Origin of the sequence: Tabrizicola sp. (assembly GCF_022842145.1) — a bacterium.
Classification (GTDB): Bacteria; Pseudomonadota; Alphaproteobacteria; order Rhodobacterales; family Rhodobacteraceae; genus Tabrizicola.
The window spans coordinates 406,042-460,765 of the sequence record NZ_JALHQD010000003.1; the positions used below are offsets into that span (position 1 = coordinate 406,042).

The 54,724-nt window shown below is 66.1% G+C and carries 56 protein-coding genes (1 of these 56 cut by a window edge); 32 read left to right on the plus strand and 24 right to left on the minus strand.

Annotation, left to right across the window (positions count from 1 at the left end):
* Window positions 1-308 precede the first annotated feature (308 nt).
* Window positions 309-524, minus strand: coding sequence for a DUF1127 domain-containing protein (locus tag Q0C42_RS10135; protein WP_295074777.1), 216 nt, complete (start codon window positions 522-524; stop codon window positions 309-311).
* A gap of 249 nt (window positions 525-773) precedes the next feature.
* On the opposite strand from Q0C42_RS10135, the gene Q0C42_RS10140 reads away from it, so the two are divergent.
* The 13 genes from Q0C42_RS10140 to mraY all read left to right on the plus strand — a co-directional run bounded on the left by Q0C42_RS10140 (window position 774) and on the right by mraY (window position 12,919).
* Window positions 774-1,847: an Mrp/NBP35 family ATP-binding protein gene (locus Q0C42_RS10140; RefSeq protein ID WP_295075326.1), complete on the plus strand. Its 1,074-nt coding sequence runs from the start codon at window positions 774-776 to the stop codon at window positions 1,845-1,847.
* Window positions 1,848-2,003: 156 nt separating this feature from the next.
* A complete protein-coding gene (locus Q0C42_RS10145; RefSeq protein ID WP_295074779.1) occupies window positions 2,004-2,480 on the plus strand; it encodes a VOC family protein in 477 nt (158 codons plus the stop codon).
* On the plus strand, window positions 2,477-2,860 hold the full coding sequence (locus Q0C42_RS10150; RefSeq protein WP_295074781.1) for a nuclear transport factor 2 family protein: 384 nt from the start codon (window positions 2,477-2,479) through the stop codon (window positions 2,858-2,860). The genes Q0C42_RS10145 and Q0C42_RS10150 overlap by 4 nt, the downstream gene beginning before the upstream one ends.
* 34 nt (window positions 2,861-2,894) lie before the next feature.
* Complete coding sequence (locus tag Q0C42_RS10155) at window positions 2,895-3,494, plus strand: dihydrofolate reductase family protein (RefSeq protein WP_295074783.1); 600 nt, start codon at window positions 2,895-2,897, stop codon at window positions 3,492-3,494.
* 12 nt (window positions 3,495-3,506) lie between these two features.
* A complete protein-coding gene (locus Q0C42_RS10160) occupies window positions 3,507-3,965 on the plus strand; it encodes a glyoxalase/bleomycin resistance/extradiol dioxygenase family protein (RefSeq protein WP_295074785.1) in 459 nt (152 codons plus the stop codon).
* Window positions 3,966-3,981: 16 nt separating this feature from the next.
* Window positions 3,982-4,593, plus strand: coding sequence for a TetR/AcrR family transcriptional regulator (locus Q0C42_RS10165; RefSeq protein WP_295074787.1), 612 nt, complete (start codon window positions 3,982-3,984; stop codon window positions 4,591-4,593).
* Window positions 4,594-5,229: 636 nt separating this feature from the next.
* Window positions 5,230-5,736 carry a division/cell wall cluster transcriptional repressor MraZ gene (locus Q0C42_RS10170; protein ID WP_295074789.1) on the plus strand — a complete coding sequence of 169 codons (507 nt, stop codon included), beginning with the start codon at window positions 5,230-5,232 and terminating at the stop codon, window positions 5,734-5,736.
* A gap of 30 nt (window positions 5,737-5,766) precedes the next feature.
* On the plus strand, window positions 5,767-6,759 hold the full coding sequence (gene rsmH, locus Q0C42_RS10175) for a 16S rRNA (cytosine(1402)-N(4))-methyltransferase RsmH (RefSeq protein ID WP_295074791.1): 993 nt from the start codon (window positions 5,767-5,769) through the stop codon (window positions 6,757-6,759).
* Window positions 6,760-7,116, plus strand: coding sequence for a cell division protein FtsL (locus Q0C42_RS10180; protein ID WP_295074794.1), 357 nt, complete (start codon window positions 6,760-6,762; stop codon window positions 7,114-7,116).
* Window positions 7,113-8,906 (plus strand): penicillin-binding protein 2, encoded by a 1,794-nt coding sequence (locus Q0C42_RS10185; protein ID WP_295074797.1) that lies wholly within the window; start codon window positions 7,113-7,115, stop codon window positions 8,904-8,906. Before Q0C42_RS10180 ends, Q0C42_RS10185 begins: the two co-directional genes overlap by 4 nt.
* Window positions 8,907-8,918: 12 nt before the next feature.
* Window positions 8,919-10,400, plus strand: a complete 1,482-nt coding sequence (locus tag Q0C42_RS10190) for a UDP-N-acetylmuramoyl-L-alanyl-D-glutamate--2,6-diaminopimelate ligase (protein ID WP_295074800.1) — start codon at window positions 8,919-8,921, stop codon at window positions 10,398-10,400.
* Entirely contained in the window at window positions 10,400-11,836 is a 1,437-nt protein-coding gene (gene murF / locus Q0C42_RS10195) for a UDP-N-acetylmuramoyl-tripeptide--D-alanyl-D-alanine ligase (RefSeq protein ID WP_295074803.1), read from the plus strand. Before Q0C42_RS10190 ends, murF begins: the two co-directional genes overlap by 1 nt.
* A complete protein-coding gene (gene mraY / locus Q0C42_RS10200) occupies window positions 11,837-12,919 on the plus strand; it encodes a phospho-N-acetylmuramoyl-pentapeptide-transferase (protein ID WP_295074806.1) in 1,083 nt (360 codons plus the stop codon).
* 41 nt (window positions 12,920-12,960) lie between these two features.
* Here mraY and Q0C42_RS10205 read toward each other — a convergent pair whose 3' ends face one another.
* On the minus strand, window positions 12,961-13,743 hold the full coding sequence (locus tag Q0C42_RS10205) for an FkbM family methyltransferase (RefSeq protein WP_295074809.1): 783 nt from the start codon (window positions 13,741-13,743) through the stop codon (window positions 12,961-12,963).
* A 127-nt stretch (window positions 13,744-13,870) separates the two neighbouring features.
* Here Q0C42_RS10205 and murD point away from each other — a divergent pair, with 127 nt between their 5' ends.
* Window positions 13,871-15,274, plus strand: coding sequence for a UDP-N-acetylmuramoyl-L-alanine--D-glutamate ligase (gene murD, locus Q0C42_RS10210; RefSeq protein ID WP_295074812.1), 1,404 nt, complete (start codon window positions 13,871-13,873; stop codon window positions 15,272-15,274).
* Window positions 15,275-15,297: 23 nt separating this feature from the next.
* Window positions 15,298-15,918: a hypothetical protein gene (locus tag Q0C42_RS10215; protein ID WP_295074815.1), complete on the plus strand. Its 621-nt coding sequence runs from the start codon at window positions 15,298-15,300 to the stop codon at window positions 15,916-15,918.
* 42 nt (window positions 15,919-15,960) lie between these two features.
* On the opposite strand, the gene Q0C42_RS10220 is transcribed toward Q0C42_RS10215, so the two are convergent.
* From Q0C42_RS10220 to Q0C42_RS10250, 7 genes are all read right to left on the minus strand, one after another.
* A complete protein-coding gene (locus Q0C42_RS10220; protein WP_295074818.1) occupies window positions 15,961-17,016 on the minus strand; it encodes a Gfo/Idh/MocA family oxidoreductase in 1,056 nt (351 codons plus the stop codon).
* The gene (locus Q0C42_RS10225) at window positions 17,016-17,801 is read right to left on the minus strand and encodes a ThuA domain-containing protein (RefSeq protein WP_295074821.1); all 786 of its coding nucleotides are present in this window, start codon (window positions 17,799-17,801) and stop codon (window positions 17,016-17,018) included. The genes Q0C42_RS10220 and Q0C42_RS10225 overlap by 1 nt, the downstream gene beginning before the upstream one ends.
* A gap of 63 nt (window positions 17,802-17,864) precedes the next feature.
* Window positions 17,865-18,866 carry an ABC transporter ATP-binding protein gene (locus tag Q0C42_RS10230; RefSeq protein WP_295074824.1) on the minus strand — a complete coding sequence of 334 codons (1,002 nt, stop codon included), beginning with the start codon at window positions 18,864-18,866 and terminating at the stop codon, window positions 17,865-17,867.
* Window positions 18,867-18,870: 4 nt separating this feature from the next.
* On the minus strand, window positions 18,871-19,704 hold the full coding sequence (locus Q0C42_RS10235) for a carbohydrate ABC transporter permease (protein ID WP_295074827.1): 834 nt from the start codon (window positions 19,702-19,704) through the stop codon (window positions 18,871-18,873).
* On the minus strand, window positions 19,701-20,651 hold the full coding sequence (locus Q0C42_RS10240) for a carbohydrate ABC transporter permease (RefSeq protein ID WP_295074830.1): 951 nt from the start codon (window positions 20,649-20,651) through the stop codon (window positions 19,701-19,703). Before Q0C42_RS10240 ends, Q0C42_RS10235 begins: the two co-directional genes overlap by 4 nt.
* Window positions 20,652-20,763: 112 nt before the next feature.
* Window positions 20,764-22,041: an ABC transporter substrate-binding protein gene (locus tag Q0C42_RS10245; RefSeq protein WP_295074833.1), complete on the minus strand. Its 1,278-nt coding sequence runs from the start codon at window positions 22,039-22,041 to the stop codon at window positions 20,764-20,766.
* 133 nt (window positions 22,042-22,174) lie between these two features.
* Complete coding sequence (locus Q0C42_RS10250) at window positions 22,175-23,197, minus strand: substrate-binding domain-containing protein (RefSeq protein ID WP_295074836.1); 1,023 nt, start codon at window positions 23,195-23,197, stop codon at window positions 22,175-22,177.
* 107 nt (window positions 23,198-23,304) lie between these two features.
* Between Q0C42_RS10250 and Q0C42_RS10255 the strand changes: the two genes are divergently transcribed.
* The 8 genes from Q0C42_RS10255 to Q0C42_RS10290 all read left to right on the plus strand — a co-directional run bounded on the left by Q0C42_RS10255 (window position 23,305) and on the right by Q0C42_RS10290 (window position 30,735).
* Window positions 23,305-23,664, plus strand: a complete 360-nt coding sequence (locus tag Q0C42_RS10255) for a LysR family transcriptional regulator (RefSeq protein ID WP_295074839.1) — start codon at window positions 23,305-23,307, stop codon at window positions 23,662-23,664.
* Window positions 23,665-23,720: 56 nt separating this feature from the next.
* On the plus strand, window positions 23,721-24,467 hold the full coding sequence (gene modA / locus Q0C42_RS10260) for a molybdate ABC transporter substrate-binding protein (RefSeq protein ID WP_295074842.1): 747 nt from the start codon (window positions 23,721-23,723) through the stop codon (window positions 24,465-24,467).
* Window positions 24,468-24,494: 27 nt separating this feature from the next.
* The gene (modB, locus tag Q0C42_RS10265) at window positions 24,495-25,190 is read left to right on the plus strand and encodes a molybdate ABC transporter permease subunit (RefSeq protein ID WP_295074845.1); all 696 of its coding nucleotides are present in this window, start codon (window positions 24,495-24,497) and stop codon (window positions 25,188-25,190) included.
* Window positions 25,190-26,260 (plus strand): molybdenum ABC transporter ATP-binding protein, encoded by a 1,071-nt coding sequence (gene modC, locus Q0C42_RS10270; RefSeq protein WP_295074848.1) that lies wholly within the window; start codon window positions 25,190-25,192, stop codon window positions 26,258-26,260. The genes modB and modC overlap by 1 nt, the downstream gene beginning before the upstream one ends.
* A gap of 275 nt (window positions 26,261-26,535) precedes the next feature.
* Window positions 26,536-27,663, plus strand: a complete 1,128-nt coding sequence (locus Q0C42_RS10275; protein ID WP_295074852.1) for an extracellular solute-binding protein — start codon at window positions 26,536-26,538, stop codon at window positions 27,661-27,663.
* A gap of 186 nt (window positions 27,664-27,849) precedes the next feature.
* Entirely contained in the window at window positions 27,850-28,932 is a 1,083-nt protein-coding gene (locus Q0C42_RS10280) for an ABC transporter ATP-binding protein (protein ID WP_295074855.1), read from the plus strand.
* A gap of 4 nt (window positions 28,933-28,936) precedes the next feature.
* Window positions 28,937-29,872: an ABC transporter permease gene (locus Q0C42_RS10285; protein WP_295074858.1), complete on the plus strand. Its 936-nt coding sequence runs from the start codon at window positions 28,937-28,939 to the stop codon at window positions 29,870-29,872.
* Window positions 29,869-30,735 carry an ABC transporter permease gene (locus tag Q0C42_RS10290; protein WP_295074861.1) on the plus strand — a complete coding sequence of 289 codons (867 nt, stop codon included), beginning with the start codon at window positions 29,869-29,871 and terminating at the stop codon, window positions 30,733-30,735. Before Q0C42_RS10285 ends, Q0C42_RS10290 begins: the two co-directional genes overlap by 4 nt.
* Before the next feature lie 166 nt (window positions 30,736-30,901).
* On the opposite strand, the gene Q0C42_RS10295 is transcribed toward Q0C42_RS10290, so the two are convergent.
* On the minus strand, window positions 30,902-31,705 hold the full coding sequence (locus tag Q0C42_RS10295) for an alpha/beta hydrolase (protein WP_295074864.1): 804 nt from the start codon (window positions 31,703-31,705) through the stop codon (window positions 30,902-30,904).
* A 197-nt stretch (window positions 31,706-31,902) separates the two neighbouring features.
* Between Q0C42_RS10295 and pstB the strand changes: the two genes are divergently transcribed.
* The 4 genes from pstB (at window position 31,903) to Q0C42_RS10315 (ending at window position 34,823) form a co-directional block, all read left to right on the plus strand.
* A complete protein-coding gene (gene pstB, locus Q0C42_RS10300; RefSeq protein WP_295074867.1) occupies window positions 31,903-32,700 on the plus strand; it encodes a phosphate ABC transporter ATP-binding protein PstB in 798 nt (265 codons plus the stop codon).
* Between the two features lie 10 nt (window positions 32,701-32,710).
* Window positions 32,711-33,412: a phosphate signaling complex protein PhoU gene (phoU, locus tag Q0C42_RS10305; RefSeq protein WP_295074870.1), complete on the plus strand. Its 702-nt coding sequence runs from the start codon at window positions 32,711-32,713 to the stop codon at window positions 33,410-33,412.
* A 2-nt stretch (window positions 33,413-33,414) separates the two neighbouring features.
* Window positions 33,415-34,107, plus strand: coding sequence for a phosphate regulon transcriptional regulator PhoB (phoB, locus tag Q0C42_RS10310; protein WP_295074873.1), 693 nt, complete (start codon window positions 33,415-33,417; stop codon window positions 34,105-34,107).
* A 308-nt stretch (window positions 34,108-34,415) separates the two neighbouring features.
* Entirely contained in the window at window positions 34,416-34,823 is a 408-nt protein-coding gene (locus Q0C42_RS10315; protein WP_295074876.1) for a nuclear transport factor 2 family protein, read from the plus strand.
* On the opposite strand, the gene Q0C42_RS10320 is transcribed toward Q0C42_RS10315, so the two are convergent.
* Both Q0C42_RS10320 and Q0C42_RS10325 read right to left on the minus strand, forming a co-directional pair.
* Window positions 34,813-36,126 carry an aminotransferase class III-fold pyridoxal phosphate-dependent enzyme gene (locus Q0C42_RS10320; protein WP_295074879.1) on the minus strand — a complete coding sequence of 438 codons (1,314 nt, stop codon included), beginning with the start codon at window positions 36,124-36,126 and terminating at the stop codon, window positions 34,813-34,815. The two genes, Q0C42_RS10315 and Q0C42_RS10320, sit on opposite strands and share 11 nt — an antisense overlap.
* The gene (locus Q0C42_RS10325; protein ID WP_295074882.1) at window positions 36,123-37,148 is read right to left on the minus strand and encodes a phosphotransferase; all 1,026 of its coding nucleotides are present in this window, start codon (window positions 37,146-37,148) and stop codon (window positions 36,123-36,125) included. The genes Q0C42_RS10320 and Q0C42_RS10325 overlap by 4 nt, the downstream gene beginning before the upstream one ends.
* A 275-nt stretch (window positions 37,149-37,423) precedes the next feature.
* Between Q0C42_RS10325 and hemP the strand changes: the two genes are divergently transcribed.
* Window positions 37,424-37,582 (plus strand): hemin uptake protein HemP, encoded by a 159-nt coding sequence (gene hemP, locus Q0C42_RS10330; protein ID WP_295074885.1) that lies wholly within the window; start codon window positions 37,424-37,426, stop codon window positions 37,580-37,582.
* A 609-nt stretch (window positions 37,583-38,191) separates the two neighbouring features.
* On the opposite strand, the gene moaA is transcribed toward hemP, so the two are convergent.
* Window positions 38,192-39,193: a GTP 3',8-cyclase MoaA gene (gene moaA / locus Q0C42_RS10335; protein ID WP_295074887.1), complete on the minus strand. Its 1,002-nt coding sequence runs from the start codon at window positions 39,191-39,193 to the stop codon at window positions 38,192-38,194.
* 85 nt (window positions 39,194-39,278) lie between these two features.
* Between moaA and Q0C42_RS10340 the strand changes: the two genes are divergently transcribed.
* The gene (locus Q0C42_RS10340; RefSeq protein WP_295074890.1) at window positions 39,279-39,755 is read left to right on the plus strand and encodes a D-galactarate dehydratase; all 477 of its coding nucleotides are present in this window, start codon (window positions 39,279-39,281) and stop codon (window positions 39,753-39,755) included.
* Between the two features lie 156 nt (window positions 39,756-39,911).
* On the opposite strand, the gene nagA is transcribed toward Q0C42_RS10340, so the two are convergent.
* The 10 genes from nagA to Q0C42_RS10390 all read right to left on the minus strand — a co-directional run bounded on the left by nagA (window position 39,912) and on the right by Q0C42_RS10390 (window position 51,019).
* A complete protein-coding gene (gene nagA, locus Q0C42_RS10345; RefSeq protein ID WP_295074893.1) occupies window positions 39,912-41,066 on the minus strand; it encodes an N-acetylglucosamine-6-phosphate deacetylase in 1,155 nt (384 codons plus the stop codon).
* Entirely contained in the window at window positions 41,063-42,328 is a 1,266-nt protein-coding gene (locus tag Q0C42_RS10350; RefSeq protein WP_295074896.1) for a class II D-tagatose-bisphosphate aldolase, non-catalytic subunit, read from the minus strand. Before Q0C42_RS10350 ends, nagA begins: the two co-directional genes overlap by 4 nt.
* The gene (locus tag Q0C42_RS10355) at window positions 42,321-43,226 is read right to left on the minus strand and encodes an ROK family protein (RefSeq protein WP_295074899.1); all 906 of its coding nucleotides are present in this window, start codon (window positions 43,224-43,226) and stop codon (window positions 42,321-42,323) included. The genes Q0C42_RS10350 and Q0C42_RS10355 overlap by 8 nt, the downstream gene beginning before the upstream one ends.
* A complete protein-coding gene (locus Q0C42_RS10360) occupies window positions 43,223-44,281 on the minus strand; it encodes an SIS domain-containing protein (RefSeq protein ID WP_295074901.1) in 1,059 nt (352 codons plus the stop codon). Before Q0C42_RS10360 ends, Q0C42_RS10355 begins: the two co-directional genes overlap by 4 nt.
* A 142-nt stretch (window positions 44,282-44,423) precedes the next feature.
* Window positions 44,424-45,431: an SIS domain-containing protein gene (locus Q0C42_RS10365; protein WP_295074904.1), complete on the minus strand. Its 1,008-nt coding sequence runs from the start codon at window positions 45,429-45,431 to the stop codon at window positions 44,424-44,426.
* 238 nt (window positions 45,432-45,669) lie between these two features.
* Window positions 45,670-46,812 (minus strand): Gfo/Idh/MocA family oxidoreductase, encoded by a 1,143-nt coding sequence (locus Q0C42_RS10370; protein WP_295074907.1) that lies wholly within the window; start codon window positions 46,810-46,812, stop codon window positions 45,670-45,672.
* A 31-nt stretch (window positions 46,813-46,843) separates the two neighbouring features.
* Entirely contained in the window at window positions 46,844-47,941 is a 1,098-nt protein-coding gene (locus Q0C42_RS10375) for an ABC transporter ATP-binding protein (RefSeq protein ID WP_295074910.1), read from the minus strand.
* Window positions 47,942-48,002: 61 nt separating this feature from the next.
* Entirely contained in the window at window positions 48,003-49,211 is a 1,209-nt protein-coding gene (locus tag Q0C42_RS10380) for an ABC transporter substrate-binding protein (protein ID WP_295074913.1), read from the minus strand.
* Between the two features lie 38 nt (window positions 49,212-49,249).
* Window positions 49,250-50,092, minus strand: coding sequence for a carbohydrate ABC transporter permease (locus tag Q0C42_RS10385; protein WP_295074916.1), 843 nt, complete (start codon window positions 50,090-50,092; stop codon window positions 49,250-49,252).
* Window positions 50,093-51,019, minus strand: coding sequence for a carbohydrate ABC transporter permease (locus tag Q0C42_RS10390; RefSeq protein ID WP_295074919.1), 927 nt, complete (start codon window positions 51,017-51,019; stop codon window positions 50,093-50,095).
* A 231-nt stretch (window positions 51,020-51,250) separates the two neighbouring features.
* On the opposite strand from Q0C42_RS10390, the gene Q0C42_RS10395 reads away from it, so the two are divergent.
* The 3 genes from Q0C42_RS10395 to Q0C42_RS10405 all read left to right on the plus strand — a co-directional run bounded on the left by Q0C42_RS10395 (window position 51,251) and on the right by Q0C42_RS10405 (window position 54,285).
* On the plus strand, window positions 51,251-52,012 hold the full coding sequence (locus Q0C42_RS10395) for a GntR family transcriptional regulator (protein ID WP_295074922.1): 762 nt from the start codon (window positions 51,251-51,253) through the stop codon (window positions 52,010-52,012).
* Window positions 52,009-53,844 (plus strand): family 20 glycosylhydrolase, encoded by a 1,836-nt coding sequence (locus Q0C42_RS10400; protein WP_295074927.1) that lies wholly within the window; start codon window positions 52,009-52,011, stop codon window positions 53,842-53,844. The genes Q0C42_RS10395 and Q0C42_RS10400 overlap by 4 nt, the downstream gene beginning before the upstream one ends.
* A 195-nt stretch (window positions 53,845-54,039) precedes the next feature.
* Window positions 54,040-54,285, plus strand: coding sequence for a hypothetical protein (locus tag Q0C42_RS10405; RefSeq protein WP_295074930.1), 246 nt, complete (start codon window positions 54,040-54,042; stop codon window positions 54,283-54,285).
* Window positions 54,286-54,346: 61 nt separating this feature from the next.
* Here Q0C42_RS10405 and Q0C42_RS10410 read toward each other — a convergent pair whose 3' ends face one another.
* Window positions 54,347-54,724, minus strand: partial view of a DNA alkylation repair protein gene (locus Q0C42_RS10410; RefSeq protein ID WP_295074933.1) — the 3' portion only. The gene runs 297 nt beyond the window's last position; 378 of the gene's 675 nt are visible here — the last part of the coding sequence; the start codon falls outside the window, past its right edge — the gene reads right to left on this strand; it ends in the stop codon at window positions 54,347-54,349.

Here is a 54,724-nt window from a genome sequence, read left to right on the forward strand (position 1 = left end):
GGAGGGTGGGCGCCCGATGTCGTTCAGGCCTTTGCGGCCCGGAATGGGGGCGACGATGCCAGGGAGGAGGGTTGGCACCGTCGCTGATCCTGTCGGCCCCGGGAGGAGGGTGGGGCCTTGGGATGGTCTGTGCGGCGGCACCAGGGAGGAGGTTGGCACCGCCGTAGTACCAGACGCCAGGGAGGAGGAGAGGCGTCCGATCAGGTTGGACCTTTCGGTCCGAAGAAGGTGCGGCTTTGCCCAGGGAGGAGGGCGGGCATCGCCGCAGTCGTCACGGGTCCAGGGAGGAGGACGGACCCGGACGAAACTTATTTGCCGTAGGCCGCCTCGCGGGCGATATCGGCGATCCCGAGGCGCGAAATGCCGAGGTCGGTCAGCTCGCGGTCGGTCAGGGCATTCAGTTCGGCCACAGTCTGGGCGTAGACACGGCGCTGGTTGATCGCGTTCAGGACGACGTCCTTCAGATGTGCCAGGCGGTCAGCGAAACCCTTGCGGGCAATGGAGTTGGTGTTCACATAAGCCATGTTACTCAAGCCTCTTCGGTTAGGTCAGCAACGTTCTGTCGCGCTGTTAGGGGTAACATGGACCTCATGCTGCAGATGCACAATAGCGGGTCTCGGCAATGCTGCCATGCAGCAAATGCATGGCTCAGGTCACGGAAATGTCATGATTTACCAAGGTCTTCGCCGAATTTTTGAGCATTTGGTCAACGGACCTTGCCCTTGCGGTGAAACGCTACGACCTTAGTGCAAATCTTCAGCGGAGTTGAAACGATGGCGGTGGATCGGGACCTAGTGATGGGCGTCTTGGCGGGGGTCGGGCACCCCGGCGGGGGCGACCTTGTCGGTCGGGATCTGATTCGGGCCCTGACCGTCGAGGCGGGTGTGGTGCGCTTTGTGATCGAGGCGCCGACGCCCGACGAGGCGCGGGCGCTGGGGCCGGCCCAGGCCGAGGCGGAGACCAAGCTGAAGGCGTTGCCCGGGGTGACCTCGGTGCAGGTGGTGATGACGGCACATGGGCCGGCGGCGAAGGCGGCACCTCCTACGTTGAAGATCGGGCAGCACCCGACTCCGCAGCAGGGGGGGCCGCAGAAGATCTCGGGGATCGACCGGATCATCGCGGTCGGGTCGGGCAAGGGTGGCGTGGGCAAATCGACGGTGGCGTCGAACCTGGCGGTGGCCCTGGCGCGGAGGGGGCGGCGCGTCGGTTTGCTGGATGCCGACATCTACGGGCCGTCGCAGCCGAAGATGATGGGGGTGTCGAAGCGGCCCTCGTCTCCGGACGGCAAGATCATCGAGCCGCTGATCGCGCATGGCGTGACGATGATGTCGATCGGCCTGATGCTGAAGGAGGACGAGGCTGTCGTCTGGCGCGGGCCGATGCTGATGGGGGCACTGCAGCAGCTTCTGGGGCAGGTGGCCTGGGGCAAGCTGGACGTCCTGATCATCGACCTGCCGCCGGGGACGGGGGATGTGCAGCTGACGCTGTGCCAGCGGACCCAGCTGACCGGGGCCATCGTGGTTTCGACGCCGCAGGACGTGGCGCTGCTGGATGCGCGCAAGGCGCTGGACATGTTTTCCAAGCTGAAGACTCCGGTGCTGGGACTGGTCGAGAACATGTCCACTTACGTCTGCCCGAACTGCGGGCATGAGAGCCATATCTTCGGCCACGGCGGTGTGGCGGCCGAGGCGCGCAAGCTGGACCTGCCGTTCCTGGGGGAACTGCCACTGGCGCTGGATGTGCGGGTGGCGGGGGACAGCGGGACGCCGATTGCGGCGACGGATGGTCCGCTGGCCGCGCCCTACCTGGCGCTGGCCGACCGGCTGATCGCGGGCGGGATGAGCTGACCTTTTCCACATAGATGGCTGGCCAGAAACCCGCCCTCGTGGCGGGTTTTTCTTTTGCGGACTAATTTTCGTTGATTACATACCAACTGGTCGGTATTTTTATCCTATCCAAGGTGAGTCGCTTCAAGACGGCTGGTTCCAACGGGAGGAGACGAGATGACCCATGACATTCGCACGGTGCTTTGGTTCAACGGCAGGGGCCACGAGGCGGCGGAGTTCTATTGCAGCCTGATCCCGAACAGCCGGGTGGAGAGCTCGTATTCGAGCAATAACGGCGGACCGGACGGCAATTCCTTCTTCGAGGTGGTGGATTTTCGCCTGAATGGCGTGCCCTACCAGATCCTTGATGCGGGGCCGATGTTCCCGCTGTCGGAATGCGTCTCGGTTTCGGTTCTGACGCCCGATCAGGCAGAAACCGACCGGCTGTGGGAGGCCCTGGCGGCGGGTGGGGGCAGCCACGGACCCTGTGGCTGGCTGAAGGACCGCTGTGGCCTGTCCTGGCAGGTGGTGCCGCAGCTTGTGTACGACCTGATGACCGCCCCGGACAAGGACCGCGCGGGGAAGGCGCTGGCGGCGGTGATGCAGATGGGCAAGATCGACATCGCCACCGTCTATGCCGCAGCCCGCGGATGAGCGCCGAGGCCGAGATCACGCACATGCTGGACGCCTGGGCCGCGTCGGTCCGGGCGCATGATCTGGAGGGCGCGGTCAGCGGGCGCAGTGCGGAGATCGTGATGTTCGACGTGCCCGAACCGCTGCAAGCCAAGGGCATCGACGCTTACCGCGACACCTGGACGCTGTACTTCGGGGATGCAGGCTCGCGCCGGTTCGAACTTCTGGAGACCCACATCGTTGCCGGGCCGGATGTGGCCTGGGTCCGGGCTTTGCTGCGCTGCACCACCGATGACGCCCCGGCGGGCCGCCTGACGATGGGTCTGCGGCGCGTCGATGGGCGGTGGATTGTGGAACACGAGCACCATTCGTTTCCGGTCCCGCTGACGTCGTCCGGATAAGCGGCAGGCGGAACCGTTTGGAAAGGAGACTGACATGCGGAAGATCAGGATCATCGAGCATATCTCGCTGGACGGTGTCATCCAGGGGCCGGGCGGGCCGGAGGAGGACCGCTCGAACGGGTTCACCCACGGCGGCTGGGGCTTTCCGGAGCATGACGACGCGGTGGGCGCCGCCATCGTCGGGTCGCAGGGGCAGGGGTTTGACCTGCTATTGGGCCGCAAGACCTATGACATCTTTGCGGGCTATTGGCCAAAGCAGTCCGGCCCGATGGCTGACAGCCTGAACGGGGCGGCCAAGTTCGTGGCGACCCACCGTCCGGAAAGCCTGGCCTGGGGGCCGGTCGAAAGCCTGGGGCCGGACATCGCGGCGGGCGTCCGCAGGGTCAAGGCGGCGGGCGGACCGGATCTGATCGTCTGGGGCAGTTCGACGCTGACGCCGCTTCTGATCGCCGAGCAGTTGGCGGATGAGGTCGTGCTGCTGGTGTTCCCGGTGCTGATCGGTCGGGGCAAGCGGATCTACTCGGATCTGGTCGAGCCGAGCGGGTTGAAGCTGGTCTCCAGCCGGCCTGCGCCCTCGGGCGTGATCATCTCGACCTACACACCCGCCGGGGCGATGCGCACCGGCAGTTTCTGACAGGAGGAGAAGATGGACGATATTCCAGCCGACCAACGCTACCGCCCCGACGACCGGGTGATGAAGGGCGTGATCCCCTATTTCGCCCTGCCCGGGAAGGCGGGCGAGGCTGCGGATTTCTACGGGAGGGCATTCGGAGCAAAGGATATCGGGCGGATGCCCTATCCCGACCGACCCGGCAAGTTCATGCATCTTCAGGTCGAGATCAATGGCGGCGCGCTGATGCTGACCGACGAGGGCGGCATGTCCGGGGTAGATGGTGCCGGAAACCCGATGCCGCGGGGCCATCTGCAATTGGTGGTGCCCGACGGTCAGGTCTGGTGGGACCGGGCCCTCGGCGCGGGGTGCACGGTGGTCGCCCCCTTCGAGCGGCAGTTCTGGGGCGATACCTGGGGCCTGCTTGCTGATCCGTACGGACTGAAATGGGCGGTGTTGACACCCGATCCCGCTCTTTGGGACAAGGGGTCATGAGTGTGGTGGTGACAGATTGTCGACTTTGACCCGCGTGCCCCGCGGCGAAGCACGGGCGCGGCTGATCGATGCCGCGCGGAGCCTGATCCGTCAGCGGGGCTTTGCGGCCACGTCGGTCGATGACCTTTGCGCGGCTGCGGGGGTGACGAAGGGCGCGTTCTTTCACCACTTTGCCTCGAAGGAGGCCTTGGGCGTCGCACTGGTCGAGGATTGGACGGTGATGACCGGCGCGATGTTCGCAGCCCACCCCTACAACACGCTGCCCGATCCCCTGGACCGGGTCTTCGGCTATATCGATCTGCGGCGCGAGCTTCTGGGCCAGCCGCTGCTTGATTTCTCCTGCGTGGCGGGGACCACGGTGCAGGAGACGTACGAAAGCTCGCCTCCGATCCGCGAGGCGGCCGAACGGAGCATCCGTTCGGGCTTTGCGCATGTGCAGCCGCATCTGGAGGCGGCGCTGGCGGCGCATCCGGTGCCAGGGGTGACGGCCGAAAGCCTTGCGCAACAGTTCCAGATCGCCACGCAAGGCGGGATCATCCTGGCCAAGGCGTTGAACGATGCCGCCCCCGCGCGTGCGGCGTTCGACCATCTGGAACGCTACCTGCGGCTTTTGTTCGGTCGCGCCTGAGAGGGCGGGCTGACCGGGTAGCTTGATCCGCATCAGAAGCGGGTGCGCTTTTCGAATCACAGGGCACGGGAAATCGTGGGAAAGGGCGGTTCATAGCTGTTTCGATGGCATGGATTCGGGCAGATTCCGTGGGATCGCGGCGTGATTTCTTTGCAGACATGGTCCGACACGCGGGGACTTGGGAGATCACGGGACTGTCATCCCTTGTGACGCAGACACAAGATGTAGCGGAGTCTGGGGCGGTTTCTGTCTAGAGGTTGAAGTCAGCCACCTGCCACGGGCACAAGATGCTGGGTTTCGGACCCCTCTGGCACAAGATCATGCCCCTCAGAACCCAACATTTCCCTTGCTTTCCCATGAAATCCCATGCAAGTTCAGCTCACGACGATGAGATGGGCAAGACAAAGTCAGGGGCGGACTAAAGACCCCGAACAAGGCGTAAGGCAGCTTCATACAGGCAGCCCCTTTCATCGGCGTACAGAGATCCGGCGCGCATGCGAGCAGCATCTCCCCCAGGTGGCAAGCGTAGCTGGACGCCCAGCGATGGGACAGCGGCGGATCGGGTAGTGGCAGCAACCCGGTCCGCCTTTTTCATTTCATCGCATGGGTTTGACTTGGATTTGAAAAGGCCAGGCGATGGCAGAGGCGTTCAGAGGCGAGTTCTACCAGAAGGTAGACGGGAAGGCGCGGGTCTCGATCCCGGCGGCCTTTCGCGCCATTCTGCTGGCCGATGATCCGCTGGCCTCGAACAGCCAGCGTCCCCGGCTTTACATGATCTACGGCGGCAAATCCCGGAACTTCGTGGAGTGCTACTCCAAGCTTGGTGCCGACCGGCTGGCCGAGGATATCGAGACGATGGAGCTTGGCTCGAAAGAGCGGACCCGCGCCGAGCGTGACCTGATCAGCCGGTCGGTGATGGTCGAGGTCGATGGCGAGGGACGCATCGTCCTGCCGCCGCAGGTGCGGGAAAAGATGGGATTTCAGGCGGATGATCTGGCAAGCGGCGGCGAGGTCGCCTTTGCCGGTTTCACCAACCGCTTCCGGCTGTATCGCCGCGAGGTCTATGAGGCCGAGCTTGCCGAGGACGACGAGGACGACATCGACCCGCTGACGCTTGTCGGGCGGCACAAGCGGGCAGGGTAGCAGATGAAGGGTCCGCTGCCAGGCCGCCCAATGCCAAGTCCGACGTCCGATGATCCCCATATCCCGGTCCTGATCGAGACGATCCTGCGTGAGTGTGCCCCGGTTCGGGGCCTTTGGCTTGACGGCACTCTGGGCGCGGGGGGCTACACGCGGGCGCTGCTTGCGGCGGGGGCCGACCGGGTGATCGGTGTGGACCGCGATCCACTGGCGTTGCAGATGGCTGCGGACTGGGCTGCACCCTATGGCGATCGGCTGCGGCTGGTGGCGGGGACGTTCTCGGACCTGGATGGTCTGGCCGGTGAGCCGCTGGACGGGGTGGTGCTGGACCTTGGCGTGAGCTCGATGCAGCTGGACCAGGCGGAACGCGGATTTTCCTTCATGCGGGACGGCCCGCTGGATATGCGGATGAGCCAGTCCGGGCCGTCCGCCGCGGATCTGGTGAACACCTCGGACGAGGGCGTGCTGGCCGATATCCTGTACCACTATGGCGAGGAACGGGCGTCCCGGCGCATCGCCCATGCCATCGTGCTGGCGCGGACGGTGGAACCGATCCAGACCACGGCGAAGCTGGCCGAGATCGTGTCGAAATGCCTGCCGCGTCCGAAGCCGGGGCAAAGCCATCCCGCGACCCGCAGCTTCCAGGCGATCCGCATCGCGGTGAACACCGAATTCCAGGAACTCGCCGATGGACTGAACGCGGCCGAACGGGCGCTGAAGCCGGGGGGCCTGCTGGCGGTGGTGACGTTCCACAGCCTTGAGGACCGGATCGTGAAGCGGTTCTTCCAGCTGGCCTCGGGGCAGGAGTCCAACGCCAACCGCTATGCCCCGGCCAAGGTCGACACCACGGCGCGGTTCGAGATGGTCACCCGCAAGGCTGTGGCCCCGGACGATGTCGAAGTGGCACGCAATCCCCGTGCGCGGTCGGCCAAGCTGCGGGTCGGGCGGCGCACCGATGCCCCGGCACTGACGCTTGCACCGGCAGAGCTTGGCCTGCCGGAAATCCAGAAGAAAGGACGCCGCTAGATGCGCCCCGTATTGTATGTGATGTCCTTTCTGGCGCTGATTGCCCTGGGTTTCTGGGCCTACCGCGAGAACTATGCGACGCAGGGCGCGTTGAAAGAGGTCGAGGCGCTGCAGCGCCAGATCGTCGGACTGCACGAGGCGCTGACGGTGCAACGCGCGGAATGGGCCTATCTGAACCGCCCCGACCGGCTGCGCGACCTTGCGACGGCGAACTTCGACCGGCTGGGTCTGTTGCCGATGGAGCCAAGCCAGTTCGGTGCGGCGGCTCAGGTGGCCTATCCGCGCGCGAAATTGCCCGACGTCAGCTTTACCGAGGACGTCCAGGGCACGATCACCACAGACGCGGAGGGATTGTGATGCGGACCCCGCTTCGCCCGCTGGCCCGGATCCTGCACGCCCGGCAGGAAGGGTTGAACCCCGACACCATCGAGAAGGAAAACCTGAAGCTCCGCCACGAGGCGATCCGGGAACGGGCGCGGGGTCGGGCGCAGTTTCGCCTTCTGATTCTGTGCGCCAGCTTCGTGATCGCCTTCGGGGCGATTGGGGCCCGCATGGGGCTGATGGCGGCGACCGAGCCGATGGAGCCGCGCGCCAGTGCCCCCGGTGCCGAGATCATCGCTCAACGCGCCGACATCACCGACCGCAACGGCCGGGTCCTGGCCACCAACATCACGACGCACGCGCTTTACGCGCATCCCAAGGTTATGGTCGACCCCAAGGGAACCGCGGTGAAGCTGGCGGAAATCTTCCCTGAACTGGACCCGGCGGCCCTGCAGCGGCGCTTTACCGACGGGCGCAGCTTCGTCTGGATCCGAAAGGTCCTGTCGCCAGAGCAGATGCAGAAGGTGCACGAGATCGGCGATCCGGGCCTCCTGTTCGGCCCGCGCGAGATGCGGCTTTACCCGAACGGGATGCTGGCCGCCCATATCCTTGGCGGCAGCTCTTTTGGTGCGGAAGGCGTCCATTCCGCCGAGGTGATCGGTGTGGCGGGGATCGAAAAGGCGATGGATGCGCGGCTGCGCGATCCGGCGCAGGGCGGCAAGCCCCTGACGCTGTCGATCGACCTGACGCTGCAATCCACCATCGAGGAAGTGCTTTACGCCGGCATGAGCATGCTGAACGCCAAGGGCGCGGCGGCGATCCTGATGGATGCGCGCACGGGCGAGATCCTGGCGCTGGCCTCGCTGCCGACCTTCGATCCGAATGACAGGCCGACGCCCATCGTCGACAAGACTGCCGAGCCGGGCGACAGCCCCCTGTTCAACCGCGCCGTGCAGGGGGTCTACGAGCTTGGCTCGACCTTCAAGATCTTTGCCACCGCGCAGGCGATGGAGTTGGGTCTGGTCGGACCCGAGACAATGGTGGATGCAAATGCCCCGATGCAGTGGGGCCGCCACAAGATCAAGGAATTCGAGGGCAAGAACTACGGTCCCCTCCTGTCGGTCAGCGACGTGATTGCAAAATCCTCGAACGTCGGCACCGCGCATATCGCGCTGATGATCGGGCCCTTGCGGCAGCAGGCGTTCCTGAAATCGCTCGGCTTTTTCGAGCCGACGCCGGTCGAGCTGATCGAAGCCCCCGGTGCGCGGCCGCTGATTCCGAAGAAATGGCCCGAGATCGTCACCATCACCACCTCCTACGGCCACGGCATGTCTGCCTCGCCCTTGCACCTGGCGGCGGCCTATGCGGCGATTGCCAACGGCGGGGTGGCGATCAAGCCGACACTGCTGAAGCGCGAGGGGCCGACGACCGGCGTCCGCGTGATGAGCGAGAAGACCGCGTTCGACTCGGTCGCGATGCTGCGCCGCGTGGTGACGGAAGGGACGGCGTCCTTGGGCGATGTGCCGGGCTATGAGGTCGCGGGCAAGACCGGGACGGCGGACAAGCCGAAGAAGACCGGCGGCTATTATGACGACAAGGTGGTGAACACGTTCGCCTCGGTTTTCCCGGCCAGCAACCCGCAATACGTGCTGATTGTGACCCTGGACGAACCGCAGGACGACACCCTGTCCGAGACGCGGCGGACGGCGGGCTGGACGGCGGTGCCGGTCGCCTCCGAGATCATCCGTCGCGTCGCTCCGCTGATGGGGTTGCGACCCAAGCTTGAACCTGTCGCCGTGGATGCGGTAACTGCCGCCAGCAACTGACGGGGGTTTCAGATGGCACCGCGTGCGACACGGCTATCCGATCTTGGGCTGACGGCCCGAGCCGGTCGCGACCCTGCGCTGTCGGGGGTGACGGCGGACAGCCGCGCGGTGCGGGCGGGGATGCTGTTTGCCGCCCTGCCGGGGACGGCGGTGCATGGCGCGCAATTCATCGGGACGGCTTTGGAGCAGGGCGCCGCGGCGGTGCTGACCGACGCGACGGGCGCGCGGCTGGCCGCGGAGGTGCTGGCTGATACCGACGTGGCCCTGGTCGTGGCCGAGGACCCTCGGGCCGCTTTGGCCTGTGCCGCTGCGCTGTGGTTCGGCGCCCAGCCCGAGGTGATGGTGGCGGTGACGGGGACCAACGGAAAGACGTCCGTGGCGACCTTCACCCGGCAGATCTGGGCCGCGCTGGGCCATGAGGCGATCAATATCGGCACCACGGGGATCGAGGGGGCCTGGACCGCTCCCTCTGGCCACACGACGCCGGACCCGGTGACCTTGCAAAAGCTGCTGGCGGCAGCGGCGCAAGGCGGCGTGACCCATGCGGCGATGGAGGCGTCCAGCCACGGGATCGACCAGCGGCGGCTGGACGGGGTGCGGCTGCGCGCGGGTGGCTTCACCAACCTGACGCAGGATCACCTCGATTATCACGGCACGATGGAGGCCTATTTCGAGGCCAAGGCGCAGCTGTTCACCCGCCTTTTGCCCGAAGACGCGGTGGCGGTGGTCAACCTGGACGGGGCCAAGGGGTCAGAGATGGCGGAGCTGGCGCTGGGCCGCGGCCTGCGGGTGCTGACCGTGGGCAAGGGGCAGGGGGCGGATCTGCAGATCGCCGCGACGCGCCCCGATCCGACGGGCCAGGAGGTGCGGTATCTGTGGCAGGGGCGCGCGTTCCAGACCCGGTTGGCGCTGATCGGGGCCTTTCAGGCCGAGAACGTCGCGGTGGCGGCGGGGTTGGCGATTGCGGCCGGGGATGCTCCGGAAGCGGTGCTGGGCATGCTGCCGCGGCTGACGGGGGTGCGCGGCCGGATGCAGCTGGCGGCGACGCGGAAGAACGGGGCGGCGGTCTATGTGGACTATGCCCATACTCCGGATGCGATCGAGACGGCGCTGCGCGCGCTGCGGCCGCATGTGATGGGGCGGATCATCGTCGTCTTTGGCGCAGGCGGTGACCGGGACCGGACCAAGCGGCCCCTGATGGGTGCTGCGGCGCAGGCTCATGCCGATGTGCTGTATGTGACCGACGACAATCCGCGGACCGAGGATCCAGGCAGCATACGCGCCGCGATCCTTGCAGCCTGCCCCGAGGCGAACGAGGTCGGCGACCGGGCCGAGGCGATCCTGCGGGCAGTGGATGCGCTGCTGCCGGGTGACGCGCTGCTGATTGCCGGGAAGGGCCACGAGAGCGGGCAGATCATCGGGACGGACGTCTATCCCTTCGACGACGTGGAACAGGCCAGCGTCGCCGTGGCCGCGCTGGATGGGGTGATCTGATGCTGTGGACCTCCTTGGACGCGGCGCAGGCGACGGGCGGGCAGGTGACGAAGGCCTGGGCCGCCTCGGGTGTCTCGATCGACACGCGGACGCTGCAACCGGGCGATCTTTTCGTCGCGTTGAAGGACGTGCGCGACGGGCATGAGTTTGTCGCACAGGCGCTGGAAAAGGGGGCGGCGGCGGCACTTGTCAGCCGCATTCCGGACGGAGTGGCCGCGGACGCGCCGCTGCTGATCGTCCCCGACGTCTTGCAGGCACTGGAGGCATTGGGCGCCTTTGCCCGGGCGCGGACCACTGCGAAGGTGGTGGGCGTCACCGGGTCGGTCGGCAAGACCTCGACCAAGGAGATGCTGCGGGCCATTCTTTCGGGCCAGGGCAAGACCCATGCGGCCGAGGCCAGCTACAACAACCACTGGGGCGTGCCGCTGACACTGGCGCGGATGCCGCAGGACGCCGATTTCGCAGTGATCGAGATCGGGATGAACCACCCCGGCGAGATCGCCCCTCTGGCGCGGCTGGCAAGGCTGGACGTGGCGATGGTCACGACGGTGGCCCCGGCGCATCTGGAGGCCTTCGACAGCGTCGAGGGCATTGCGCATGAAAAGGCGTCGATCTTCGACGGGCTGACCTCGGGCGGCGTGGCGGTCTTCAACGCGGATATCGCGACGACGCCGATCCTGCAGGCCAAGGCCGGGGCGGTTGGGGCGCGTCCCGTCGCCTTCGGTGCGACCGAGGGTGCGGACTACCGCCTTCTATCGGCGCAGATCACGGACGAGGCGACGGTCTGCCAGGCCAGCCGCCGGGGTGAGCCGATGCTTTACAAGGTGTCCTCTCCCGGTCGCCACTTCGCGCTGAACGCGCTGGGTGCGCTGGCGGTGGCCGAGGCGCTGGGGGCCGACCCGATGATCGCGGCGCATGACCTTGGCCGCTGGATGCCGCCCGCGGGGCGAGGCCAGCGCGAGCGGATCACGCTGGACATCGTCGAGGAGACGTTTTTCGACCTGATCGACGACGCCTTCAACGCCAACCCCGCATCGATGGCGGCGGCGCTGGATGTGCTGATCGCCGCAAAGCCCGTGGACGGGATCGGCCGCGTCGGCGGCGGCCGGAGGATCGCGGTGCTGGGCGACATGCTGGAACTGGGCCCGACCGAGGGCACGTTGCATGCCGCCATCGCGCAGCATCCGGGGCTGGCCGCCATCCACGTGATCCATTGCGTCGGGCCGCGGATGAAGGCGCTTCACGCGGCCCTGCCACGCCAACAGCGCGGCGAATGGGTCGAGACGGCACAGGAGCTGGCGCCGCGGGTGCGCAGCCTGATCGATGCAGGGGACATCCTGCTGGTCAAAGGCTCCAAGGGATCGAAGGTCAGCCTCGTCGTTGACGTTCTGCGGAAAATGGGGCAGGCCGCGAGCCCGAGAGAAGGGACCGTCTAGATGTTTTACTGGCTTGCCGAGTTTTCCGATGGCGGCGGGGTTTTCAACCTTTTCCGCTACATCACCGTCCGGGCAGGCGGAGCCTTCACCACCGCGCTGATCTTCGGCTTTCTCTTCGGCCGCCCGCTGATCGACCTGCTGCGCCGAAAGCAGGGCAAGGGCCAGCCGATCCGAGACGACGGTCCGCAGTCGCACCTGTCCAAGGCCGGGACGCCGACAATGGGGGGTCTTCTGATCCTGTCGGCGCTGATGGTCTCGACGATGCTTTGGGCGCGACTGGACAATCCCTTCGTCTGGATCGTGATCCTGGTGACGCTGGCCTTCGGGCTGATCGGCTTTGCCGATGATTATGCCAAGGTCACCAAGCAGAACACCAAGGGCGTCTCGGGCAAGGTGCGCATGGGCCTGGGCCTGCTGATCGCGTTGCTGGCGGCCTATGCGGCGGCGCAGTTCCACCCGCCAGAGCTGACCAACCAGCTGGCGTTTCCGTTCTTCAAGGACACCCTCCTGAACATGGGCGTCTTCTTCGTGCCCTTCGGGATGATCGTGATCGTGGGTGCTGCGAATGCGGTGAACCTGACCGACGGTCTTGACGGGCTGGCAATCATGCCGGTGATGATCGCGGGCGGCACGCTGGGGATCATCGCCTATGCGGTGGGCCGGGTCGACTTTACCCAGTACCTGGACGTGCATTACGTTCCCGGCACATCCGAACTTCTGATCTTCGCCGCCGCCCTGTTCGGCGGGGGCCTTGGCTTTCTGTGGTACAACGCCCCTCCGGCAGCGGTGTTCATGGGCGATACCGGATCGCTGGCCCTGGGCGGCGCGCTGGGCGCCATCGCGGTCTGCACCAAGCACGAGATCGTTCTGGCCATCGTCGGCGGGTTGTTCGTCGTCGAGGCTTTGTCGGTGATCATCCAGGTGCTTTATTACAAGCGCACCAAAAAGCGGATATTCCTGATGGCGCCGATCCACCACCACTTCGAGAAGAAGGGCTGGGCCGAGCCGCAGATCGTGATCCGGTTCTGGATCATCAGCCTGATCCTGGCGATGATCGGCCTTGCCACGCTGAAAGTCCGTTGAGGGGGTAGGGTGGGCGATATCGCCCACCCTACGCCTGAACTTCAGCCGATTGGCCGAAGCTCTCCCGGCAGGCCCTCGGGCAGGGTTCGGCCTTGCGGCAGGGCGATCAGCGCGCTTCCTCCGGCCGTTGGGGTAAAGATCTGCGCGCCTTCGCCTTGCGGGTTCGTCGCCCGATAAAAACGCGTGTGATGCAGCGTCAGGCTGTAGCCCAAGGGTTTCAGCTGGCCGACGAGCCGCTGGAGCTTCTCGCGGTCGTGGACCTCGATGTAAAGGATCGGGCGGCAGCGTGTGAGGGTGGCCAGAGCGCCCGCAATCACGCGGTCTTCGAAACCCTCGGTATCCACCTTGATCAGGTCGCAGCGCGGCAGGTCCAGACTGTCCAGCGTGATCAGGGGCATGCTGTCGGTCTGCGGCCCTGCGTCCCGGGAAACCTCGGTCGCACCGGCATTGTGCCGGGACGTGGGGTCGTGCAGCGGCACGGCGCAGGTGCCGGGTTCGTCGCCCACGGCGGCACGAAGGCAGTGGACCTGCGGCAGCTGGTTCAGCGTGACGTTGGCACAGAGGAGCTGGAAGCAGTAGCGCTGCGGCTCGATGGCGGTGACCCGGCCTTGCAGGCCGGCGGTGCGGGCGAGGGCCAGCGTGTGAAAGCCGATGTTGGCACCAAGGTCCAGCACCTGGTCGCCGGGTCGGGTCAGGGCGAGGATGCTGTCGACCTCATCCCCCGCAAACTCGCCGTAAAGCCGCAGAGACCGGCCGATGACGGTGTCGCCCTGCAGCGTGAACATCGGGCCGAAGCGGGTCTCGGCCCGGGGAAAGACAGGCATGGTCTGCAAGGCGCGGCCTCCGTGGCGTCCGGGCAGACTAGCAGGTGACGCGGCCAGCGGAAGCGGCTCCTCTTTCCCTTTGCCGCGCGGTCGCCTATCCCTGTGCCGGAAAACGGAGGGCAGGCGCATGATCCCGGTAAAGGGCTACAACGGGCAGAAGGTCGCGGTCCTTGGGCTGGGCCGGTCGGGGCTGGCGACGGCGGCGGCCCTGGCTGCCGGGGGGGCGGAGCCGCTTTTGTGGGACGACAGCCCCGAAGCGCGGGCCAAGGCCGAGGCCGAAGGGTTCGCGCTGACCGACCTGACCCGCCAGATGGCGCTGGAAGGGGTGGCCTGCCTGGTGACTTCGCCCGGCATCCCGCATCTTTACCCCACGCCGAACCCCGTCATCGCCCGCGCGCTGGAGCTGGGAATTCCGGTCGACAACGACATCGGCCTGTTCTTCCAAAGTGCCGCCAGCGATGAGTGGACCGAGATGGAGACCCCGCCAAAGATCGTGGCGGTGACCGGCTCGAACGGCAAGTCGACGACGACGGCGCTGATCCACCATATCCTTGAGGCGGCGGGCAAGCCTGCGCAGATGGCGGGCAACATCGGCAAGGGCGTGCTGTCCATCGACCCGCCCGTCGATGGCGAGGTGGTGGTGCTGGAACTGTCCTCCTACCAGACCGAACTGGCCCGCGCGTTGACGCCGGACGTGGCGGTCTTCACCAACCTGTCACCCGATCACCTGGACCGGCATGACGGGATGGGCGGTTACTTCGCGGCCAAGGCGCGGCTTTTCACGCTGGGCGGGCCGGACCGGGCGGTGATTGGCGTCGATGAGGTCGAGGGGCGCTTCCTGGCCAATGCGCTGGCGCAGGGGCCGCAGGATGACCGGGTGATCCGGATTTCGTCCGGGCAGAAGCTGGACGATTTTGGCTGGTCGGTCTTTGCCCGCAAGGGGTTCCTGGCGGAATGGCGGAAGGGGCGGCAGGTGGCCTCGATCGACCTGCGCGAGGTGAAGGGTCTGCCGGGCGCCCACAACCACCAGAACGCCTGCGCGGCCTATGCGGCCTGTCGGGCGCTGGGTCTGGCCCCGAAGCTGATCGAGGCGGCGCTGCACTCCTTTGCCGGGTTGCCGCACCGCAGCCAGTTGGTCGGGGAGCGGGCCGGGGTGCGGTTCGTCAACGACTCGAAGGCCACCAATGTGGACTCGGCGGCCAAAGCGCTGCAGGCCTTCCCGAAGATCCGCTGGATCGCCGGGGGACTGGGCAAGGACGGCGGCATTGCCGCGCTGAAACCGGTGCTGGGGTCGGTGGTGAAGGCCTACCTCATCGGCCACTCCGCACGCGACTTTGCCCTGCAGCTTGGCGACACCCCGCACGAGATCTGCGAGACGATGGACCGGGCGGTGGCGCGGGCGTCCGCAGAGGCCGAGGCGGGCGAGGTTGTGCTTCTGGCCCCGGCGGCGGCAAGCTTCGACCAGTACCCGAACTTCGAGAAGCGGGGCGAGGATTTCACCGCGCGCGTGAAGGCGCTGCTGGCCGGCTAGCCAGGATGGGGTGAGGGGCGGGCATGGTGGCGTTTTTCTTTCCGCTGACCGATTTCAAGACGATTCGGGTCGAGCTTCCGGCGGAGCCCGTCGCGTCCAGTCTGGGCACCGAGGTTACATTGTCTCTGGCGCTGCTTTTGCTTCTGCTGGGCCTGTTCCTGCTGCCCAAACTCTGGCGTCTGGTCCGCCCTGCGACGCGCCTGGTCGAGGAAGACTGGGTGCTTATCGACGGGTCGAACGTGATGCATTGGCAGGACAATGCGCCCCGGCTGGAGGCCGTTCGGAAGGTGGTCGATCTGGTGCGGGCGCGCGGCTACGTGCCAGGGGTGGTGTTCGATGCCAACGCCGGGTGGAAGCTGGCCGGGCGGTATCTGCACGACGGAGATTTCGCACAGCTTCTGGGGCTGGAAGCGCGGCAGGTGTTGGTGGTAGCGAAGGGAACGCAGGCTGACCCGTACCTTTTGCAGACCGCCCGGGAGTTCGGGGCGCGCATCGTGAGCAACGACCGCTTCCGCGACTGGGTGGCGGATCACCCCGAGATTCAGACGCCGGGCTTTTTGATCCGGGGCCGGGATGTTGGCGGTGAAATCGCGTTGGAGGGCCTGTCAGCAAAGCCCGGCGCTGTGCCAGTAAACAAGCGTTGAAACTGGGTTCCGGGGCAGGATCTGGTCCCGCCCCGGCCGTTGTCAGACCACCAGAAGCCTGCCGTCCTGATCGGCCGAGTCCACGGCCTTGTCCAAAAGCCGCTGCAGGGCTGCCCCACGTGCGAAGTCGGGGTCGGCGGGACCTTCGCCCCGGATCGCGGCGACGAAGCGCTGGTAGATCGTGGGGACGGGCGGGCAGTCGACGTCCTGCCAGGTGCCAGTCTGGATGTCGTCGCCGAGGCAGGCGCGGAGGTGGCTGACGGCTTTCTCGAAGGTGACTTCCAGGCCGCCGGTCTGGCCGTAAAGCCGCAGGCGGAGGTCGTTGAGGTGACCGGTGGCAAACCTGGTCGCGGCCACGGTGCCAAGTGCGCCATTGGCCAGCCGAACCTGCATCGTCGCGCTGTCGTTGGCGTCCAGAACGTACTCGCCGATCTGCCCGCCGGGTGCCTTGTCGAAGGTCTGGAGAAGGCAGGAAACCTGCGTCGCATCCATTCCGGCGATGAAGGTGGCGAAATCGAGGATGTGGATGCCGACGTCGCCCAGCACTCCCTTGGAGCCGTGCTTGGTCGAGAGGCGCCAGAGCCATTGCGGCTCCTTGTCCCAATGGCCCCAGGCGGGCTGGGTGAGCCAGCTTTGCAGGTAGGACGCCTCGAAATGCCGGATCGTGCCGATGGCCCCGTCCCGCACCATCTGCGCGGCATGTTGCAGCGCCGGGACGTTGCGGTAGCTGAGGTTGACCATGTTCACCACGCCCGCCGTGGCGGCGGCGGCGGCCATCTCCTCGGCATGGGCGGCGTTGGTCGCCAGCGGCTTTTCGCAAAGGACATGCTTTCCGGCCGCGAGGAAGGGCAGGGTCGTCGCGTAATGGGCCGCGTCGGGGGTGACGTTGGTCACGGCGTCGAACTCACCCCAGGCGATGGCCTCTTGCACCGAAGCAAAGCCGTTGGGGATGTTGTGCGCCTTTTGAAAGGCGGCAAGCTGTTCGGCGCGGGTGTCGATCCCGGCGACAAGGGTGACGCCGGGGATTGCCGCGAAGGCTTCGGCATGGTTTCGCGCCATGCCGCCGGTGCCCAGAATCAGGATGCGGACGGGTTGCATCAGCGGTATCCAGCCTCGCCGTCATGGTGGAGGCGCGGTCCGCGTTCTTCCAGCGGTTCCAGCGATTTGGCCACCGGGGTGTTCGGGGCGTCGGTGGGTCCGGCCAGCCGCGCCTCGGGGTTGAAGGCCCAGCGGACGCCGTTGCAGATCACCTTCTGCACCAGCGGCTGGTGGTAGGTCGGATAGGTCTCGTGCCCCGGGCGGAAGTAGAAGATGTTGCCCGCGCCGCGGCGGTAGGTCAGGCCGGAGCGGAACACCTCGCCGCCCTGGAACCAGCTGACGAAGACGGTTTCCAGCGGTTCGGGGACGCCGAACGGCTCGCCATACATCTCTTCGTATTCGATCTCGAAATGGTCCGGGATGCCGCGTGCGATGGGGTGCTGGCGCGAGGTGACCCAAAGGCGTTCACGCTCTCCGGCCTCGCGCCAGGAGAGGTTGCAGGGTGCGCCCATCAGGCGTTTGAAGGGCTTCGAGAAGTGGGCGGAGTGCAGGAAGATCACCCCCATGCCGGACCAGACGGCCTCGGCGACACGCTCGACGATCTCGTCCTTCACGTCGCCGTGGGCGGCATGGCCCCACCAGATCAGGACGTCGGTTTCGGCCAGCTTTGCCGCGGTCATCCCGTGTTCCGGGTCCTGCAGGGTGACGGCGGAGGCGGTGATGCCGTCCTCCTTGTTCAGGAATTCGGCGATCGTGCCGTGCATGGTCTTCGGGTAGACCTCGGCCACCACCTTGTTCTTCTGCTCGTGGACGTTCTCGCCCCAAACGGTGACTCGGATGGTCATGGGTAGTCTCCTTCAATTGCTTGCGCGCGCCCCGGGCCTGCCCCAAGGCGCGCGGGTCTTGGCTTACTGGATCGGCCTGCCGTCCGCGTCGAAGCGGTAGAGATGGCCGGGTTGTGGGGCGAGCGACACTTGCGCGCCGACCGCGATATTGGCCTTGCCGGGGCGGCGGACGATGACGGGCTCGTCACTGCCGATCTCGACGAAGAGATAGTGGTCGGACCCCAGGTCCTCGACGTGCAGGACTTCGCCCGACCAGGGGCCGTTGTCCACCACTTCGATATGTTCCGACCGCGCGCCCAGCGTGGTGCAGCGTTCGGCTTCGGCGAATTTCCCGGTCAGGAAGTTCATCTTCGGGCTGCCGATGAAACCTGCAACGAACAACGAGTTCGGGTGTTCGTACAGTTCCGCCGGGGTGCCCGCCTGTTCCAGCTTGCCGTCGCGCAGGACGGCGATCCGGTCGGCGAGGGTCATCGCCTCTACCTGGTCGTGGGTCACGTAGATCATCGTGACATTGGACATGGAGTGGTGGAGTTTTGCGATTTCCAGCCGGGTCTGGACGCGCAGGGCGGCGTCGAGGTTGGACAGGGGTTCATCGAAAAGGAACACGCGCGGGTCGCGGACGATGGCGCGGCCGATGGCGACGCGCTGGCGCTGGCCGCCGGACAACTGTTTTGGCAGGCGGTCGAGGAGGTGGTCGATCTGCAGAAGCTTGGCTGCGGATTCGACGCGTTTCCTGATCTCTTCGGGGCTGGTTTTGTCCAGCTTCATCCCGAAGGCCATGTTGTCGTAGACCTTCATGTGCGGATAGAGCGCGTAAGACTGGAACACCATCGCGATGCCCCGCTTGGACGGGATCAGGTTGTTCACCCGTTCCCCGTCGAAGGTCATGTCGCCGGTGGTGATTTCCTCCAGACCCGAGATCAGGCGGAGGAGGGTGGACTTGCCGCAGCCCGAAGGCCCGACGAAGACCATGAACTCGCCCTTCTCGATGGTCAGGTCGATGCCCTTGATCACCTGCACGGCACCGTAGGACTTGGTAACGTTCTTCAGTTCTATCTTTGCCATGATGTCAGCCCTTCACGCCGCCCGCGGTCAAACCCGCGACGATCTTGCGTTGGAAAATGAGGACGAGGATGATCAGCGGGACCGTCACGATGACCGATGCCGCCATGATCGGACCCCAGGGGATTTCCTGCTGGCTTGCGCCGGACAGAAGGCCGATTGCCACAGGAACCGTCCGGGTCGTCTCGGAACTGGTGAAGGTCAGGGCAAAGAGGAACTCGTTCCAGGCGCCGATGAAGGCCAGAAGGCCGGTCGTCACCAGAGCGGGCCACAAGAGCGGCAGGAACACCTTGGTGATGATGATCCAGGGGGTGGCGCCGTCGACGATGGCGGCCTCCTCGATCTCGACCGGCAGGTCGCGCATGAAGGTCGTAAGGACCCAGACCGTGAAGGGCAGGGTGAAGATCACGTAGGACATGATCATCGCGTAGGGCGTGTTGAAGATGCCAAGGAAGCGGACAAGCTCGAAGAGGCCCGCCAGCACGGCGATCTGCGGAAACATCGACACGGCCAGGATCATCATCAGGAGGAGGCCCCGCCCCCGGAACCGCACCCGCGCGAGGGCGTAGGATGCGGTGACGGCGAGGAAGAGGGCGAAGACGACCGTGGTCGTGGCGATGAAGACCGAGTTCCAGATCGACCGCACGAAGTTGCGGCCGCCCAGCACGGACTCGTAGTTGCCCCAGTCGAAGGACTTGGGCCAGTAGTTGATCCGGAAAAGATCGGTCCCGGTCGCGAACGACGTGACGATCGCGTAGTAGAAGGGGAAGACCGAGAAGACGACGATCACCACGACAAGCGCGTAGAAGGCGATGTTGGAAAAGAGTTTCTGCGCGGTCATTTCTGGCCCTCCCCGGAAAGGTCGACCTTGCCTAGCCAGATATACAGGCTGACGAAGACGGCGATGATCGCGAAGAGGAGTGTCGACTGCGCGGCCCCGTAAGCGAACTTGTCGAAGTCGATCATGTTCTCGCGGCTGATCACGGACATGGTCTTGGTGGCGGCTGAATTGGGCGTCAGCACGTAGACCAGGTCGAAGATCCGCAGCGCGTCCAGCATCCGGAAGATGATGGCGACGGCCAGGGCGGGGCGGATCAGGGGCAGGGTGATCTTGAAGAACACCTTGACCGGGTTGACCCCGTCCAGCTTCGCGGCCTCGTAGATGTCGCGGGGGACCATCTGCAGGCCCGCGAGGATCAGAAGCGCCATGAAGGGTGTGGTCTTCCAGATGTCGACCATCAGGACGGCATACATCGCGGTGTCAACGGATGCGGTCCAGGCGATCTTCTGGTCGATCAGGCCAAGGTTCAAAAGGATGTCGTTGATGATCCCGAACTGGTCATTCAGCATCCAGGCCCACATCTTCGCGCTGACGATGGTGGGGATGGCCCAGGGGATCAGGATGGCCGCGCGCACGAAGCCGCGGCCCTTGAATTCGGCGTTCAGGACAAGGGCGACGATCAGTCCCAGGATCGTCTCGAACAGGACCGAGACGAAGGCGAAGCGCACCGTGTTCCAGACCGCGTTCCACCAGGCCGGATCGACCAGCGTGCCGCGCCAGATCCAGCGTCCGCTTTCCAGCACGCGGAGCGACAGGTAATTGTCAAAGCCGATGAACTCGCCGCCGTAAAGGTCGGACAAGAGCGTGTCGGTCAGCGAGAAGTAGATGGTGCGCAGAAGCGGCCAGGCGGCCACGAAGAACAGTGCCGCCAGCATCGGCGCAAGGAACCAGAAGGCCGCGCGTTGGCGTTGTTGGGCGAGGCTGAGCCCACCGGAATTCGTTGTCATCTTGTCCCTCCCCGTGACCGGGTCCCCCTCCGAGACCCGGTAGTGTAGAAGCGGGCGGCCCCCGCGAGTATCAGAAGCCGCCCGCCTTGGGGTCAGTCAGGTCCGGGAGGACTTACCAGCCCGACCCCTTGATGTCGGTCAGTTCGACCTCAAGCAGTTCCAGGTTCTCCGCGGCCGAGCCATTGCCCGACAGCGTGTTGTGGACGGCCGACCAGAACTTGGCCGAAACCTCGTTGTACTTGCCCAGCGTGGGCGCCGAGGGGCGCGGCACGGCGTTCAGGAACACGTCCTTCCACTGCGGGATGATCGGCTGCGCGGCGGCGATGTCGGCGTCATCGTAGAGCGACATGATGGTCGGCAGGTTCGATGCGACGATGGCACGCTCTTTCTGCGCTTCCGGACCCGCGAGGTACAGCGCGAGGCTGATCGCGGCTTCCTGCTTGGTCGAGTACTTGGAGACGGCAACGTTCCAGCCGCCCAGCGTCGCAGCCGAAGTGTCGCCTTCCTTGCCGACGGGCAGGGTGGTCACGGCAAAGAGGCCCTTGACCGCCGAGTCGTCGCCGTTGCCGAGGCCGTAGGCATAGGGCCAGTTGCGCATGAAGACGGCATTGCCGGTCTGCCAGACGCCGCGGGCTTCTTCTTCCTGGTAGGCCAGGACGCCATCCGGGCTGATCGTGCCGACCCAGGACTTCGCAGCCTCGATCGCGGCGGCGGCGTTCTCGTTGTTGATGCTGATCGTGCCATCCGGCTCGACGATCTGGCCGCCGCCGAAGGACTTGACCCACTCCAGCGCGTTGCAGGTCAGGCCCTCATAGGCATTGCCCTGCCAGACGAAGCCCCACAGGTCGGCCTTGCCCTCGGCACGCTCGGCGTCCTGGATGAACTTCGCGGTTTCGGCCAGTTCGGCCCAGGTCTTCGGCGGCGTCTTGCCGTGCTTGTCCAGCAGGTCCTTGCGATAGTACAAAGCCGGCGCGTCGGTGAAGATCGGCAGGGCGACCAGTTTGCCGTTCACGGTCTGCGATTCGATGATCGCGGGGAAATGGGTCGGCGCAAGATCCTTGGCCGCCTCGGTCAGGTCGATGAAGTGGTCGGCGAGCTGCGGTGCCCAGATCACGTCGGTCTGATAAAGGTCGATGTCGGCTGCCCCGGCGGCCAGCCACAGACGGTATTGACCGAACTGGTCGGTGGTCGAGGCAGGCATCGGCACCATCGTCACGGTGTTGCCGGTGGCTTCTTCCCACGGCTTGACGATCTTCTTGAAGTCTTCGACCGCATTGCCGACAGCGCCCGAGACATAGAACAGCTCTTCGGCAGCGACCGGGGCGCCGAAGACGGCGAGCATGGCTGCAGTTGCGGTCGCGCGAAGTGCGCGGCCTTTCATGATGATCATTTGGTTTCCTCCCAAAGGCCGCCGGTGTGGCGTGCCGTCTCACAATGCAAAAACGCCCGGTCCTCCCGAAACGTTTCGGAAAACATAGTATCCAAAGCGCTTTCGGTCAACGATTCGAATGTGTGGGAGTTGCTCAGAGGCGGGCAACCGAATTGCGCTCGATGAAGTTGTAGCTGCCCAGCCGTTGGAGCGTTCCAAGCGGCTTGCCCTCGATTGCACCGGCCAGGCAGTCGGCCAAGGGTTCCCAACTGTCGCGCAACGGGGATTTGGTGACAGTCAGTGAGGGGAAAAAGGCCGAGGCGCGCAGGGCCGGCAGTTCGTCGTCATGCGCCACGACCGACACATCGCCGGGCACCGACAGCCCCAGCGCCTCCAGTCCCTGGTAGACTCCACGCGCCAGCCGGACGTTGCCGCAGACGATGGCGGTGGGACGCGGCGCCTCGCCGGAAAAGAGCCGGATCGTGTCGGTCAGGCCGTGCGCCTCGTCCATTTCGCCGTTCAGGTGCAGGTGCGGCAGTGCTTCGCCGCCGCCGTCGCGCAACGCCCGGATGTAGCCCTGTTCGCGCACGGTCACGTACGACCGGTCGGCGCGCCCGTTCAGAAAAGCGATCCGCCGATGGCCCCGTTGGGTCAGGTGGGCGGTGAGGTCATAGGCAAGCTGTTCATTTGCAATGTCAAAGTACGGATAGTCGATGGTCTTTCCGCTGCGGCCATGCACCACGAAAGAGACTCCTGCCTTGCGCAGGAAGTCGATCCTGGGGTCGTGCTCCATCGGGTCGATCAGCACGAAGCCGTCCAGCATCGCGGTGCCGATCAACTTCTGGTAGACCGGCAATGCGGGTTCGTGTTCGGCCATCATGTGCAGCACGAACTGCATTCCCCGGCCCGAGAACTGGGTCGAGAGCCCGGCCACCACTTCCATGAAGATGCGGTCCTGCCCGATGTTGCGGTAGTTCGGGACCACCAGTCCAACCATCCCCGACCGCCCCGAAACCAGCTTCCGGGCCGAGGCGTTGGGGTGATAGTTCATCGCCCGTGCCGTGGCCTTCACCCGCAGGCGCGTAGCCTCGTTCACGTCGGAGTGGTCGTTCAGCGCCCGGCTGACCTGGGTGATCGACAGGTCAAGCGCGCGGGCAATGTCCTTCAGCGTCGCCATGACTCAAACCCCTTTGGTGGGTATCCGAAACATTTCGGATGAAGAAATCAACCGAATTCTTTCGGATTGGCTTGTCAGGAGCCGCCCGCCTCGCGATGCTGCGACGCATGTCCGACCCCGTCACCCTGCGTCTGCGGCTTCTGTTCGGTGACCGGCTGGTCTTCGGGCCGGGGAAGGGCGAACTCCTTGCACGGATTGAAGAGTCCGGCTCCATCGCCGCCGCGGGCCGGGCGCTGGGGATGAGTTACAAGCGCGCCTGGGCCCTGGTTGAGGAGATGAACGCGGCGTTTCGCGCGCCGCTTGTCATCTCGGCCCGGGGTGGGGCAGGTGGGGGCGGGGCCACGCTGACTGCCGAAGGGCAAGAGGTGCTGGCCGCCTACCGCGCGATGCTGGCCGCCGTCGAGGCTGCGGCCGCACCTCAGGTCGCGCGGATGGCGGCGCTTCTCGATATGTCGGACCGGAAATAACGCTTGCCCGGTCGTGGCGGGCAGCCATATGTTCCGGCGGACATATCGGAGACCCCATGCGCCGCCTTGCCCGTTCCGCCCTTGCGCTGATCCTGTTGGCCCAGACGGCGGCGGCCGAGGTCACGGTCTTTGCCGCAGCCAGCCTGAAGACGGCGCTGGACCAGATCGCGGCGGGCTGGACAGGCCAGACCGGCACCCAGGTGACGCTGTCCTATGGCGGCACGCCCGCGCTGGCGAAACAGATCGCCGAGGGTGCGCCGGCCGATATCTTCCTGTCGGCGTCGAAGGACTGGATGGACGAGTTGCAGAACATGGGGCTGATCCGAACAGACACCCGCCGCGACATTCTGGGCAACCAGCTTATCCTGGTGGCGCATGGGCAAGCGAAGCCGGTGAAAATTGACGGCAACATCGACCTCTCTGGACTTCTGGAAGGTGGCAGGCTGTCGATGGCGCTGGTGGATGCGGTCCCCGCCGGGCAGTACGGCAAGGAGGCGCTGACCAGCTTGGGTCTTTGGCCCGCCGTGGAGCCCAGCGTCGTACAGACCGAAAACGTCCGCGCCGCCTTGCACCTTGTCGCCCTGGGAGAGGCGCCGCTAGGGATCGTCTATGCCTCGGATGCGGTGGCCGAGACAGGGGTCTCGGTGATCGGCACCTTCCCGACCGAGAGCCATCAGCCCATCGTCTATCCCGCTGCGCTGACGAAGGATGCGGGGCCCGAGGCCAAGGCCTTTCTGGACCACCTGTCCACCCCTGTGGCGCAGGCGGTCTTCCGGGCCAACGGCTTCCTGACCTTGCCGTGACGCCACCCCGCATGGCAGCGTCCCGGCATGACTGACTGGCTCCCTCCCGAAGCCGCGACCGCGCTGGCTCTGTCCTTGCGCGTGTCGCTGGTGGCAACGCTGGTCAGCCTGCCACTGGGGGTGTTCGTCGCCTATGCGCTGGCGCGCTGGCGCTTTCCGGGGCATGGGCTTCTGAACGGGCTCGTCCACCTGCCGCTGATCCTGCCGCCGGTCGTGACCGGCTATATTCTGTTGCTGACCTTCGGCCGACAGGGCTGGATCGGGGCGACCTTGTGGGACTGGTTCGGTTTCACCTTCGCCTTCCGCTGGACCGGGGCCGCGCTGGCTGCCGGGGTCATGGCCTTTCCCCTTCTGGTCCGGGCGATCCGGCTGGCGATCGAGGCGGTTGATCCCAAGCTGGAGGAAGCGGCTTCGACGCTTGGCGCCTCGCGCCCGAAGGTCTTTGCCACGGTCACACTGCCCCTGATCCTGCCCGGTGTCATCGCGGGCGCGGTCCTAGCCTTCGCCAAGGCGATGGGAGAGTTCGGTGCGACGATCACCTTTGTCGCCAACATCCCTGGCCAGACCCAGACCCTGCCCACGGCGATCTACAGTTTTCTGCAGGTGCCGGGGGGCGACCGCGCGGCGCTGGTGCTGGTCCTGATCTCGGTCGCCGTTGCGATGCTGGCGCTGGCGCTGTCCGAATGGCTGTCGCGTCGCGTGGCGCGAAGGATCGCCGGCTGATGACGCTGGAGATTCGCATCGCGCACCGGTTTGCCGACTTCCGGCTGGAGGTTGACCTGGCCTTGCCGGGCGGGCTGACCTGTCTTTTCGGGCGGTCGGGGTCGGGCAAGACCAGCATCGTAAACGCGGTGGCGGGCCTCTTGCGGCCCGATGCGGCGCGGATCGTGCTGGACGGAGTGGCGCTGCACGATCTGCCGCCGCACAAGCGCGAGATCGGCTATGTTTTCCAGGACGCACGGCTGTTCCCCCATCTCACGGTGGCGCGGAACCTGACCTATGCCGCCCGCATCCGCGGTCAGCGGCCAGACGGGCTGGACCGGATCGTCGAGCTTCTTGGCATCGGCGGGCTTCTGGACCGACGGCCCGGCACGCTGTCCGGGGGCGAAAGGCAGCGGGTCGCCATCGGCCGGGCGCTGCTGGCGAAACCCCGGCTTTTGCTGATGGACGAGCCGCTTGCCGCGCTGGACGATGCCCGCAAGGCCGAGATCCTGCCCTATATCGAGACGCTGCGGGACGAGACCGGGCTGCCGATACTTTATGTCAGCCACTCGGTGTCCGAAGTCGCGCGGCTGGCCACCACCATCGTCCTGATTGAGGCGGGGCAGGTGGCGGCGTTCGGCCCTGCGGCCCAGATCCTGTCGGACCCCGGCACTGCAGCGCTGATGGGCCTGCGCGATGCCGGGGCGGTGTTGACCGCGCGGATCGTGGCGCAGGAGGGCGATGGGTTGACCCGGCTGGAGACGGCGGCGGGACCGCTCTGGCTGCCGCATGTCGCGGGTGAAATCGGCCGCGCGCTGCGGGTGCGGATCGCCGCGCAGGACGTGATCCTGTCGCGGGGCCGACCCGAGGGGCTGTCGGCGCTGAACATCCTGCCCGCAACCGTCGCCACCCTGCATGACGGGCAGGGGCCCGGGGTGCTGGTGCGGCTGGACCTTGGTGGCGAGTTCCTTCTGGCCCGCGTCACCCGGCGCTCGGCGCAGGCGCTGGACCTTGCGCCGGGGCTTGCGGTCCACGCGGTGCTGAAGTCGGTGGCGGTGGCCCAGGCGGACGTCGGGGCCGGGACGACCTAGCCCCTGATTCGGGCACCAAGCCCGGCTGCCAAAGCCGTTTTCTGTCCAGTTTTCGGTTGCGCCTGCAGAGCGCACTCACCTTCGGTTGTATGCGCGCATTGCGCCGTTGACATGCCTACCGGAAGGCAGAGTAAGGTTCCGCGCCGGGGGTGCTTCTTCCAGTCTGACAAGGTCCTGTTACACCGGGGCTGCTATCAGGATGGCAGTGCGCGTCCGCAAACAACCAGAACACTCGGGGACAGCCCGCACCTCTGCCATCAACCAGGGAGACTAACTTGAAACAAACGACTTCCGCTTTCAGCCGCCGCCGGTTCCTGCAAGGATCCGCCGCAGGCGCGGGGCTTCTCGCCGCTCCGGCGATCATCTCGTCCAAGGCGCTTGCCTCGTCGGGCGAGATCAACTTCACCGGCTGGGCCGGCTATCCGGCGCTGGCCGAGAAGGTCTTCCCGGCCTTCACCGCCGCCACCGGAATCACCGTCAACTTCAAGGAACTGCCCGACCAGGACACCATGTTCGCCGAGGGCAAGGTTGCGCTGGACGCCGGCGGGATCGACGTGATCGAGCCGACCATCGACCGCGTCGGTGCCTGGGATACCAACGGCCTTCTGGGTGCCTGGGACGAATCGAAGCTGGCGATGGACAACTACCTGCCGGGTCTCGCCGATGGTGCGGCTGGCGAACGCTCGCGTCCCGGTGGCGCGCTCAAGTACGTCCCGTCGAACTGGGGCACGGAATCGCTGGTGGTCAACACCGCGAGCGCCAAGCTGTCGACCCCGCCGTCGCTGGGCGACCTCTTCAACCCCGAGAACCCCTCGGTCGTGCGCCCGCACTCGGCACTTGCCGCGATGGGCCGCTGGCTGGACGCGACCGGCAAGCTGCCGCGTCCGTGGATGGACGGCTACTCTGACATGGCCGCGATGACCGAACTGTGGGACATCGCGCTGGCCGAGGCGATCAAGGCCAAGGGCAGCGTCGTGCAGTGGTGGTCGGGCGAGAACGAGGCCAATGCCGGCTTCACCGCGAACGGCGCGACCGTGGGCCTGTGCTGGGATTCGACCGGCTTCAACCTGCGCAACGACGGTTATGCCTATGTCGCTCCGGTCGAGGGCGCCTTCGCCTGGCACCAGGGCTTCGTGCTGATGAAGAACGCCGCGAACGTCGAGCAGGCGCATGAGTTCGTCAAGTACGTCTCCACCCCCGAGGGTGCTGCGGGCTGGGCCTCGGCCTTCTCGTCCAACCCGGTGGGCAAGGGCGCGTCGGACCTGATGAACCCGGACGTCGCGACCTACTACAACGGCACCTTCAACGACGAAGCGCTGTCCAAGCTGTGGTGGTGGCCCGACCAGTCGGCCGAGTTCCTCGCCAAGCGCGCGGAGTATGCCGACAAGTACAAGGCGGCCTGATCTGGCTGCCTGAGTGCGGACCTAAAGTGACCACGCCGGGCCCGAAATGGCCCGGCGTGCGTTTTTCAGGCAGCGGCACGTCGGTTTGGACCCATTGTCCGGCGCAAACTGGCGATACCCATTGCAGGGGACGGGCGGCCTGTTAGCCTGCAACAAAAAGAATGACTGTCAGGGGGACCACGCGACATGAGCGCGGGAATTGATCTGGATAACGTCTGCTGCGACTTCGGCACCTTCCGGGCCGTCGACAATGCCAACGTCTCGATAAAGCCGGGCGAGTTCTTCTCGTTCCTCGGGCCGTCCGGTTGCGGCAAGACCACGATCTTGCGGATGGTTTCGGGCTTCATCGAACCGACGCAGGGTGCGATCCGCATTGGCGGCAAGGACATGAGGGGCCAGCGCCCGAACCAGCGACCGACGGCGCTGATCTTCCAGAACCTGGCACTTTTCCCGCTGATGCCGATCTGGGAGAACATCTCGTTCGGCCTGGAAGTGCGCGGCGTCGACAAGGCCACGCGCCGGAAGAAGGCCGAGGAACTGCTGGCGCTTGTCGACCTGCCGGGGGCGGCGGACAAGATGATCAGCCAACTGTCCGGCGGCCAGAAGCAGCGCGTCGCGATTGCCCGCGCCCTTGCGGTCGAACCGCAGGTGATGCTGCTGGACGAACCCTTGTCGGCGCTGGACCTGAAGCTGCGCCAGCACATGCGGGCGGAACTGCGCGCCATCCAGAAGCGGACCGGCGTGACCTTCATCTACATCACCCATGACCAGGGCGAGGCCTTGGCAATGTCCGACCGCGTCGGCGTCATGAGCCAGGGCCGCATCCAGCAGATCGCCGAGCCGCGCGACATCTACGACAACCCGGTCAATGGCTTCGTCGCCAGCTTCGTGGGCGAGAACAACATCTTCGAGGGCAGCCTTGGCCCGGTCGCCGATGGCATGGCGGCACTGACCGGCCCGCATGGCAGCTTCCGCGCCCGCATCCGCCCCGAGGCGGAGGGCAAGCCGCTCAAGCTTTACGTCCGGCCCGAACACACGAAGTTGGCCCCGACCAAGGGCTCCGAGAACTCGGTCGAGGTCGAGGTGACGGAAGTGGCTTTCGAGGGAGCCTTCATCTCGGTCCACGGCCATGCGGCCGGGGGCAAGGCCATCTCGGCCGAAGTGCGCAACGACGGGGTGACGCCGGTGCCGGCGCTTGGTGACAAGGTCTATGCGACCTTCGACGCCGCGCGGGCCCTGTTGCTGCCTGACGCGAACGTCCGGGGGTAGTGCCATGCAGGACCTTCTTCGCCGCTACGGGACCGGGCTGACTTCGGTCTTCTGTCTTCTGGTCGCCTTCTGGATCCTTGTGCTCATCGTTCTGCCGAACTTCGCCATGTTCGAGCAAAGCTTCCGCCCCTATCTGCCGGTGGTCGAGGTGGGCGGACCGAAGGACGTCTATTCCTTCGCGAACTACAGCAAGATCCTGGACAACGGATTTGAATCCACGATCTTCGGCATCCCGGTCACGCTGCCGATCCATGTCCTGACCTTCCTCGATACCGTGTTCTTCTCGGCGCTGGTGACGTTCTTCACGCTCGTTTTCGCCTATCCGCTGGCCTACTACCTGGCCAAGATCGCCAGCCCGCGGTCGATCCCGACGCTGCTGTTGCTGCTCTTCATCCCGATGTGGGTGTCCGAGGCGCTGCGGGCCTTCGCGTGGTACGTGATCCTGACCTTCAACGGCCCGCTGAACGCGGCACTGAAGGGGCTTGGGATCATCGAGGAAAGCATCCGCTGGCAGAACGGCATCTTCACCTCCTACGATGCCATCGTGATCGTGCTGACCTATTGCTACGTGCTGTTCATGCTGTTCCCGATCTACACGGCGATCACCTCGCTGGACACCAACCAGATCGAGGCGGCCGAAGACCTTGGCAGTCCGTGGTGGCGCACGCATTGGCGGGTGGTGATCCCGCACGCCAAACCCGGCATCGCCTCGGGCTGCGTGATGGTGTTCATGCTGTCGGCGGGCTCGCTGCTGGTGCCGACGGTCGTCGGCTCGACCAAGGCGAACTGGTTCCCGCAGACGATCTACACCTGGTTCAACGATGCGCTCGACTGGAACACGGGTGCCGCCTATTCGATGATCTTCCTGCTGGCCTGCATCGTCTTCGTGATCCTGATGATGCGCCTCTTCCGGGTCAAACTGTCGGATATCGCCAAATGAGCCGGAACCGCGCCATCCTTGGTCACCTCTACTTCGCGCTTTTCGTGCTGTATCTGCTGGTGCCGCTGGCCGTCATGGCCGGGGCCGCCTTCAACGACAGCAAGCTGCCCACAATTGCCCCCTGGAAGGGCTTCACCTGGGCCTGGTTCGGCGATCTCTGGGCCGACCAGACCCTGTGGGGGGCTTTCCTGAACTCGATCCTCGTCGCACTGGCGGTGGTCGCGCTGGCGGTCCCGATCGGGACGGCGGCGGCGATCGTGCTGAACTCGATCTCGGGGAAGTACCGCGCCACGCTGTACGGCTTCATGGTCGCGCCGGTGCTGGCGCCGGGCTTGGTCATCGGCATTTCGACGGTGCTGTTCTGGAACCAGCTGGGCCGGTCCACCGGGGCGGATGACTTCTTCCTTTTCGGGCGCGGCCTGCATCTGGCGATACTGGGTCAGGTCAGCTACATCGCGGCCTATGTGATGCTTCTGGTCCTTGCGCGGCTGCAAAGCTTCGATCCGGGGCTGGAGGAAGCCGCGCTGGACCTTGGTGCGAACCACGGCCAGGTCCTGCGGCGCATCCTGCTGCCGCATCTCTATCCGGCGATCCTGGCCTCGGCGGCCATCGCCTTCTTCCAGTCGATCGAGAACTTCAACGTCACGCTTTTCACTAAGGCGAACGAGACGACGCTGACGGTCTATGTCTTCAGTCAGGTCCGTTCCGGTATCACGCCGAAGATCAACGCGCTGGCCTTCCTTCTGATCGTGCTGACCCTGGCCCTTGCGCTGATCTACGAGATGAAGCGGCGTCGGCGCGCCCGGATCGAGGCCGAGCGTGAGGCCGAGGCGCGGCGTGCGGAAGAGGCGATGCTGATCTGACCGACTGCTCCTCGTGCGACTTCGTCTTCTCCTCGCGGGGGTGCAGCGAGGAGGGACGAAGTCCACGACGAGCGTCATCGGAACCCTTTAACAAATCCCTAACGCCCACGGCCAAGCCCTTGGATCGTCAGGGAAATCCGAAAATGTCCACCGCGGGCAGACCCGGCTAGAGCCCGTCCAGCAGCACCCTGCACAGGGCAGAACCCGGGTCGGCCAGCCCGTCGATCACGCTGAAATGGTGGTGCCCCGGATCGGCCGTCCAGGGGCAGCCCCATTCCTCGGCCAGAAGGCGGGCCTGCATCAGGAAGACCGGCCGCTCCTCTGCTCCGACCCAGATATGGGCGCTGACCCCGTCCCGCAGCGGGTGCCGCGCCGGACTTTCCGCCGCCGCCTCGCCCGCGTCGATCTTCAGCGTCGCGTTCATCTCGGTCGCCATCAGCGGCCCCAGTTCCGCCAAGGGAGAGATCGGCACCACCCGCGCCACCGGGACCGGAATGTCGGCGCAACCCATCCGGGCCGAAAGATGCCCCCCGGCCGAATGGCCCGTCACCACCATCGGCCCCTGAACCCGGGTCCCGACGAACCAGCAGGCCCGCGCGATCTCGGCCGTCATCTCGGCGATCCGGGCAGCCGGGGCGAGGGTATAGCTTGGCATCGCCACCGCATACCCCCGCGCCAGCGGGCCAGCCGCCAGATGCGACCAGTGCGCCTTTGAAAACAGGTGCCAATACCCGCCGTGAACGAAGATCACCGCGCCTTTCGGCGCGCCTTCGGGCAGAAAGAGGTCCAGTTTCTGCCGTGGCGACGACCCGTAAGCAAGGTCCAGGTCGGCCCGCTTTCCCAGCGCCTGCCGGAACCCTGCCGCCACCTCGGTCCAGCGCGGCGGATACCCCGCGGCGCCGGGAATGAAGGCTCCGTTGGCATAGTCGCGGTCGGGGTCGGGCCAGCGATAGGGCGGGCGTTCGGTCAAGGTCGGGCCTCCGGGCAGGTTGGCTGCAGACTGCGACGTGGCCCGTCGCGCCGCAAGAGCGGGCGTGATCACCGGCACGTGACGCCCAGCCGGGGCCGACTGTCATTGGACTGTTACAGAACCGTCGCATAGGCTTCACCGGGCCGACTTACAGCGGCAGAAGCGGGCTGCCTGATGCGGCGGACATGGAGCGGGCGATGGACGACATGCGCGGAACGACCGGAAACCTTGCGGCCACCACGACGAAGATAACGGCGTCCGGAGTGCAGGTTCACTACGGACAGAGCCATGCGCTGAAGGATGTCTCGGTCGACATTCTGGACCGGGCGGTGACGGCGTTCATCGGCCCGTCGGGCTGTGGCAAGTCCACCTTCCTGCGCTGCCTGAACCGGATGAACGACACGATCCCCTCGGCCAGGGTGACGGGCAAGATCCTGCTGGACGGCGAGGACATCTACGATCCGCGCGTCGACCCCGTTCAACTGCGTGCCAAGGTCGGCATGGTGTTCCAGAAGCCGAACCCCTTCCCCAAGTCGATCTATGACAACGTGGCCTATGGCCCGAAGATCCACGGATTGACCCGCAACAAGGCCGAGCTGGACGAGATCGTCGAAGCCTCGTTGCGGAAGGCCGCGCTATGGAACGAGGTCAAGGACCGGCTCGACGCGCCCGGCACCGGGCTTTCGGGCGGCCAGCAGCAGCGGCTTTGCATCGCGCGGGCGGTGGCAACGGGGCCGGAGGTCCTGTTGATGGACGAACCCTGCTCGGCGCTGGACCCGATTGCGACGGCACAGGTCGAGGAGCTGATCGACGACCTGCGCAGCCAGTTCTCGGTGGTGATCGTCACCCATTCGATGCAGCAGGCCGCGCGGGTCAGCCAGAAGACGGCGTTCTTCCATCTGGGGAACCTGGTGGAATATGCCGATACTCCGCAGATATTCACCAACCCGAAGGACCCCCGCACCGAAGCCTATATCACCGGCCGGATCGGCTAAGGAGACCGCCATGAACACCGCTCATATCCTGACCGCCTTCGACCGTGACCTCGAGGCCGCTCAGGCCCTGGTCGTGCGGATGGGCGGGCTTGTTGAAGCCGCTCTTCTGGACGCGGCCGAGGCGCTGGACACCCGGGACGAGGATCTTGCGGCCCGGGTCCGTGCCGGGGACAAGGCGATCGACGCGCTGGAGGACGAGATCAACACCCGCTGCGCGCTTCTGTTGGCGCTGCGCGGTCCCACGGCGGGCGACCTGCGCACGGTGCTGACCGTGATGAAGATCGCCGCGGCGCTGGAACGGGCAGGGGATTACGCGAAGAACCTGGCCAAGCGGACGGCCGCTCTGGCGCAGATGGCGCCGGTGCCGGGGGCCTCGGCCTCGATCCGGCGGCTGGCCAAGGCGGTGGTGCAGATGCTGACTGACGCGCTGGACGCCTATATCCGCCGCGATCTGAAGCTGGCGGAGGATGTGCGGGCGCGGGACCGCGAGGTCGACCAGATGTACAACTCGATCTTCCGCGAGTTCCTGACGCACATGATGGAGGACCCGCGCACCATCGGGCCCTGCATGCACCTGCATTTCATCGCCAAGAACATCGAGCGGGTGGGCGATCACGCGACGGCGGTGGCCGAGCAGGTGATCTACCTGGTCACGGGTTCCTTGCCCGAGGACGAACGGCCCAAGGTCGACAGCACCGGATCGGGAGCCTGACGATGGCCAAGGGTGGGCAACCGAGGGTTCTGCTGGTCGAGGACGAACCGGCGCAGCGGACAGTCCTGGCCTACAACCTGGAAGCCGAGGGCTTTGCAGTGACCCAGGCCGACAATGGCGAGGATGCGATGGTCCTCGTCGACGAGGAGGAGCCCGACATCATCATCCTGGACTGGATGATGCCGAAGGTCAGCGGGATCGAGGTCTGCCGCCGCCTGAAGATGCGGCCTGAGACGCGGGGCATCCCGATCATCATGCTGTCGGCGCGCGCCGAGGAGGTTGACCGGATCCGGGGGCTGGAAACGGGCGCGGACGACTATGTGATCAAGCCCTATTCGGTGCTGGAACTGATGGCGCGGGCCCGGGCGCAGTTGCGGCGGGTGCGGCCCTCGACGGCGGGGGTGGTGCTGGAGCACGAGGATATCCGGCTGGATCCCGAAAGCCACCGGGTCTACCGGGGCGAGAAGGTGCTGAAGCTGGGACCGACGGAGTTCAAGCTGCTGGTCACGCTGATGGAGCGGCCGGGGCGGGTGTTTTCCCGAGAGCAGCTGCTGGACCTGGTCTGGGGCCGTGACATCTATGTCGATACCCGGACGGTGGACGTCCATGTCGGGCGGCTGCGGAAGAGCCTGATGCTGCATGGTGGGGCCGACCCTGTGCGCACGGTGCGGGGCGCGGGATATTCCCTGGGCTGATCTGTCCACGGCGCACAGTTTCCGATGTCCGTCTTTCCGTAAGGACTTGCCTGTAGGCGGTCGGAATCTCTTGACCTGTTGATCCTGCCGACGACGGGCACTTTTCGCATGGAGCGCTGACGCGCAGGTCTTTTGTCTCGTCGTCGGGGCTTGCGCCCTCCTCCTCGGCGGACGGGGGCGCCCGCGTGCATCCCCGGGTCAGGTTGACCCGGTCTGGGCCTCCGGCGGGGATATTTGGGCAAAGATGAAAGGCTTTGCGGCTGGTTTGGGTCGGTGCATTCTGACCCATGGTCACAAGGGAGGGACGGATGGCCTGTGGTGCGGAGCATGATGCGGTGCGGGCGGTGGTCGTGGACTACCTGGAGGGGATGTGCTGGGGAGACGAGGCGAAGCTGCGGCGGGCCTTTCACCCGGACGCCCTGCAGGTCGGGCATTTCGCCGATGTCTACGAATTCTTCCCGCTAAAGGAGTTCATCGCCTGGATAAAGGATGAGGAGACCGCGCCGTCAGGCTCGCCCATCATCGCGGAGCTTCTGTCGATCGAGGTGACGGGGACGGTGGCGGTGGCGAAGCTGACCGACACCTGTTTCGGGACCGATTTCACCGATTATCTGGTCATGGTGAAGGACCGCCCCGATGCCACGGGCCGCTGGCAGATCGTCACCAAGGCCTATCACGTCCACGCCGGACGGGGGTTGCCCGTGCCTAGAGCATAGGCAGCAGGCGGTCGAGGGTCGTCAGGACCTGGTCCACGTGGGCGCCGCTGAAGGGAAGCGGCGGGCGGATCTTGAGGCTGTCGCCCTTCGGACCGGTCGAACTGATCAGGATGCGGTTTTCGCGCAAGCTGTTCACCAGTCGGGCCGTGCGGGCCGGGTCGGGCTGGCCGTCGGTCAGGATAGTCTGCCCGATGAAAAGGCCGCCGGCCCGGGTTTCGCCCAAAGCGTCGTGGCGTTGGGCGAGGTCGCGGAGACCAGCGGCGAAGGCGGCTCCGACCGTGACTGCGTTCTGCTGCAGCGCCTCGTCATTGATGACATCCAGGACGGCGAGGCCCACAGCGGCGGCGACGGCATTGCCGCCGAAGGTGTTGAAATAACGCGCCTTCGCGCCGAACTCGGCGATGGTTGCGGGTTTGAGGACGAGGCCTGCCATCGGGTAGCCGTTGCCCATCGGCTTGCCCATCGAGACCATGTCGGGGATCACGCCGTGGCGCTGGAAGCCCCAGAAGTGGCTGCCGGTGCGACCAAAGCCGGGTTGGACCTCGTCGGCGAGAAAGAGCCCGCCCCGGGCGCGGATCGCGGTGGCGGCGGGGGCGAGGAAGCCCTCGGGGTCGGGGTAGACGCCATCGGAAGAGAAGATGGTGTCGACGATCAGGAGCGCGGGTTTCAGGCCCTGCGCCTCCATCCTGTCGCAGGCGTCCGAAACCGCGGCGGCGAAGCCTGCGGCGATGCCTTGCGGGTAGTTTTGCGCCGATGGGGCGAGGATCGGGAACACCGTGGGGCCGGGGGCGACGGCGGGGCCGATCGACATCGACATCTCGGCGGTGGCGAGCGTGACGCCGTGATAGGCGTTGTCGGTGACGATGACCCCCGTGCCACCGGTGGCCGCGCGGGCGATGCGGAGGGCGAGGTCGTTCGCCTCGGACCCGGTGCAGGTGAACATCACGTGGCTGAGGTCGGGCGGGAAGAGGGCGAGGAGACGCTCGGCATAGGCAAGGATGCCGTCGTGCAGGTAGCGGGTGTGGGTGGCGAGGGTGGCAGCCTGCTGCGCCAGGGCTTCCACCACCCGGGGGTGGCAATGGCCGACGGAGGCGACGTTGTTGTAGCAGTCGAGGTAGGCGTTGCCGTCTGGGTCGTAGAGGTGGACGCCCTGGCCGCGGACCAGATGCACCGGCGTCTCGTAGAACAGGCGATAGGCCGGGCCTAGCGCGCCAGTGCGTCGGTGGGCCAGGGCTTCATCCTGCGGGGAAAGATGCCCGCGGCCGGGGGTATAGGCGTTCAGCATCGTGGTCTGGCGGGTCATGGGTTCTGGCTTTCGCAGGCGCGGAGAAGCGTGGCGGCAAGGGTTCGCGGATCGGTCAGGGCATCCAGACCGGCGCGGGAAGTCGGGGCGTTGCGCAGGATGTAGGATGCATTCCCGGGATAGCGGGCGGCGCGCCAGGCGGAGATCGTCAGGGTGGTCACCAGCCGGGCGGTGATGAGGTCGGGCAGAAGCGCGATCTCGTCCGCGCTCAGCGGGTTGGCCTGGTGGTAAGCCTGGGTGAGCGGAACCAGCAGCGCTGCCGGATCTGTGGGGTCAATCAGGTAGGAGGCGGCGACGGCGAGGTCGCAGACGCGGTGGGACAGGGTCATGTCGCCGAAGTCGAGAATGCCAGTGAGGCGGGTCGGATCGGCGGGGTCGGCAAGGAGGTTGTGCGGGTTGAAGTCGCCGTGGATCACCTGGCGCGGCAGCCGCGCCAGGGCGGGGGCGGTCGTGGTGCTGAAGTGGGCGAGGAAGCTGGTGATGCGGGGCTTCAGGTCGTCCGGGAGCGATGGGGTCAGCGGGGCGAGGTCGCAGGCGTTGCGGATGTCCCACAGGAGGTGGTGGTCTGCGGCTGGGTGGTCAAAGCCGACGAGGGTGGCGTCAAGTCTGCCGAGGGCGCTGCCGATTGCTGCGGCAAGCGCAGGGGTTCGCGGAAGGTGGGCGAGGGGCGTGCCGGGCCGCCAGGTGAGAAGACGGAGGGCTCCGTCCCCAGTCGGGATGATCGTGCGGCCATCGGTTGCAGGGATCACCCGGGGGATGGGCAGGTCGGGGGCGTGCGCTGCGGCGTGGCGGAGGGCTTCGGTCTGGAATGCGGTCAGCGCGGCGGGCTCGGCGGGATTGGCGAGTTTCAGGGTGAACTGACCCGCGGGGGTGTCGAGGCGGTGGTTCTGGTCACGCTCGGAGGTGAGGGGGTGGAGGGTGCCGGTCAGGCCCCAATGGGTTTCGACCAGCGCCGCAAGGACCGTGGCGGGCACTTGCGGCGGGGGAAGGGAGAGGAGACTGCCGGCTTGGTCTTGGGTCATGATCGGTTCCGGGTGGCAGGATAGCGGTTCGCGGAGGCGGGGCCAGTGGAATGTGGGCCGGTGGAATGGGATTGACATGGTTGAGCGTTTTAGTAAGGATATCGGAATTACCTAGCCAGCCCGGTTCGGGTCCGCCCGGTGGATCGGTCATCTGGAGTCATCATGCCGGAACGTCACGCCCTGCGGGGCGATATCTTGGAAGCGTTGCTGTCGGCCGCGGGGCTTTTCCCCGGGGCGATGCTGGAAGCCCTGATCGCGCGGATGGAGGGCGGGAAATGAACGCTTATGTTGACCCCTGGCTGACGGTGGATGCGAGTCCGGTCCATGATGCGCGGGCGCTGACCGAGGGCGGCAGTTTGGCGCGGATCGTGCTGGACGGACAGGTCTACAGCCTGCGGATCACGCGGGCGGGCAAGCTGATCTTGACGAAGTAGGGAAGGTGGGCGCGTCGCCCACCCTGCGCAGGGATCAGGCTGTGGCTGGAGATGGATGCCGGTCCGGCCGGCGGCCTTGATCCGGGCGGCGAAAGTACCGGAGATGTGGCGGTCCCGGGTGATCCTGCCCGTGCAAGGTGTGGTGGCGGGCGATCCAAATGCCCAGCTTGCGGGGTTTGTTGCAATTGCGTTCGGTGCGGCCAATCGCGGGCGGTGGGAGGTATCCAGCCGGTTGCGGATGTTGAGAAGCCATCGGCAAGTTTCAACGGCCGGATCTTCTTCCCTTGGCTTCCAGCAATGTCCATCCTCGAGCTGCCCGGATCTGGCTTTTGACGGAGACCGTTATCGGGAAGCAGCGCTGGACGCCGAGTTTCAGCATCTCGAGGATGTCCTGAAGCGATGGCGAACCGGAAGCGCGCCGCCGTAGAAGCCTCGACGTGGAGGGTCGGGCTTGGCTTCGCGCCCAAGACCCTGCGCAGGAGGCGGGTAGGCATATGGGCGCGGGTTCGGCAGTCCACACGGTGGGTCTGCTGGCCGCCAGCAATGGGGTAGACAATCTTGCGCCCGTTTCCCCGGCACGGTGGCGCGGATCTTGCAGGCCGGGAAGCGTCAGCCGCCGGTGTGGCTCATGTGTCGGGTCATTTGCCCCGCGACCTTCTGGCGGCTGTAGTCAAAGTCGTGGCCCTTGGGCTTGCGGGCGATTGCGGCGCGGATCGACTGTTCCAGGATCGCATCGTCGGGGCTGGCGCGGAGGGGCGCGCGGAGGTCGGCCATGTCTTCCTGGCCGAGGCACATGTAGAGCTCGCCCGTGCAGGTCAGTCGCACGCGGTTGCAGCTTTCGCAGAAATTGTGGGTCAACGGCGTGATGAAGCCGACCTTCTGGCCGGTCTCCTCGATCCGCACGTAACGGGCGGGGCCGCCGCTGCGTTCGGTGAGGTCGGTGAGGGTCAGCCGTTCGGCCAGGCGGGCGCGGAGGTCCTTCAGGGGCCAGTACTGGTCGAGGCGGTTGGCGGTCATGTCCTCGCCCATCGGCATCACCTCGATGAAGGTGAGATCGTGGCCTTCGCGGGCGCACCAGTCGAGGAGGGAGAAAAGCTCGTCCTCGTTGAAGCCCTTGAGGGCGACGGCGTTGATCTTGACCTTCAGGCCCGCGGCCTTGGCTGCCTCGATCCCGTCCAGGACCTGAGGCAGGCGGCCCCAGCGGGTGATCTGCTGGAATTTCGCCGGATCAAGGGTGTCGAGTGAGACGTTGACGCGTCGGACGCCAAGGTCGGCGAGCGGCTGGGCGAATTTGGCAAGCTGGCTGCCGTTGGTGGTCAGCGTCAGTTCCTTGAGCGCACCGGTTTCAAGGTGGCGCGACATTGCCTCGAAGAACGTAAGGATTCCCTTGCGGACCAGAGGCTCGCCCCCGGTGATCCGCAGCTTCTCGACTCCCAAGCGCACGAAGGTGGAGCAGAGACGGTCAAGTTCTTCCAGCGAAAGGAGGTCGGCCTTCGGCAGGAAGGTCATGTGTTCCGACATGCAATAGGTGCAACGAAAGTCGCAGCGGTCGGTGACCGAGACGCGCAGGTAGCTGATCGCGCGGGCGAAGGGATCAATGAGCGGGGTCATGCAAGGAAGGTAGGCCTGCGCGGAGGGGTGCACAAGTGCGAGAGCGGCAATTGCGGGGTCGGGAGCGGCGGGTTAGGCTACGACCATGAGACAGATTGCCCTTCTTCTTCCTTTCGCGCTGGCCCTGTCGGGCTGTGCCCTTTTCCAGCAGGATGCCCCGGCGGGAGGCGTCACCGGTCCGGCCAAGCCGCAACCGGCGACGGAGTTCGCCCCAGCGGTGTCCACGAGCGTTCTGGGTGCGACCCGGGCGGCAAGTGCGGAGGCGCTGGACAAGACCACGGCCGAGGAAAAGGCCGCAGCACTAGCGGCCCCGGCTTCGGGCGGGGAGCGGGAGCTGGGCCGTGTCGTCGTGGCACTGGGTCCGCCTGCGGAACAGGGGATCTGGCTGTCGTCTGCGCTGGTGAAGACCAAGGCCCAGGGCCGGATCGTCACGGCGGCGGGCAAGTCGCTGGCGGTCGAGTTGCGGCCGGACACGGGCGCAGCACTTCTGTCGCTTGCTGCGTTCCAGGCACTGGGACTGTCGCTGACCGAACTGCCGCAGGTGACGGTCTACGGGCCGTAACGCCCTCGTTTCAGGACGGCTACCGAATCGAGCGCTGAGACTTTTGTCTCGTCGTTGGGCTTGTGCCCTCCTCCTCGGGGTGGGGAGGTCCAGGGGCTGTGGTGTTCGCGGTTGGCGGAGGAGCCTCCGGCGGGGATATTTGCACAAAGATGAAGCTCAGGCCGGTTGGATGGCGAGGTGGTCGGCCAGAGTGGCGCTGACCTGCCAGTCGGCGTCGAGGAGGAGGAGGTCGGCGAGGTCGCGGCCCTCGGGCGTGGCGAGATCGGGGCGGTTCAGCAGCCGGGCCGGCGCCGCGCTGGCCATGTCGAGGGCGGTTTCCGGGGGAACGCCAACCACGGTGATCAGGCGGCGGAGGGCTTCGGCCATCGTGACATGTGCGCCTGCGAGCGAGCCTTCGGCATTCACCAGGCGGCCGTCCTTCAGCCAGACGTCCTGGCCGTAAAGGCGCAGGTGGTCGGAGCCGCCCACTGTGCTCATCGCATCCGAGACGAGGAACATCCGGCCCGGAACGGGGCGTGCGCGGATCGCCAGGCCGACCATCTCGTCTGCGACGTGGATGCCGTCGCAGATGATGCCTGCGTAGGCGGTGGAGTTGATGCAGGCACCGGTAACGCCGGGGGCACGGTTCAGCATCGGCGACATGGCGTTGAAGAGATGGGTGAAGCAGGTGGCGCCAGCGTCGAGCAGGGCGCGGGTGTCGTCGGCGGTGGCGTCTGAGTGGCCAATGGAGACGATTGCGCCGGTTCCAGCGATCCGGGCCACGTCCTGCGGGGTGGCGCTTTCCGGGGCGAGGGTGATCTTGACGAAGAGGCCTGCGGCGCGAAGGCGCTGGATATGGGCGAAGGTGGTGTCGTCGAAGGGACGCACCCATTCGGCGGCATGGGTGCCGCGGCGGGGGATCGAGAGATGCGGGCCTTCGATATGAAGGCCGAGGAGGCTGCGGTTCGGCTGCGGCTCACCTTGCGCGGCCAGCACAGCCTCGACCGCGCGGGCCAGGACCTCGGGGGCGTCGGTGATGACGGTGGGCAGGATGCCGACAGTGCCAAAGCGGCGATGGGCGGCGGCCATCCGGTGCAAGGCCTCCGGCGACTGGTCGTTGTTCAGGAGCGCGTCGCCGCCGCCGTTGACCTGCAGGTCGAGAAAGCCCGGGGTGAGAGTGCCCTTGATGCGGCGGACGGGCGCGCCGGGCGGGGGCGTTTCGGCAAGATGCAGGCTGCGGCCCTCGGCCACGGCAAGCGCGGCACCGGGGCGGAGGCGGGTGCCGTCGAAGATCGCGTCGGGGATCAGCCAAAGGTCGGGTTTGGCACTCATGACCGGGGTCCCGTGAAGAAGTAGGGGCGGAGGGCGGTTTGCACCCGGGCCAGGGCCAGCGCGCGGGGCAGGGGATAGTGGCTGGCGCGGGCGGTGGCAATCTCGTCCGCGCCGAAATGTGACAGGAGCATCGGGTCGGGAAGGCGCTTGTCGGCAAGATCGCCGAGGAGAGCGTCCACCGCTGCCTGCGCCTGGGAGGATGGCCAGTAGTAGCGGATGCGGTCGGCAAGGCCGAAGTGGCGTTCGGTTCTGGGATCGGCGGTGGTGCCGTGGATGTGGCCCTGCCAGTAGGCGGGGTTTGCCAGCATCACCGCTTCCATCGTGTCGGGCAGCGAGGGGCCGGTTGCCCAGCCGTTCTGGGCGCGGATCGTGTCCAGGGCGTAAAGCGCCTCGCGCCAGGCGTAGGTCAGGGCGGGGCCGACCTTCTGGAAGGCGAAGCCAAGTTCCGCAAGGCGCGGATAGGCCCGGGGGTGCTGGTAGTCGGTCGAATGGGCTTCGAGGCAGAGGCGCGGCCAATCTTCAAGCGCGGAGAGGAGGCCGGGATCGCGGTCGAGGGGAAGGTGGTGGACTTCCATTGGCGAAAACTCGACGCCGGGCTGGACGACGAGGCCGCCGATCTGGTCGAGGGGAATTCCTGCCGCGGCAAAGGCGTCGCGGTGAGCAGCGAGCGTGGCCCTGGCCGCCTCGGGCGTGGTGGGGGGGATGTCGCCGTGGTCGTCGGTACGGGCGCCGCCGGGGGGCGGGACCTCGGTGCCGATCACGAAGAGGAGCTTTGCGGGGTCTGGGGCGTGCTTGCGGGCGGTGACGGCGAGGGCGGCGGAGCGGGTGGCGGTGATGGCGTCGGCAAGCTGGGCGGATTCGCCGGCGCAGCCCTCGGAGCAGTCGAGGTGGATCTTGGTGAACCCCGCGGCAGCGTAGTCGGCGACCATCTGGTGCGCCTTCTGCATGGCGGCATCGGCGGGCAGCTTGCGCCAGGCCTGCGGGCCGAGGTGGTCGCCGCCGAAGAGGATGCGGGATTGCGAGACCTTGGCGCGCGTGGCGATGTCGGTGACGAAGCGGATGAAGTCGGCGGGTTTCAGGCCGGTATATCCGCCGTCCTGGTTGACCTGGTTCGAGGTGGCCTCGACCACGATGGGCTGGTCGAGGGTTTCGGCAAGGGCAAGGCAGGCTTCGAGAACATCGGGATGGGCGGTGCAGACCGACGGGATGGCGACGGTTGCGCCTGCGCGGTTCAGGGCGATGATCCGGGCAAGGTCAGGCATGTAGGGCCTCGTTCAAGGCGTGGAGGGCGGCCCCGCGAGCACCGCTGGCGTCACCCCCTTCCGCCAGGCGGATCGCCGGGATCGGAAAACCACCGAGGGAGGCTTTGGCGAGGTGGCGGGTGAGGTCCTCGGTCAGGCCCGGGACGCGGGAGAGGCCGCCGCCGATCACGATCACCTCGGGGTCGATGGTGAGACAGAGGTTGATCAGGAATTCGGTGGCAAGGTCGAGCCAGATGTCCCAGGCCTTGGCGAAGGCGGCTGTGGTGGCGCGATCCGCAACGATGGTTTCGGGGGTGTGCTGTGCGCCGCTCACGTGGGCGGCGATGCGGGCGAGGCCGGGGGCGGAGAGGTAGGTCTCGACGCACCCCAGGCGGCCGCAACCGCAGGTCAGGATGGGCAGGCCGTGGGCGGCGATGGGCGGGGCGGCGAGGGCGAAGTGGCCGAACTCGCCCCCCGTCTGGGCTGGGGATGGCAGAAGGCGGCCCCCGGTGACGACGCCCCCCGCGACTCCGGTGCCGAGGATCAGGCCGACGGCCGGGTCGGCGCCCCGCGCGGCACCAAGGGTGGCTTCGGAAAGCGTCAGGGCACGGCAGTCGTTGATCCAGGCGATTGGACGGCCTGCTGCCTGTGCGATGTCCTGCGGGAAGGGTTTCCCGGTGGCGGAGAGGTTCGAGGTGAGGGCGAGGCCGGTTCTGGGGTTGATAAGGCCCGCGGCGGAGATGCCGATTGGGGCGGTCCCGTGAGTCTCAACCCAGCGGATGGCCGTTGCCATTGCCGCGACGAGGGCGGGGTAGTCCTTCGGCGTGGGCCAGCGCTGACGCGTGGAAAGCGACCAGTCCGCGGCGAAGACCTGCGCCTCGATCTTGGTGCCGCCAAGGTCAATTCCGGCAGCGATCATGGTTTCACCGGGTGGAGTTTTACCCCCGAGACGACGCGGGTGAGAGTGCCCTGGCCGGCGAAGGGGTCGTCGACATTGAGCCCAAGCGCGTCGGACCAGGTGACGGCGAGGATCTGCGCGAGGGCGACGTAAAGGGGGGCGGCCCAGAGATCTCCGTAGTGCTGCGGGATCTCGGGGGCGGCGATGGTGCTGTGCGGGAATTGGGTGCGAAGCTCGGCCAGGAGGTCGTCGTCATAGGCGCGGGTGTGGGGATCATGGGAGCGAAAGAGCCAGAAGTCGGTTTCTCCCACGGTGAAGCTTTTCGGGCCGTGGCGGAAGCCCAGGGTCGAGTCCCAGAGGGCGGGAATCTGCCCTGCGGCAAGCTCCATGACCTTTAGGGCAGCCTCGCGAGCGGCGAACGCGAGGGGACCGGAGCCAACGAAAACGGCGCGGGCGGGGTGGCGGGTGGTTGCGGCCTGGGCGGTGAAGTGGGGCAGGAGAGTCCGCAGGGCATCGGCGAGGGCGGCGAAGCGCCGGGCGGTCTGATATGCCGGGAGGGTGGTGTCGAAGATGGCGGCGGCGGTCAGGAGCATGGTGGAGAAGCTGGAAGTCATCGCGAAGCCCTGGTCGTGAGTGGCTTCGGGCAGGGTGATGACATTCGCGCCGGGACGGGTGGCGAGAGTGGACTGGCTGTTGCAGGTGATGTTCAGGCGGGGCCAGGTCGGGGCCAGCGCATCGAGCGCGTCGAGGAGGCCGATGGATTCGGTGGAGTTGCCGGACCGCCCGAAGCTGACGACGAGTTTTGGCGCGCCGGTCAGGTAGGCGCGCGGGCGGGCGACGATGTCGGTGGTGGGGACCGAGCGGAAGCGGGGGCCGGGCTGGCCTTCCAGCCCCGCGGCAAGAATGTCGCCGATGTAGGCGGAGGTGCCGGCGCCGCAGAACCAGACTTCGGTTGTGCCGGTGCTGGCCACCCATTGCCGCAAGTCGGCGACAGCAAGCGTCGCACCCCAGTCGCGCCATATGTCGGGCTGGGCGAGTATTTCTCGGAAGGTGGCGTGGCGGGTGAGATCGGTCATCTTGGGTCTTCTGCGTAGGCAAGGGAAATGAGCGCGTTCCGCGCGTGCCTTTTGTCTCGCCTCTGCGCGCGAAGGGCGCGCAACCGGCTCGGCGATGCCGCCGGCGGGGATATTTGGAGCCAGGTGAAAGGACGGGGGCGGTTCATGTCGTCTGCGTCACCTTGGAAAGGGTGGCGGGGCGATCTGGGTCGTGGCCGAGGGCGAGCGCGGTTTGCAGGGCAAGGGGGTAGGTCAGGCAGAGGAGTGCCGCGGCGGCGGCGGCGGGCGTGAGGTCCGTGGCACCTGCCTCGGACGGGCGCAGACGGAAGACGCTGCCCCCCGCCGCGCGGAAGCGCTGCTCGGCGGTGTCGAGACTGGGCTGCACGTCGGCCTGTTCGGTGTCGAGGATCAGGATCAGGAGGGGGTTCGTAACCAGTTGCAGGGGGCCGTGGAGGACCTCGCTGCTGGAATAGGCCTCGGCATGAAGCGCGCAGCATTCCTTGAGTTTCAGTGCCAGTTCCTGGGCAGCGCCGAAGCCGGTATCGCGGCCGATGACAAAGACGTGGGAGGCGCGGAGGAGGGCGGCGAGGAGGGCTTTGGTCTGGGGGAGTTCTTTGCCCCGAAGCGCGGCGATGCCCTGGGCGGAGGCCTGCGCGCGGGGCGCGTAGGCGGGGACGAGGGCCGAGAGGAGGGCCATCCCGGCGGCGATGGCACCGACGACGGATTTGGTGGCGGGGACGGCAAGCTCGGGTCCGGCGCCGATGGTCAGGGTCGCATGCGCTTCGGCCTCGACCGGGCTGGCGGGGGCGTTGGTCAGGGCGAGGACGGTGGCGCCACTGGCCCTGGCACCGCGGGCAGAGCGGACAAGGTCGTCGGAGGCGCCGGATTGGCTGACGACGAGAACGGCGGCATCGGTCAGGCGGACGCCTTGGCCCACGGAGAAGATCGAGGGAGGGAGGGAGGTCACTGGAAGCCTGGTCTCGCGCATCAGTTCATAGGAGAGGATGTTGGCGGCGGCGTCGGAGGAGCCGCGGGCGACAGTGTAGATCGCGCGGAGGTGGCTGAGGTCGGGGAGCGAGACGGGTTGCGCGACGGAGGCTGCGAAGACGGACGGGGCCTCGGCGATCTCGCGCGCCATGTGCTGGCCTGCGTCGGGGGGAAGGGCGGTCATCGGGCGGCTCGCGCGGTCGCCCTCCCACACCTTTCGATGGGGAGGGTCTTCGGGGAGAGGGGGCGCGGTTGGCTTGCGGGAGCGCCAGCGGTGCGTTCGGAGCCTCCCGCGGGGATATTTGGGCAAAGATGAAAGGTTGGGGGAGTGCGGATTGGAAGCGAGGTCAGAGCGCGCTGTGCGACCACGCGCGAGCCTTCGGCGGGGAGGTCCGGGCCGGTGCGAAAGGTCGTGGGCTGGATCATTGGCGGAGCCTGTGGGCGTCAAGCTGGGACCATGTGTCGGTAAGGTCGACGACTTGGCCGGTGGTGCGGGCCTGGTCGAGCGCGATGGCGGCGATGCCGGCTTCCATCGCGTCGAGGATCGAGACGGGGAGGCTTTCGGCTTCGCCGCGCAGGTAGGCGGTGATGTCGCGGCACATCAGCTGGTCGGCGCCGTAATGCGCGCCCTTCATCGCGGTGCCTTGGGTGTAGTCGTGGTCGGCGAGACGGCGGCCGTCGCGGGCGGTGATCTTCAGGAAACCGCGGACGAAGTCGCCTTCGGCCATGCCGTGGGTGCCCATGACGCAGAAGCGGCGGTGTTCGTCCGGGACGTTGAGGTTGGTGTGGAAGGCGAGGCTGGCACCGGTTTCGTACTGCAGGATTGCGGTCTGGTAGTCGATGATGTCGCCGTCCGACAGGAAGGGATCGTCGGTGGATTCCCAGACGGATTTCTTGACGTGGAAGATTTCGGCCTCGGCGTTGGACTTGGGCGCGTTGGCCGGAACGAAGGATTTGCGCCCCCCGAAGCTCGCGACGCGGGAGGGGCGGGAGCCGGTGACCATGTTGTAGATGTCGAGGTCGTGGCAGCATTTCTCCAGCATGAAGCCGCCCGCAAGGTCGGTGCGGCGGCGCCAGTCGCGCATGAAGAAAGCGCCGTGGTAGGGGCCGATGTGTTCGTTGGCCTCCAGGGACGTGACGTCGCCCAGCCAGCCTTGCGCCATGGCCGCGCGGAGGTCGACCATGTGCTGCGAATATCTCAGGACAAGTCCAACCATCGCGCGGTTGACCCCGCCGTGTTGCGCCAGGAGGCGGGCGAGTTCCAGTGTTTCCTCGATCGAGACCACGACGGGCTTTTCGGTGAAGACCTGGACGCCCGCCTCCAGCCCCAGGCGGATCTGATCAAGGTGAAAGACGTTCGGCGAGAAGACGCAGTAGAGGTCAGGCTTGGCGTCCGAGAGCATCGCCTCGACCGACGGATAGCGCGGCGTGTCGGTGCCGATCATCTCCAGATGCGTGGGCTGGGGGTCATAGTAGCCGACGATCTCGGCTTCCGGCATTTCCTCTTTCAGCGTGGTCAAGACATGACCTGCCCGCAGGCCGATGCCTGAGGTGACAATCCGCATTCTGGTCTCCTTTCAGACGGCGAGCCGTCCCTTAAGCTGCAAGGGCTGGGGCTTGCCGCCGCCGCATCACGCGGCCGTTGGCGTCAAAGACATGGGCATCGGCGGGGGCGAAGGTCAGGCCCACGTCCTCGCCTTCGTGGACGGTGGTGTCGCCCGATAACGCGGCGCAGACCTTCAGCCCGTCTGGCATCTGGCCATAGGCGATGGCGGTGCCGCCAAGACGTTCGAGAACCCGAAGGCGCATGGTGACCCCGCTGCCGAGTTGCAGGCTTTCGGGGCGGACGCCGACCTCAACCTTGTCGCCGCTGCGGGCGGTTTCGGTGTCAACGGGCAAGGTCATGCGGGTTCCACCGTGAAGCTCGACCGTCAGGCCTTCGGGTGCGGTGCCGATGACGGTGGCGGGCAAAAGGTTCATGTTGGGCTGGCCGATGAAGGTGGCCACGAAGCGGGTGGCGGGGTGGTGGTAGAGCTCCATCGGGGTACCGAACTGTTCGATCCGTCCCTTGTTCAGCACAACGATGCGGTGGGCCATCGTCATCGCCTCGATCTGGTCGTGGGTGACGTAGACCATCGTGGCATCAAGGTCGCGCTGGAGGGCGCTGAGTTCGACGCGCATCTCGCCGCGGAGGGCGGCGTCGAGGTTCGACAGCGGCTCGTCGAAGAGGAAAACCTTGGGGTTGCGCACGATGGAGCGCCCGATGGCGACGCGCTGGCGCTGGCCGCCGGAGAGCTGGCCGGGTTTGAGACCAAGCTTCTCGGTCAGCTGCAGGATTTCGGCGGCGCGGCCGACCTTCTGTTTCACCTCCGCCTCCGGCAGACTGGCGACGCGGAGGGGGAAGGCGATGTTCTCGAAGACCGACAGGTGGGGGTAAAGCGCATAGCTCTGGAAGACCATTGCGATGCCGCGGTCCACGGGGGCGGCGGCAGAAACATCGACCCCATCGATCAGGATGCGCCCGGAGCTTGAGGCTTCAAGGCCCGCGATGATGCGCAGAAGCGTGGACTTGCCGCAGCCGGAGGGGCCGACGAAGACCACGAACTCACGATCGCGGATGGCAAGGTCGATCCCCGACAGGACCTGTGCGGTGCCGAAGGATTTCATGATGCTTTGCAGGTCAAGCGTGGCCATGCGGGCAGTCCTTTGCGGGGAAGGGAGGGGCGCGAGGAAGACCCGCGCCCCCGGTTCTTGATCAGCGGACGGCGACCAGCTCGACGCCGGCTTGCGTCACCAGCTCGTCGACGGTGCCTTCTTCCAGCATGATCCCCTGGATCATGTTGGTGAATACGGCTTGCAGCGCCTTGAAGTCTTCGACCATCGGCTCGGGGCCACCGGTCGAGATGCCCGCCACGAAGATCGGCCAGTTGCCTTTCTTGTAGTACACGTCGGTCTTGCCCAGCTTTTCGTAATCGAGAATCGGGGTCAGGCCCCAGGTCGAGTCGAGGTCATACTGCGCATCGCCCGAGGTCAGCGCCTTGGCCAGCTTGATCGCCATTTCCTCATTGCCGGTGCCCTTGAAGACGGCCAGCGAGTCGGTGATCAGGATGGTGCCCGAGGGACCCGACGGACCGGCCGGGATGGGTGCTACCAGCTGGGTCGGCACCTTTTCCGCGTGCTGGCCTTCGCCCCAGGGACCCGAGACATACATCGCGATCTGGCCGTCGTTGAAGAGGTCGCGCATCTGGTCACGCTCCCATTCGGTCGGGCCAGACTGCATGTAGGGCAAGAGGTCAGCATAAAGCTGCAGGGTTTCGCGGGTCTGCTGGCTGTCCAGCGCCGGGGTGCCGTCGTCGTTGTAGACCTTGCCGCCGTTCGAATAGAGGAAGTCGAGGAACATGTGCATCGTGTTGTCGAAATCCTTGCCGGCAATGCCGATGCCTGCGGCGTCGGTATTGTCGGTCACGGCCTTCGCCAGAGTCACAAGCTCGGCCCAGGTGGCGGGGGCCTTGCACTCGGCCCCGGCAGCGTCGACCACCGCGCAGTTGATATACAGCGCCTTGGTCGAGAAGGCGTGCGGGATGCCCCAGTACTGGCCGCCGTTGGTCACGGTCTTGAGGACGCCGGGCTGGTAGGCGGCTTCTTCTTCGGGGGTGAAGGTCACGGGGACGATCAGGTCGTTGTTGGCCAGCTGGCGCAGGGTCCGGCTACCCATATAGGCCACGTCGGGCGGATCACCGGCGGCGGCAAGCTGCATCGACTTGTCCTGGCAGGTGCCCCATTCCACCGCTTCCATCTTCACGGTGACGCCGGCGTTGTCGGCCTGGAACTTGTCAATCACGACCTGGTCGGCCGGGCGCACTTCGCCGCCGCACATGATGAAGTGCAGCTCTTGCGCCTGGGCCGAAAGGGCCGTGCCGGCCATCAGGCCCGCGGCGACCGTAAGGGTCTTGAAGTGGGTCATGCGTAGTCTCCCTTGGTTGGACGTCTGTTGGTGGTTGGTCATTCTTTCACCGCGCCTGCGGTCAGGCCCGCGACGAGGTATTTCTGCAGGAAGAGGAACACGATCATCACCGGGGTGATGCCGGTCAGAGCGGCGGCCATCATCTCGTTCCAGGTGACGTCCTGGTAGCCGATGAATTCGTAAAGACCTGCCGGTAGCGGCTGGATTTCGCGGACGTTGTTGAAGGTGATGGCAAAGAGGAACTGCTGGGCATAGGCGCCGATGAAGACCGCGGTGCCGACGACGATCAGGCCGGGGGCCGCCAGGGGCAGGACCACGCGGCGCAGGGTGTAAAGGCGGGATGCCCCGTCGACATAGGCGGCTTCCTCCAGATCACGCGGGATCTTTTCCAGGTAGGAGCGAAGGAGCCAGATGCCGGTGGGGATCAGGAAAGCGACGCCCGGGATGATCATCGCCCAGTAGGTGTTCAGCATCGAAAGCGTCCGCAGGACCCGGTAGAGCGGGATGAGGAGGACCGCGCCGGTGAACATGTTCACCGCCAGAAAGCCGCCCAGCGACAGGGACTTGAAGGGGAACTCAAGCCGCGCATAGGCGTAGGCGGCGGGGATCACCACGATCATGGTAATTAGCGTCACCGAGGAGGCCACGAAGATCGAGTTGAAGATGTAGCGGCCCAGAAGCGGCACGGTGACCCACATGTCGCGGTAGGCCTGCAGGCTGAAATCCTCGGACCACCAGGTGAAGTCGGCGGTCATCAGATGGCTCATGGGGCGCAGGCTGACGCGGATCATCTCGATGAAGGGCATCAGGATGAAGAGAAGGAAGAAGAAGGTGGCGATGTAGACGCCGATCTTCTGCAGAAGGGTGAGGCGGTCGATCATCTATTTGGCCCCGTAGTGGCGGTTCACGCGGTTCAGGAACCACAGGTAGAAGAGCGAGAAGGCCGCCAGCAGCACCACGATCACGACGGCCCGCGCCGCACCCTCGCCAAAACGCTGGGAGGAGATGGCGACCTTGTAGGTGTCGATGATAAGGGTCGTGGTGGCTCCGCGCGGGCCGCCTTCGGTCAGGATCCAGATGATCTCGAAGCTGTTGAAGGTCCAGATCGCGGAGAGGAGCGCCATCGAGACAATCACCGGCATGATCTGGGGAATGGTGATGCGGCGGAAACGATACCAGCGGCTGGCGCCATCGACCCAGGCGGCCTCGTAGAGGTCCTTTGACACCCCCTGCATGGCGGCCAGGAAGAACAGCGTCACCATCGGCGTGCCGACCCAGACGTCGGTGACGATGGCCGAATAGAAGGCCGAGGTCTTGGTGGCGAGCAAGGCCACGCGGTCCTCGACCAGCCCGAATTCCTGCAACAGTCCCGAGATCAGGCCGAAATAGCCGTTGTACATCCACTTCCAGCCGATGACCCCGATGGCGACCGGGATCACCCAAGGCGGCATGACAAGGACACGGAACAGCGCCTTGCCGGGGATCGCGGCGTTCAGAAGCGAGGCGCCGATCAGGCCGACGATCAGCTTCAGGCTGACGGCCAGCGCCATCCAGTAGAAGGTCCGCCCCACGGTCTGCCAGAACTTCGGATCGGCAAACAGCGCGGCGTAGTTGGCGATGCCGACGAAGTTCTCCCCGCCCAGTGTGGCGTCGGTGAAGGAAAGCCGGATCGTCTCGGCCAGGGGCCAGACGACGATGACCAGGATGAACAGCAGGGCGGGCGAGATGAGGAGCCAGGCAAAGGCGCGTTCGGACAGCTCGCGACGCTGCATCCGTTCTGGTGCTGTCCCCTCGGCGACAAGCGTCATGCGGTTCCCCCTGTTCAGCCTTGGGCCACGAGGCAGCGTGGCGCGGGTCGAATCATGTCGTTGCTGTGACGATACCAAAAAACCGAAGCAACGCTACCATCATAATACCAAAAACGCGAAAGAGGCGAACGACTAACGGATTTCGCTTGTTTTTACCGTGGTTCGTGGTCCATCCTGCCGCCAGCCGATGGGATTGGTCCCATTGATATAATACCAATTCGGGGGCTTCCGATGGAAGACGATCAGGCGCTGTTCCGCCCCGAGGCCTGGTTCCGCCCCGCGCGCGGCCCAAGGTACGAACAGCTTTACCGCCACCTTTCCGCGGCCATCGCGGCGGGGGAACTGCCGCCCGAAGCGAAACTTCCGCCCGAACGCGAACTGGCGCTGATCGCCGATGTCAGCCGCGTGACGGTGCGCAAGGCGGTCAGCCAGCTGGTCGAGGATGGGGTCCTGGAACAGCGGCGCGGAGCGGGGACCTTCGTCAAGCCGCCAAAGTCGAAGATGGAGCATTCGCTTTCGGCGCTCCTCTCCTTCACCGAATACATGCGCCAGCGCGGCAAGACCTCGTCCAGCCGCATCCAGCGCCGGGGGCTGTTCCTACCGACGCCGGACGAGACGATGGCGCTGGGCCTTTCCGCGGGGGAAAGGGTGGCGCGGGTGGAACGACTGCGCTTTGCCGACGATACGCCCTTGGCTTTGGAGTGGTCTTCGCTGCCCACCGACGTTTTGCCCGACCCCGAGGCGGTGGAGACCTCGCTTTACGACGTGCTGCGGGCGACCGGGAAGGCCCCGACCCGGGCGGTGCAGCGGATCACGGCGGTCAACCTGACGGCGGTCGACGCGAAGCTCTTGCTGCTGCCGGAAGGGGCTGCGGTCCTGCGGATCGACCGGACGGCCTATCTGCCTTCGGGCCGCCCGATCGAGTTCACCCGCGGGCTTTACCGCAGCGACATCTACGATTTCATCGCCGAACTGAGGCTGGACGCACCATGACCCTGACCTTCTCCTCCCGCATCGAAGGGAACCAGATCCGCTGCCTGATCGGCACGGACCGCCCCTTGGCAGCGCCAGTCTTCTGCTTTTCGCTGATGGCCGCGCCGAAGGTGATCTCGGGCGGAACCTTGGGCCGCCGGGTGGCGGGTTATGCCGAGGTGGCGCTGCCGGACCTTGCTGCGGGGGCGCTGCACGAGGTGGTGCTGGAGCATGCGGTGAAGGAGTTTGGCCCCAGAAACCGGGCATGGCTGCCGCTTGGGGCCTATCTGCGGGTGGGCAAGGAATGCCTGCCTTTGCCAGCGGGGAATGACATCGGCCTTCGGGATGTGGACGGGCCAGACGCGCCGACACTGGCCCCTGGCCGCCTGCCGCTGGTCCCGCAGCCGACCGACTGGGCTCCATCGGCCGGGGTTCTGCCGTTTCAGGCCGTCGCCCCCGATGCCGGATTGGACGCTTTGCAGGACTTGGCCGAGCGGCTTGGCCTTGCCCCCATTATCGCCGCTGGCGGTCTCGCCCTTCCCGTGACCGAGGAGGCAGGTCTTGGGCCGGAGGGCTACCGGCTGACCATCGCTTCCACGGCGCTTTCGGTCGCGGTCGGGGGCGCTGCGGGACTGCATTACGCGGGCGTGACCCTCCTGACCCTGCGCGAAACCTGCGGCGGCGCGTTGCCCTGCGGGGTAATCACCGACACGCCCCGCTTCGGCTGGCGCGGACAACATCTTGATTGCGCACGGCATTTCTTCGGGATCGACTTCATCCTGCGCCTCCTGGACCTGATGGCGCTTCTGAAGCTGAACCGTTTTCACTGGCATTTCGCCGATGACGAGGCGTTTCGGCTGGAGGTCGACACGCAGCCGCTTCTCTGGCAGCGCACGGCCTTCCGGGGCGAGGGGGAACCGGTGCCGGGCGTCTTTGGCGGCGGTATCCGCGCGGGGGGCAGCTATTCAAAGGCTGATGTCGCGCAGGTGGTGGCGCGGGCCAAAGCCCTGCAGATCGAGGTGCTGCCCGAGATCGAGGTTCCGGCCCACAGCCACGCGATGATCAAGGCCGCCCCCGGCCTGCGCGACCCCGGTGACAACGGCGAGGAGGTTTCGATCCAGGGCTACCTCGACAACATCGTCAACCCGGCCATCCCTGCAACCTGGGACCTGCTCTTGCCCTTGGCGAAAGAGGTGGCGGGGTTGTTCCCGCTGCGGATGCTGCACCTTGGCGCGGACGAGGCCCCGCCGGGAGCCTGGGGCGGCTCGCCCGCCGTGGCGGCCCTGAAGGCGCGCGAGGGGCTGGAGACATCGGACGACGTGCAGGGCTGGATGCTGGCGAAACTGGGTGCGGAACTGGCTGCGTCGGGCGTGCGGGTCGCGGCCTGGGAAGAGGCAGCGAAGGGCTGCCAGGGCGGGATCGGCAACGGCGCGCTTCTGTTCAGCTGGACCGGGCAGGGGCCGGGGGTCGAAGCCGCGCGGCGCGGGCACGATGTGGTGATGTGCCCCGCGCAGAACGCCTATTTTGATCTTGCCCACAGCCACGACCCCGACGATTGGGGGGCCGCCTGGGCGGGGTACGTCCCGCTGGAAAAGACCGTGGCCTGGGACCCCGTGCCCAAGGGGGCCGAGGACATCACGCCGCGCATCGCCGGGGTCGAAGCATGTTTCTGGGGGGAGTTCACCACCGAAGACGCCCAGGCCGAAGGCATGATCGCACCCCGCATCCTTGGGATCGCGACCAAGGGCTGGGAGCCTGCCGGACGAACGGATGGAACCGCCTTGCGAGCACTTGCAGGGGTGTATGGCGTGCTGTTCGACAGAATCGGGTGGCGACGAAATCGCGGGGCCTGAAGCGCCTCTGCAACTCAGGGAAAAAGCATGTCACGAATTGGACATCAATTGGGCGAGCAGATGGCCAACTGTTTACGAATAATTAACAATCAACCATAGAATGCAAAATCAACGTTAATTCTGGGTTAATCCAGACTGTGTAATCTTTCCTCACCCAACAATTAGGGAAGGGATGAAGTGAAAATGAAAAATTTGATGGCTGCTTGTTCGGTATTCGTGATGGGGGTGGGTCTTGCAACGACCACCTTCGCGGAGGGCACGATCACACCGCCCACCGAAACCTGCTTTGACTGCCCGGAGGAACCGCAACCCAAGGGCAACAACGGCTGGGGAAATGGCGTCGACGGTGCCAATCCGGGTACGCCGAAGGGCGGCACTGCGGACACCAAGAAGAATGAAGTCGTCTGGGACAAGTTCGAGGGCAAGTTCGACGGGCGCTAGGCCGTGTTTCGCAGCGAATGCGCAATGTTTGAAATGGCGGCCGGATTTCGGCCGCCATTTTTCATGGCTTCGTCATGTGCCGTGCAGCTTCCTTCCGAGCGAAGGGTTTCAGCGTTTCGCCATGTGCCGCAAGAAACTCCCGCGCCGCCTCTGCATCATGCTTTGACAGATCCCTGACCCACCAGGCCACGGCCTTCTGAATGAACCAGTCCCGATCCGTTGCCAGCGTCGCGCACCAGCCCAGCACTCGGGCGCGGATGGCAAGGTCCTGTTCCTTCGGGAAATTCTGCTTCGTCCAGGGCAGTGTCATCACCAGCGCCGCGCGGCGGGTCCACATGTGGGGGCTTGTGACCCAGGTCTCGACCGCATCAAGCCGCGAGGGGTCCGCCACCAGCCGCTTCTGTCCGGCGATGGAGGCATGGTCGGCCAGCGCCCAGCC

Coding starts and splice junctions, on each gene's coding strand:
- modA (WP_295074842.1), top strand. CDS start 23,721: ATGCGCCGCCTTGCCCGTTCCGCCCTTGCGCTGATCCTGTTGGCCCAG.
- rsmH (WP_295074791.1), top strand. CDS start 5,767: ATGCCAAGTCCGACGTCCGATGATCCCCATATCCCGGTCCTGATCGAG.
- modB (WP_295074845.1), top strand. CDS start 24,495: ATGACTGACTGGCTCCCTCCCGAAGCCGCGACCGCGCTGGCTCTGTCC.
- Q0C42_RS10380 (WP_295074913.1), bottom strand. CDS start 49,211: ATGACCCACTTCAAGACCCTTACGGTCGCCGCGGGCCTGATGGCCGGC.
- hemP (WP_295074885.1), top strand. CDS start 37,424: ATGAACGCTTATGTTGACCCCTGGCTGACGGTGGATGCGAGTCCGGTC.
- murF (WP_295074803.1), top strand. CDS start 10,400: ATGCTGTGGACCTCCTTGGACGCGGCGCAGGCGACGGGCGGGCAGGTG.
- Q0C42_RS10315 (WP_295074876.1), top strand. CDS start 34,416: ATGGCCTGTGGTGCGGAGCATGATGCGGTGCGGGCGGTGGTCGTGGAC.
- Q0C42_RS10370 (WP_295074907.1), bottom strand. CDS start 46,812: ATGCGGATTGTCACCTCAGGCATCGGCCTGCGGGCAGGTCATGTCTTG.
- Q0C42_RS10145 (WP_295074779.1), top strand. CDS start 2,004: ATGACCCATGACATTCGCACGGTGCTTTGGTTCAACGGCAGGGGCCAC.
- Q0C42_RS10280 (WP_295074855.1), top strand. CDS start 27,850: ATGAGCGCGGGAATTGATCTGGATAACGTCTGCTGCGACTTCGGCACC.
- Q0C42_RS10240 (WP_295074830.1), bottom strand. CDS start 20,651: ATGACAACGAATTCCGGTGGGCTCAGCCTCGCCCAACAACGCCAACGC.
- Q0C42_RS10340 (WP_295074890.1), top strand. CDS start 39,279: ATGAGACAGATTGCCCTTCTTCTTCCTTTCGCGCTGGCCCTGTCGGGC.
- Q0C42_RS10400 (WP_295074927.1), top strand. CDS start 52,009: ATGACCCTGACCTTCTCCTCCCGCATCGAAGGGAACCAGATCCGCTGC.
- Q0C42_RS10320 (WP_295074879.1), bottom strand. CDS start 36,126: ATGACCCGCCAGACCACGATGCTGAACGCCTATACCCCCGGCCGCGGG.
- Q0C42_RS10350 (WP_295074896.1), bottom strand. CDS start 42,328: ATGCCTGACCTTGCCCGGATCATCGCCCTGAACCGCGCAGGCGCAACC.
- Q0C42_RS10230 (WP_295074824.1), bottom strand. CDS start 18,866: ATGGCAAAGATAGAACTGAAGAACGTTACCAAGTCCTACGGTGCCGTG.
- Q0C42_RS10385 (WP_295074916.1), bottom strand. CDS start 50,092: ATGATCGACCGCCTCACCCTTCTGCAGAAGATCGGCGTCTACATCGCC.
- Q0C42_RS10375 (WP_295074910.1), bottom strand. CDS start 47,941: ATGGCCACGCTTGACCTGCAAAGCATCATGAAATCCTTCGGCACCGCA.
- Q0C42_RS10215 (WP_295074815.1), top strand. CDS start 15,298: ATGGTGGCGTTTTTCTTTCCGCTGACCGATTTCAAGACGATTCGGGTC.
- Q0C42_RS10285 (WP_295074858.1), top strand. CDS start 28,937: ATGCAGGACCTTCTTCGCCGCTACGGGACCGGGCTGACTTCGGTCTTC.
- Q0C42_RS10150 (WP_295074781.1), top strand. CDS start 2,477: ATGAGCGCCGAGGCCGAGATCACGCACATGCTGGACGCCTGGGCCGCG.
- modC (WP_295074848.1), top strand. CDS start 25,190: ATGACGCTGGAGATTCGCATCGCGCACCGGTTTGCCGACTTCCGGCTG.
- Q0C42_RS10365 (WP_295074904.1), bottom strand. CDS start 45,431: ATGACCGCCCTTCCCCCCGACGCAGGCCAGCACATGGCGCGCGAGATC.
- Q0C42_RS10205 (WP_295074809.1), bottom strand. CDS start 13,743: ATGCCTGTCTTTCCCCGGGCCGAGACCCGCTTCGGCCCGATGTTCACG.
- Q0C42_RS10140 (WP_295075326.1), top strand. CDS start 774: ATGGCGGTGGATCGGGACCTAGTGATGGGCGTCTTGGCGGGGGTCGGG.
- Q0C42_RS10325 (WP_295074882.1), bottom strand. CDS start 37,148: ATGACCCAAGACCAAGCCGGCAGTCTCCTCTCCCTTCCCCCGCCGCAA.
- Q0C42_RS10250 (WP_295074836.1), bottom strand. CDS start 23,197: ATGGCGACGCTGAAGGACATTGCCCGCGCGCTTGACCTGTCGATCACC.
- mraY (WP_295074806.1), top strand. CDS start 11,837: ATGTTTTACTGGCTTGCCGAGTTTTCCGATGGCGGCGGGGTTTTCAAC.
- Q0C42_RS10170 (WP_295074789.1), top strand. CDS start 5,230: ATGGCAGAGGCGTTCAGAGGCGAGTTCTACCAGAAGGTAGACGGGAAG.
- Q0C42_RS10235 (WP_295074827.1), bottom strand. CDS start 19,704: ATGACCGCGCAGAAACTCTTTTCCAACATCGCCTTCTACGCGCTTGTC.
- Q0C42_RS10225 (WP_295074821.1), bottom strand. CDS start 17,801: ATGACCATCCGAGTCACCGTTTGGGGCGAGAACGTCCACGAGCAGAAG.
- Q0C42_RS10180 (WP_295074794.1), top strand. CDS start 6,760: ATGCGCCCCGTATTGTATGTGATGTCCTTTCTGGCGCTGATTGCCCTG.
- Q0C42_RS10395 (WP_295074922.1), top strand. CDS start 51,251: ATGGAAGACGATCAGGCGCTGTTCCGCCCCGAGGCCTGGTTCCGCCCC.
- Q0C42_RS10360 (WP_295074901.1), bottom strand. CDS start 44,281: ATGACCGATCTCACCCGCCACGCCACCTTCCGAGAAATACTCGCCCAG.
- Q0C42_RS10390 (WP_295074919.1), bottom strand. CDS start 51,019: ATGACGCTTGTCGCCGAGGGGACAGCACCAGAACGGATGCAGCGTCGC.
- Q0C42_RS10290 (WP_295074861.1), top strand. CDS start 29,869: ATGAGCCGGAACCGCGCCATCCTTGGTCACCTCTACTTCGCGCTTTTC.
- murD (WP_295074812.1), top strand. CDS start 13,871: ATGATCCCGGTAAAGGGCTACAACGGGCAGAAGGTCGCGGTCCTTGGG.
- Q0C42_RS10245 (WP_295074833.1), bottom strand. CDS start 22,041: ATGATCATCATGAAAGGCCGCGCACTTCGCGCGACCGCAACTGCAGCC.
- Q0C42_RS10220 (WP_295074818.1), bottom strand. CDS start 17,016: ATGCAACCCGTCCGCATCCTGATTCTGGGCACCGGCGGCATGGCGCGA.
- Q0C42_RS10190 (WP_295074800.1), top strand. CDS start 8,919: ATGGCACCGCGTGCGACACGGCTATCCGATCTTGGGCTGACGGCCCGA.
- moaA (WP_295074887.1), bottom strand. CDS start 39,193: ATGACCCCGCTCATTGATCCCTTCGCCCGCGCGATCAGCTACCTGCGC.
- Q0C42_RS10160 (WP_295074785.1), top strand. CDS start 3,507: ATGGACGATATTCCAGCCGACCAACGCTACCGCCCCGACGACCGGGTG.
- Q0C42_RS10155 (WP_295074783.1), top strand. CDS start 2,895: ATGCGGAAGATCAGGATCATCGAGCATATCTCGCTGGACGGTGTCATC.
- phoU (WP_295074870.1), top strand. CDS start 32,711: ATGAACACCGCTCATATCCTGACCGCCTTCGACCGTGACCTCGAGGCC.
- pstB (WP_295074867.1), top strand. CDS start 31,903: ATGGACGACATGCGCGGAACGACCGGAAACCTTGCGGCCACCACGACG.
- phoB (WP_295074873.1), top strand. CDS start 33,415: ATGGCCAAGGGTGGGCAACCGAGGGTTCTGCTGGTCGAGGACGAACCG.
- Q0C42_RS10405 (WP_295074930.1), top strand. CDS start 54,040: ATGGCTGCTTGTTCGGTATTCGTGATGGGGGTGGGTCTTGCAACGACC.
- Q0C42_RS10355 (WP_295074899.1), bottom strand. CDS start 43,226: ATGATCGCTGCCGGAATTGACCTTGGCGGCACCAAGATCGAGGCGCAG.
- Q0C42_RS10135 (WP_295074777.1), bottom strand. CDS start 524: ATGGCTTATGTGAACACCAACTCCATTGCCCGCAAGGGTTTCGCTGAC.
- nagA (WP_295074893.1), bottom strand. CDS start 41,066: ATGAGTGCCAAACCCGACCTTTGGCTGATCCCCGACGCGATCTTCGAC.
- Q0C42_RS10255 (WP_295074839.1), top strand. CDS start 23,305: ATGTCCGACCCCGTCACCCTGCGTCTGCGGCTTCTGTTCGGTGACCGG.